This window comes from Actinomadura violacea (assembly GCF_017573465.1).
Taxonomy (GTDB): Bacteria; Actinomycetota; Actinomycetes; order Streptosporangiales; family Streptosporangiaceae; genus Spirillospora; species Spirillospora violacea.
On the sequence record NZ_JAGEPF010000046.1, the window covers coordinates 1 to 57,671 of the forward strand.

50 protein-coding genes and 2 pseudogenes (1 of these 52 running past the window's edge) are annotated in these 57,671 nt (G+C 71.9%); 27 read left to right on the forward strand and 25 right to left on the reverse strand.

Features of this window, described 5'->3' with window-relative positions; translation table 11 throughout:
* Window positions 1-258: 258 nt before the first annotated feature.
* A complete protein-coding gene (locus J4709_RS48410) occupies window positions 259-1,500 on the reverse strand; it encodes a serine hydrolase domain-containing protein (RefSeq protein ID WP_208252265.1) in 1,242 nt (413 codons plus the stop codon).
* Window positions 1,501-1,652: 152 nt separating this feature from the next.
* Entirely contained in the window at window positions 1,653-3,815 is a 2,163-nt protein-coding gene (locus J4709_RS48415; protein ID WP_208252266.1) for a hypothetical protein, read from the reverse strand.
* A gap of 400 nt (window positions 3,816-4,215) precedes the next feature.
* Here J4709_RS48415 and J4709_RS48420 point away from each other — a divergent pair, with 400 nt between their 5' ends.
* From J4709_RS48420 to J4709_RS48490, 15 genes are all read left to right on the forward strand, one after another.
* Window positions 4,216-6,432 carry an MMPL family transporter gene (locus J4709_RS48420; RefSeq protein WP_307802129.1) on the forward strand — a complete coding sequence of 739 codons (2,217 nt, stop codon included), beginning with the start codon at window positions 4,216-4,218 and terminating at the stop codon, window positions 6,430-6,432.
* 40 nt (window positions 6,433-6,472) lie between these two features.
* Complete coding sequence (locus J4709_RS48425) at window positions 6,473-8,014, forward strand: streptophobe family protein (RefSeq protein WP_208252268.1); 1,542 nt, start codon at window positions 6,473-6,475, stop codon at window positions 8,012-8,014.
* A gap of 41 nt (window positions 8,015-8,055) precedes the next feature.
* On the forward strand, window positions 8,056-8,838 hold the full coding sequence (locus tag J4709_RS48430) for a response regulator transcription factor (RefSeq protein WP_372442245.1): 783 nt from the start codon (window positions 8,056-8,058) through the stop codon (window positions 8,836-8,838).
* Window positions 8,835-10,361, forward strand: a complete 1,527-nt coding sequence (locus tag J4709_RS56045) for a sensor histidine kinase (protein WP_208252269.1) — start codon at window positions 8,835-8,837, stop codon at window positions 10,359-10,361. Before J4709_RS48430 ends, J4709_RS56045 begins: the two co-directional genes overlap by 4 nt.
* A 95-nt stretch (window positions 10,362-10,456) precedes the next feature.
* Window positions 10,457-11,071 carry a TetR/AcrR family transcriptional regulator gene (locus tag J4709_RS48440; protein WP_208252270.1) on the forward strand — a complete coding sequence of 205 codons (615 nt, stop codon included), beginning with the start codon at window positions 10,457-10,459 and terminating at the stop codon, window positions 11,069-11,071.
* 173 nt (window positions 11,072-11,244) lie between these two features.
* Window positions 11,245-12,591, forward strand: a complete 1,347-nt coding sequence (locus tag J4709_RS48445) for an alkyl sulfatase dimerization domain-containing protein (protein ID WP_208252271.1) — start codon at window positions 11,245-11,247, stop codon at window positions 12,589-12,591.
* Between the two features lie 61 nt (window positions 12,592-12,652).
* The gene (locus J4709_RS48450; protein ID WP_208252272.1) at window positions 12,653-13,591 is read left to right on the forward strand and encodes a TauD/TfdA dioxygenase family protein; all 939 of its coding nucleotides are present in this window, start codon (window positions 12,653-12,655) and stop codon (window positions 13,589-13,591) included.
* Between the two features lie 314 nt (window positions 13,592-13,905).
* Window positions 13,906-15,435, forward strand: coding sequence for an ABC transporter substrate-binding protein (locus J4709_RS48455; RefSeq protein WP_208252273.1), 1,530 nt, complete (start codon window positions 13,906-13,908; stop codon window positions 15,433-15,435).
* A gap of 48 nt (window positions 15,436-15,483) precedes the next feature.
* Window positions 15,484-16,425 (forward strand): ABC transporter permease, encoded by a 942-nt coding sequence (locus J4709_RS48460; RefSeq protein ID WP_208252274.1) that lies wholly within the window; start codon window positions 15,484-15,486, stop codon window positions 16,423-16,425.
* Window positions 16,422-18,260, forward strand: coding sequence for a dipeptide/oligopeptide/nickel ABC transporter permease/ATP-binding protein (locus J4709_RS48465; RefSeq protein ID WP_208252275.1), 1,839 nt, complete (start codon window positions 16,422-16,424; stop codon window positions 18,258-18,260). The genes J4709_RS48460 and J4709_RS48465 overlap by 4 nt, the downstream gene beginning before the upstream one ends.
* On the forward strand, window positions 18,257-19,108 hold the full coding sequence (locus J4709_RS48470; protein WP_208252276.1) for an ABC transporter ATP-binding protein: 852 nt from the start codon (window positions 18,257-18,259) through the stop codon (window positions 19,106-19,108). The genes J4709_RS48465 and J4709_RS48470 overlap by 4 nt, the downstream gene beginning before the upstream one ends.
* Entirely contained in the window at window positions 19,108-23,319 is a 4,212-nt protein-coding gene (locus J4709_RS48475; RefSeq protein ID WP_232385201.1) for a glycoside hydrolase family 3 C-terminal domain-containing protein, read from the forward strand. The genes J4709_RS48470 and J4709_RS48475 overlap by 1 nt, the downstream gene beginning before the upstream one ends.
* 42 nt (window positions 23,320-23,361) lie before the next feature.
* Window positions 23,362-24,837: a sulfatase family protein gene (locus tag J4709_RS48480; RefSeq protein WP_208252277.1), complete on the forward strand. Its 1,476-nt coding sequence runs from the start codon at window positions 23,362-23,364 to the stop codon at window positions 24,835-24,837.
* Between the two features lie 36 nt (window positions 24,838-24,873).
* The gene (locus tag J4709_RS48485) at window positions 24,874-25,827 is read left to right on the forward strand and encodes a formylglycine-generating enzyme family protein (RefSeq protein WP_208252278.1); all 954 of its coding nucleotides are present in this window, start codon (window positions 24,874-24,876) and stop codon (window positions 25,825-25,827) included.
* Between the two features lie 35 nt (window positions 25,828-25,862).
* Window positions 25,863-27,434 (forward strand): sulfatase family protein, encoded by a 1,572-nt coding sequence (locus tag J4709_RS48490; protein ID WP_208252279.1) that lies wholly within the window; start codon window positions 25,863-25,865, stop codon window positions 27,432-27,434.
* 24 nt (window positions 27,435-27,458) lie between these two features.
* Here the strand turns inward: J4709_RS48490 and J4709_RS48495 are convergent, their stop codons facing one another.
* Entirely contained in the window at window positions 27,459-28,454 is a 996-nt protein-coding gene (locus J4709_RS48495; protein WP_307802130.1) for a DMT family transporter, read from the reverse strand.
* Window positions 28,455-28,521: 67 nt separating this feature from the next.
* Here J4709_RS48495 and J4709_RS48500 point away from each other — a divergent pair, with 67 nt between their 5' ends.
* Window positions 28,522-29,421 carry a LysR family transcriptional regulator gene (locus J4709_RS48500; RefSeq protein WP_208252281.1) on the forward strand — a complete coding sequence of 300 codons (900 nt, stop codon included), beginning with the start codon at window positions 28,522-28,524 and terminating at the stop codon, window positions 29,419-29,421.
* Here the strand turns inward: J4709_RS48500 and J4709_RS56410 are convergent.
* Window positions 29,411-29,704 (reverse strand): annotated as a pseudogene (locus J4709_RS56410) (alpha/beta fold hydrolase); the annotation flags it as partial. The gene J4709_RS48500 and the pseudogene J4709_RS56410 overlap by 11 nt on opposite strands.
* Before the next feature lie 47 nt (window positions 29,705-29,751).
* Window positions 29,752-29,946: pseudogene (locus J4709_RS56320) on the reverse strand (alpha/beta fold hydrolase); the annotation flags it as partial.
* 158 nt (window positions 29,947-30,104) lie between these two features.
* On the opposite strand from J4709_RS56320, the gene J4709_RS48510 reads away from it, so the two are divergent.
* A complete protein-coding gene (locus J4709_RS48510) occupies window positions 30,105-31,043 on the forward strand; it encodes a helix-turn-helix domain-containing protein (protein WP_208252282.1) in 939 nt (312 codons plus the stop codon).
* On the opposite strand, the gene J4709_RS48515 is transcribed toward J4709_RS48510, so the two are convergent.
* Window positions 31,027-31,644: a TetR/AcrR family transcriptional regulator gene (locus tag J4709_RS48515; protein WP_208252283.1), complete on the reverse strand. Its 618-nt coding sequence runs from the start codon at window positions 31,642-31,644 to the stop codon at window positions 31,027-31,029. The two genes, J4709_RS48510 and J4709_RS48515, sit on opposite strands and share 17 nt — an antisense overlap.
* A 50-nt stretch (window positions 31,645-31,694) precedes the next feature.
* Here J4709_RS48515 and J4709_RS48520 point away from each other — a divergent pair, with 50 nt between their 5' ends.
* Window positions 31,695-32,102, forward strand: coding sequence for a DUF4440 domain-containing protein (locus J4709_RS48520; RefSeq protein ID WP_208252284.1), 408 nt, complete (start codon window positions 31,695-31,697; stop codon window positions 32,100-32,102).
* Between the two features lie 139 nt (window positions 32,103-32,241).
* Here J4709_RS48520 and J4709_RS48525 read toward each other — a convergent pair whose 3' ends face one another.
* On the reverse strand, window positions 32,242-32,667 hold the full coding sequence (locus J4709_RS48525; protein WP_208252285.1) for a DoxX family protein: 426 nt from the start codon (window positions 32,665-32,667) through the stop codon (window positions 32,242-32,244).
* Window positions 32,668-32,850: 183 nt separating this feature from the next.
* Entirely contained in the window at window positions 32,851-33,519 is a 669-nt protein-coding gene (locus J4709_RS48530) for a class I SAM-dependent methyltransferase (RefSeq protein WP_208252286.1), read from the reverse strand.
* 61 nt (window positions 33,520-33,580) lie between these two features.
* On the opposite strand from J4709_RS48530, the gene J4709_RS48535 reads away from it, so the two are divergent.
* Window positions 33,581-34,231 (forward strand): TetR/AcrR family transcriptional regulator, encoded by a 651-nt coding sequence (locus J4709_RS48535; RefSeq protein WP_208252287.1) that lies wholly within the window; start codon window positions 33,581-33,583, stop codon window positions 34,229-34,231.
* 97 nt (window positions 34,232-34,328) lie between these two features.
* On the opposite strand, the gene J4709_RS48540 is transcribed toward J4709_RS48535, so the two are convergent.
* Genes J4709_RS48540 through J4709_RS48565 form a run of 6 tightly spaced genes read right to left on the reverse strand, consistent with a single transcriptional unit; the run spans window position 34,329 to window position 37,970 of the window.
* Complete coding sequence (locus J4709_RS48540; RefSeq protein WP_208252288.1) at window positions 34,329-35,189, reverse strand: S8 family peptidase; 861 nt, start codon at window positions 35,187-35,189, stop codon at window positions 34,329-34,331.
* Window positions 35,186-35,503, reverse strand: coding sequence for a hypothetical protein (locus J4709_RS48545; RefSeq protein ID WP_208252289.1), 318 nt, complete (start codon window positions 35,501-35,503; stop codon window positions 35,186-35,188). The genes J4709_RS48540 and J4709_RS48545 overlap by 4 nt, the downstream gene beginning before the upstream one ends.
* Window positions 35,504-35,533: 30 nt before the next feature.
* A complete protein-coding gene (locus tag J4709_RS48550; protein ID WP_208252290.1) occupies window positions 35,534-35,782 on the reverse strand; it encodes a hypothetical protein in 249 nt (82 codons plus the stop codon).
* Complete coding sequence (locus J4709_RS48555) at window positions 35,779-36,618, reverse strand: hypothetical protein (RefSeq protein ID WP_208252291.1); 840 nt, start codon at window positions 36,616-36,618, stop codon at window positions 35,779-35,781. The genes J4709_RS48550 and J4709_RS48555 overlap by 4 nt, the downstream gene beginning before the upstream one ends.
* A 59-nt stretch (window positions 36,619-36,677) precedes the next feature.
* Window positions 36,678-36,959, reverse strand: a complete 282-nt coding sequence (locus J4709_RS48560) for a hypothetical protein (protein WP_208252292.1) — start codon at window positions 36,957-36,959, stop codon at window positions 36,678-36,680.
* A gap of 15 nt (window positions 36,960-36,974) precedes the next feature.
* A complete protein-coding gene (locus tag J4709_RS48565) occupies window positions 36,975-37,970 on the reverse strand; it encodes a cyanobactin maturation protease PatG family protein (RefSeq protein WP_208252293.1) in 996 nt (331 codons plus the stop codon).
* A 372-nt stretch (window positions 37,971-38,342) separates the two neighbouring features.
* Here J4709_RS48565 and J4709_RS48570 point away from each other — a divergent pair, with 372 nt between their 5' ends.
* Window positions 38,343-38,606, forward strand: coding sequence for a hypothetical protein (locus tag J4709_RS48570; RefSeq protein WP_208252294.1), 264 nt, complete (start codon window positions 38,343-38,345; stop codon window positions 38,604-38,606).
* 129 nt (window positions 38,607-38,735) lie between these two features.
* Here J4709_RS48570 and J4709_RS48575 read toward each other — a convergent pair whose 3' ends face one another.
* A complete protein-coding gene (locus J4709_RS48575; RefSeq protein WP_208252295.1) occupies window positions 38,736-39,545 on the reverse strand; it encodes a hypothetical protein in 810 nt (269 codons plus the stop codon).
* Between the two features lie 2 nt (window positions 39,546-39,547).
* Window positions 39,548-40,837 (reverse strand): VWA domain-containing protein, encoded by a 1,290-nt coding sequence (locus J4709_RS48580; RefSeq protein ID WP_307802131.1) that lies wholly within the window; start codon window positions 40,835-40,837, stop codon window positions 39,548-39,550.
* A 228-nt stretch (window positions 40,838-41,065) separates the two neighbouring features.
* Between J4709_RS48580 and J4709_RS48585 the strand changes: the two genes are divergently transcribed.
* Window positions 41,066-41,827 (forward strand): DeoR/GlpR family DNA-binding transcription regulator, encoded by a 762-nt coding sequence (locus J4709_RS48585; RefSeq protein ID WP_173092215.1) that lies wholly within the window; start codon window positions 41,066-41,068, stop codon window positions 41,825-41,827.
* Window positions 41,828-41,887: 60 nt separating this feature from the next.
* Here J4709_RS48585 and J4709_RS48590 read toward each other — a convergent pair whose 3' ends face one another.
* The 8 genes from J4709_RS48590 to J4709_RS48625 form a co-directional block, all read right to left on the reverse strand.
* Window positions 41,888-42,172: an HPr family phosphocarrier protein gene (locus J4709_RS48590; protein ID WP_208252297.1), complete on the reverse strand. Its 285-nt coding sequence runs from the start codon at window positions 42,170-42,172 to the stop codon at window positions 41,888-41,890.
* Window positions 42,173-42,183: 11 nt separating this feature from the next.
* Window positions 42,184-43,218 carry a zinc-dependent dehydrogenase gene (locus tag J4709_RS56050; RefSeq protein WP_208252298.1) on the reverse strand — a complete coding sequence of 345 codons (1,035 nt, stop codon included), beginning with the start codon at window positions 43,216-43,218 and terminating at the stop codon, window positions 42,184-42,186.
* Window positions 43,215-43,661 carry a PTS mannitol transporter subunit IIA gene (locus J4709_RS48600; protein ID WP_208252299.1) on the reverse strand — a complete coding sequence of 149 codons (447 nt, stop codon included), beginning with the start codon at window positions 43,659-43,661 and terminating at the stop codon, window positions 43,215-43,217. Before J4709_RS48600 ends, J4709_RS56050 begins: the two co-directional genes overlap by 4 nt.
* Window positions 43,654-43,953 (reverse strand): PTS lactose transporter subunit IIB, encoded by a 300-nt coding sequence (locus J4709_RS48605; RefSeq protein ID WP_208252300.1) that lies wholly within the window; start codon window positions 43,951-43,953, stop codon window positions 43,654-43,656. Before J4709_RS48605 ends, J4709_RS48600 begins: the two co-directional genes overlap by 8 nt.
* 4 nt (window positions 43,954-43,957) lie before the next feature.
* Window positions 43,958-45,142, reverse strand: a complete 1,185-nt coding sequence (gene mtlA / locus J4709_RS48610) for a mannitol-specific PTS transporter subunit IIC (RefSeq protein ID WP_208252301.1) — start codon at window positions 45,140-45,142, stop codon at window positions 43,958-43,960.
* A 37-nt stretch (window positions 45,143-45,179) separates the two neighbouring features.
* On the reverse strand, window positions 45,180-46,118 hold the full coding sequence (gene pfkB, locus J4709_RS48615; protein WP_208252302.1) for a 1-phosphofructokinase: 939 nt from the start codon (window positions 46,116-46,118) through the stop codon (window positions 45,180-45,182).
* Window positions 46,119-46,281: 163 nt separating this feature from the next.
* A complete protein-coding gene (locus J4709_RS48620) occupies window positions 46,282-46,899 on the reverse strand; it encodes a CE1759 family FMN reductase (RefSeq protein ID WP_208252303.1) in 618 nt (205 codons plus the stop codon).
* A complete protein-coding gene (locus J4709_RS48625; RefSeq protein WP_208252304.1) occupies window positions 46,896-48,005 on the reverse strand; it encodes an LLM class flavin-dependent oxidoreductase in 1,110 nt (369 codons plus the stop codon). The genes J4709_RS48620 and J4709_RS48625 overlap by 4 nt, the downstream gene beginning before the upstream one ends.
* A gap of 520 nt (window positions 48,006-48,525) precedes the next feature.
* Between J4709_RS48625 and J4709_RS48630 the strand changes: the two genes are divergently transcribed.
* The 5 genes from J4709_RS48630 (at window position 48,526) to J4709_RS48645 (ending at window position 56,796) form a co-directional block, all read left to right on the forward strand.
* Window positions 48,526-49,599, forward strand: coding sequence for an alpha/beta fold hydrolase (locus tag J4709_RS48630; protein WP_307802132.1), 1,074 nt, complete (start codon window positions 48,526-48,528; stop codon window positions 49,597-49,599).
* An 825-nt stretch (window positions 49,600-50,424) separates the two neighbouring features.
* The gene (locus J4709_RS48635; RefSeq protein ID WP_208252305.1) at window positions 50,425-53,916 is read left to right on the forward strand and encodes a serine/threonine-protein kinase; all 3,492 of its coding nucleotides are present in this window, start codon (window positions 50,425-50,427) and stop codon (window positions 53,914-53,916) included.
* 166 nt (window positions 53,917-54,082) lie between these two features.
* Window positions 54,083-55,342: a metal-dependent hydrolase family protein gene (locus J4709_RS48640; RefSeq protein ID WP_208252306.1), complete on the forward strand. Its 1,260-nt coding sequence runs from the start codon at window positions 54,083-54,085 to the stop codon at window positions 55,340-55,342.
* Window positions 55,343-55,381: 39 nt separating this feature from the next.
* Entirely contained in the window at window positions 55,382-55,663 is a 282-nt protein-coding gene (locus J4709_RS54325; RefSeq protein ID WP_232385204.1) for a hypothetical protein, read from the forward strand.
* Window positions 55,664-55,686: 23 nt separating this feature from the next.
* Window positions 55,687-56,796: a threonine/serine exporter family protein gene (locus J4709_RS48645; RefSeq protein WP_307802134.1), complete on the forward strand. Its 1,110-nt coding sequence runs from the start codon at window positions 55,687-55,689 to the stop codon at window positions 56,794-56,796.
* A 28-nt stretch (window positions 56,797-56,824) separates the two neighbouring features.
* Here J4709_RS48645 and J4709_RS48650 read toward each other — a convergent pair whose 3' ends face one another.
* A complete protein-coding gene (locus J4709_RS48650) occupies window positions 56,825-57,154 on the reverse strand; it encodes a hypothetical protein (protein WP_208252308.1) in 330 nt (109 codons plus the stop codon).
* A 139-nt stretch (window positions 57,155-57,293) separates the two neighbouring features.
* Between J4709_RS48650 and J4709_RS48655 the strand changes: the two genes are divergently transcribed.
* Window positions 57,294-57,671, forward strand: the 5' portion of a protein-coding gene (locus J4709_RS48655; RefSeq protein ID WP_208252309.1) for a hypothetical protein. 111 nt of this gene lie beyond the right edge of the window; 378 of the gene's 489 nt are visible here — the first part of the coding sequence; its start codon is at window positions 57,294-57,296; the stop codon falls past the right edge of the window.

Here is a 57,671-nt window from a genome sequence, read left to right on the forward strand (position 1 = left end):
GGGTCGGCCGACCGCGAGCCCATCCGGACCGGCACGTCCAGGGCCTCCAGCCGCTCGACGACCCGCCGGCCGGTCTTCCCGGTCCCGCCGAGGACGAGGACGAGACCGTTCTCCGTGGTGGTCGTGGTGGTGGTCGCCGCGGTGTTCGTGGTGGTGTTCGTCATGCCCTTGAGTCAACCGGCGCAGCCGCTCGTCCAACATCGTTGAGAAGCTCGGCTCCATACGCCGGCGTCCATCCCGTTCAGGCTGAACGCCCGGTCAATTCAGCGGCAGGCCCGCGGCGGCCGCGAGGCGAGGGGCCGTGGGAGGCAGGCCCCCGGTCAGTGACGCCTGGGCCACCGCGTAGAGGAAACGCAGATCCCCCGCGCCGGATCCGGGGAGTGTGCGGAAGAACGCTCCGGCATAGCCGAGATCATGCCCGGTCTTACCCCACACCGTTGTTCCGTTGCTGAGCTCCAGGCGTTCAAGGCCGAGGGCGTAACAGGCTTTCCCCTTATCGGATCCGATGGCGCAATCACTTGAGTCGGCGTAGGGGACGTCCGGCACGGCCATCATCTGCTTCGACTGTGCCGGCCGGAGCAATTTGCCGTCGAACAGGCCGGAGAAGAAGCGGTCGATGTCGCGGGGTGTGGAGATGATGCCGGTGTCGTCGCCGGCCTGTTGGCTGACGTCGACGAGCGTTCCTTTGCTGTTCGGAATGTATCCATGCAAGTAGGGATGGGGCATCGGCCGGATTCGACCTGCGGACGAGACGTCCGGAAGCGTTTGCGTCAAATGCAGAGGTCGGACGATCCGGGCGTTGAGCTCGTTCGCAGAGGAGTGCCCGGTCCGCTTCTCGATGAGGTCGGCGACGATCCGGTAGTTCAAGGTGTTGTACGACTGCTTTGTGCCGGGCGCGAATTGTGGACCGGGCCAGGGCCGACCCTTGGGACGCAAAGCCTGCTGGATGAGCCGGCTGAGCGGCTGATACTTCTGTCTCTGGGCGATCACTTGATCGACCGACTCGGCGGCACCGCCGGCGTTCGGCAGACCACTGGTCATGTCGAGGAGTTGCCGGACGGTGATGGGCTGGTAGCGATCCGGCAGCAGCCCGGGAAGATAGCTCTGAACAGAGCGATCGAGGTCGATCACGTGTTCGGCACTGAGCTGAAGGGCGATCGTCGCCACGAACGTTTTGGAGATGCTGCCGATCCGGAAATGGGCGTTCAACGCAACGGGCTTGCCGGTCACAGTGTCCGGCGCCTGCCCGGACCACTGCCGGTCCCCTTGCCGCACGCGGGCGACGACCCCGGCCACGTGATCATTCGGCTGGATGTCGATCGCCTTCTGCAGCGCCACCGGATCCAATCCGGTCGCCGTGTGCGTCGAGACGCCCGCGATCCTTCCCGCCGCTGTCGGCCCGGTCGCGCCAAACGTCGGCTCGGTCGCGATGGCGGCGACCGCGAGTGAGGCCACACCGGCTAGCGCCACTGCCGTACGGCGCCTGAACGTTCCTGTCATCTGTGCCTCCTTCTGAACCCGGCTGTTCAGGAACGATCACCAGCGTGCCGGTCGGCGAGATCATCGTCGGTAACGGTGATATCCGACTTGGAGGTGGTGCTGGCTTCACCTTCGAAGCCGCGGGAAGCGGCACGGCAGAGGGGCGAGGAGACCTACTCTTCGTCCGAGTCTTCGAGAAGCTCGCGCACTTCGACGACCTCGGTCGGGACGTCTTCCGTGGGCCAGTTCGCGGCGAGAGCCTGGATCAGCGGACGGTGCTCTTCGAACGTCTCGCCCCGTGCGAGGACCAGGGCGGCGGCCGCCTGGATCTCCGCTTCCGGGCAGCGGGTCGCGCTCAAGAGGGCGTCGACGGAGTTGCCGCTCGGAACCTCCGCCAGCAGATACAGGGCCTGACCGCGCTCGCTCATCGGGACGGCTTCGTCGCACACGATGTCCCCAAGGGCCTGGACGAGCCGGGGGTGGGAGTGCTCGATGGACCAGAGCACGTCCCTCACGGTGTCGAGGACCTGGTCGCGAAGCGGGCCGGCGCTCTCGAGCGAGTCGGCGAGCACGGACAGGTCGTCCTTCGCGGCGATCCCGAGCGCCGACAGGGCGGTGAGATGGGCGGCGTGGGGGCCGTACTCGCGGCTGAGTTCGGGCGGGGACGGCGGCTGCCGCAGGATCTCCTGTATCAGCGTGAGGACGAGCGCCCTCGCCGGTCGCCGCGCCTCTTCGCCACCTCGTGCGAGGGCGCCCGCCGGGTCCCACCAATGGTCCAGGGCGATGCCGACCGCGGCCACGTCGCCGCTCTCGAGCATCGTGCGCATGGCGGCGTGATACGACTCGTCCACCGTGGGGAGGCGCAGCCTTTTGTGCGCGGCATGCAGGTCCGGGTCCTTCAGCCGGAGCCCCTTCCAGTGAACGCTGTGCGGTTTCCCGAAGACGAGGTCGACGGGGTTCTTGCCCCAGAAGCGCGCCGGAGGACGCTCCTCCCAGCTTTCGGCGAGGTCTTCCATGACCGCACGGTGGCGGTCCAGGCCGCCGGTCCGCACCAGGTAGGAGACCGCGTGCACCTGCACGTGCGGCTCGCCCTCGCGGATCGCACGCAGAAGGACGTCGTCGGCGCCCGCGCCGAGCCCGTCGGCCAGGATCCGGATCGCCGTCTCCTTGGTACCGCGGGAGACGGAGGACGGGTCGAAGATCACATTGCTCACCGCCTCGACGAGGCGGGCGTCCGCCGTCTCGGTCTCGTCGAAGAGCCCGTACGCCATCCAGATGGCCTCATGCCGAACGGTGTCGGAATCCGTCCGGCCGAGGATGTCGACCAGCAGATCGGCGTCCTCCGGTTCCGCGTGCTGCGCCCCGATCATGTGCAGCGCGCTCACCTCGGCGGGCGAGAGCGGACGACGGAGCACCTCACGTGCGCGCTCCAGAACCTCGGGCAGGTAGGCGTCCGCCAGGTCGGAGTCGTCCAGGACGTGCCGCAGCCCCTCCGAGTCCTTGTAGTGGTCGAGCGCGATGCCCACGGCGACGGGGTCGTCGCTGCGCAGCAGCGTGGTGAACGCCTCCAGGCACGTCTCGTCGGTCAGCGGGAAACGCAGCTCGTCGTGAGCGGTCCGGAGGGCCGGATCGTTCAGGCGGGCGTCCTTCCAGAACGTGCTGTGGAAGCCCGCGAGCGCATCACGCACGTCCCTGGAAAAGAGGCCCGCGTCCTCCGGCCAGGAGTCGACGAGCTGCTGGAGCAGCTCGCGATGCACCCGGACCTTCTTGGGCGATGCCAGCTGCCCGGCGGCGCTGACCTGGACCTGGACGTCGCCGGACTTGGTAAGGCGGACGAAGAGCGCCTCCACCTCGGGCATGTCGAGACCGCCCAGGGCATGGATCGCGGAGCCGCGATCCCGTGCGTCCAGGCTCTCGTCGAGCGCGATCGCGCGGACGGCCGCCAGGAGCCGAGGGTTGGGTTCCTCCGCGTCCTCGAGAGCAGTGGACGCGGCCATCACCCCCTCCTCCCGCAGCTCGGGATCGGAGGTGGTCTCCAGGATCGCGGCGATCCGGTCGGCGTCCTCGTCTTCCCCGAGGTGCCACACCATGGTGAGCGACCAGGAGAGCGCCCGATGCCGGTTCTCGTCGTCGAGTGCGGAAGCCCGGTCGAGGAGGTCGCGGGCGACGAACAGTACCTCGTTGTCCAGCGGCCGGTACGGGTTGTCCACTCCCCACCTGGTGTCCGCCTGCGCCTGCTGGTAATCGCTCAGCGCATCGCACACGACACCGAGGTCGCCGCTGTGCAGCCGCTGACCGAACTCCCCGAGGAACGACGCTTCATCGCCGTCCGGCATAGAGCCTCCTCCATGATCGGCTCACCAGGCTGGCAGACCCGTCCGCTCACGTCCTCCCGTTTTCAAGGCCCCCCTTCGCCCAGCCGAAGCCGGATCGGTCGCGGTGTCGCGCTTCGGACTCTGCCGCTCCGCTGAGAGTTCTTTGTGGATATCGGGTGGCGGATGCGCGGAGCCACCCGTGCGCGCATCGGTTCGGCGGGTTCAGGGCTCGGCCTCTCAGAAAGCTCACAGGAACGCTCCGGGAACGGCCAGGGACGGCTGCCAGGCTCGGGGGTCGTCGCCGCGGTGCCGCCTCTTCTCAGGGCGGCCGCCTCCGTTCGGCGGAGGAAGTCCGGCCTGCGAGCCGGCAGCGGTGCGGTCCCGTAGTCGATGTGATCTGGAGCCGATCTCCGTGGCGAGTGTGCTGTACAGAGTGGGCCGGTTCTGCTTCCGCAGGCGCTGGTGGGTGGCCGCGGTGTGGGCGGCCCTGTTCCTCCTGATCGGCGTGCTGGGTGCACGAAGCCCCGCCGCGCCGCCGAACGACTTCTCCATGCCGGGCACCGAGGCGCAGCACGCCTACGACCTCCTCGACCAGCGGTTCCCCGACCTGAACGCCGACGGCGCCACTGCGCGGGTGGTCTTCAAGGCCGAGGACGGCAAGGTCACCGACGCGGCGAACCGGCAGGCCGTCGACAAGGCCGTCGGTGAGCTCGGCAAGGAGCCGCAGGTCGCCCGGGTCACCGACCCCTACCGGACGGGAACGGTCAGCAAGGACGGCACGACCGCCTACGCCCAGGTGTCCTACACGGTCTCCGGCACTGAGATGTCGGATGAGGCGCGCGGTGCGCTGCTGGACACGGTGCGGCACGCGGATTCGGCGCGGCTGGACGTCGAGGTGGGCGGCAACGCCGTCTCGTCGCCCGGCGGCGGTCACTCCGCCGAGGCGCTGGGTCTGCTGGTGGCGGCGGTCGTCCTGGTGATCACCTTCGGCGCGCTGCTGGCGGCGGGGCTGCCGCTGCTCACGGCGCTGCTGGGCGTGGGGCTCGGGATCGGCGGGATCAAGGCGCTGTCGGGCGTCCTCGGGCTCGGCTCGACGACCTCGGCGCTGGCGACGATGATCGGGCTGGCGGTGGGCATCGACTACGCCCTCTTCGTGGTCTCGCGCTACCGCGGTGAGCTGGCCGCCGGGCGCGACCGTCGGGAGGCCGCCGCGCACGCGGCCGGCACCGCCGGATCGGCCGTGGTGTTCGCGGGGCTGACCGTGGTGATCGCGCTCGCCGGGCTGTGCGTCGTGGACATCCCCGTGCTGACGCAGATGGGCCTCGCCGCCGCCGGGACGGTCGCGCTCGCCGTGCTGATCGCCGTGACGCTCGTCCCGGCGCTGTTCGGGATCGCGGGCCGCCGTGTCGGCCCGGCGCGGGACCGGCGTCGCCGCGGCGCCGGCGGCTCGGCCAAGCCCGCACTGGGGGTGCGGTGGGCGCGGTTCGTGCTGCGCCGCCCGGCGGCCCTCCTGCTCGCCGGAGTCGCCGTGCTCGCGGTTCTGGCCGTTCCGGTGACCTCGCTGAAACTGGGCCTGTCCGGTGACGAGAGCAAGCCGACGTCCACCACTCAGCGGCGCGCCTACGACATGGTCGCCGAGGGCTTCGGGCCCGGCTACAACGGACCGCTGACGGTGGTCGTCCAGCCCGACGGCTCCGCGGGCGGCGATGCCGGTGCCGTCGCTCAGCGGCTGGCCGGGAGCATCCGCGACGTCCGCGACGTCGCGGCGGTCAAGCCGCCGGTGGTGAGCCCGTCCGGCGACACCGCCGTGCTGACCGTGATACCGGCCTCCGCGCCGGGAAGCGCGGCGACGACCGATCTGGTGCACGCGTTGCGCGCGCCCGGACTGGCCCGCGACGACCACGCCCGCGTCCTGGTCTCGGGCTCGACCGCGATGAACGTCGACGTCTCCCAGAAGCTCGCCGATGCGCTGCCGCCCTACCTCTCGCTCGTGGTCGGGCTGGCCTTCGTGCTGCTGATCGCCGTGTTCCGGTCGGTGCTGGTCCCGCTCAAGGCCGCGCTGGGGTTCCTGCTGTCGGTCGCGGCCGGGCTGGGCGCCGTGGTCGCGGTGTTCCAGTGGGGCTGGCTGAGCGGCCCGCTCGGTGTGGCCGAGCCGGGCCCGGTGATGTCGATCATGCCGATCTTCCTCATCGGCGTCGTGTTCGGGCTGGCCATGGACTACGAGGTCTTCCTGGTGACCCGGATGCGCGAGGCGTACGTGCACGGCCGCTCGCCGCGGGAGGCGGTCGTCGCGGGCTTCGAGCACGGCGCCCGGGTGGTCACCGCCGCCGCCCTGATCATGATCTCGGTCTTCGCCGCGTTCCTGGGCTCCGACGAGCAGATGATCAAGACGATGGGGTTCGGGCTGGCGGCCGCCGTGGCGGTGGACGCGTTCGTGGTGCGCATGACGCTGGTGCCCGCGGTCCTGGCGCTGCTCGGCGACCGCGCGTGGTGGCTGCCCCGGTGGATGCGGCGCTCGGTCCCGGACCTCGACGTGGAGGGCGCGCGGTTGACCGGGCCGCCCGAACGTCCGGCCGACGGGCCGGCGCCCGCGGACGCCGGGGGCGCGCAGGTCACTGCGCCGGCCCGCAATTCCTGACCTCCCCTCCGCAATGACGATCAGAGGAAGGAGATCGATGATGGCTGCTCGACATGAGACGTCGGCGGCGCCCGATTCCCTGCGGGGCTGCGCGACCTGGCGGCACATGACCGAGGGCGTTCTGGCCGCGGCCGGAGCACTCGCCGCGATGGCGCTCACCGCGGCGGCGGCGATCACGGCGATGGGCGATCCGATCGCGCCGCTCACCCGGCTGGTGCCCACCCTGGTGAGCATGGCGGTCGGCGGCAGGGTCACCCTGACCGGCGGCTCCGGCGGGGACCCCGGCGGCGCGGCGGGGATGCTCGGCGGGCTCGGGCTCGGAGGGGCGTCCGGCGGCATGAGCCTCGGAGCGGCCGGGCACGTCGCCGCGGTGCCGCTGATGCTGACGTTCGTCGGAACGGTCGTGCTGGGAATCCTGTTCTTCCGTCCGCTGCGCCGCCGCGTCCGCGCCACCGCCGGCCAGTTCACGGCCAGGGTCGCCGGGACGCTGCTCGCCTGTGCCTTCGCCGTACCGGTCGTGGCGTCCCTGGCCCACGGCACGGCTCAGTTGCCGCATGCGCTGACGGAGCGGATGGGCAAGGGCGGCTCAGGCCGCGGCCTCGGTGGTGGCGGGCTCGGCAAGCTCTTGGGCGGCGGTGGCGGTGGCGGCGGTGCGTTGTCGAAGGTCGACTTCCACACCGACATCGTCATGACCACGCTCCTCGGACTGGGCTGGGCGATGGCCGTCATCGCGATCGGATGCCTGGTCGCCCGCCGGACGCGGCTGCCCCGCCCCATCGAGCAGAGCCGGGCGCGCCGGTGCTGGAACCCCGTCGCGTCGGCGTTGACCGGGGTGTCCACCGCCCTGTGCTCCCTTCTCCTGTTCACGGGCCTGCTCGCCGCCGGCGCGGCCTGGGCGGGACGGGAGCAGGCGGGCAAGGCCGCGGGCGGGCTGCTGCTCGCCGGGCCGAACCTGCTGGGCGTCCTGCTCACGTCCGGAGTGGGCGAACCGTGGCAGGCCGGGGTGCACCGTGAGCAAGGGCAGGCCGGCGGCATGATGGGGATGCTGGGCGGCATGGGCGGCATGGGCGGCGGAAGCGGTGCTGACGGCGGGGGCGGCGACCGGATGATCTCGCTGCCGGGCTGGTCGGGGAGCGGGGTGCCCCTGTGGCTGATCGGCCTGCTGCTGCTCACGGCGATGCTGCTGGTCGCGGGCTACCTGGCGGCGGGGCGCGCCCCGGCCCGGTCGCTGCGCCAGGACGTGCAGGCCATGGTGGGCCGCCACATGGAGTCCGGGCTGCGCGCCGCCGCCATCGTCTGCGGGTCCGCGCTGGTGATGTGCTTCCTGGCGCGGGGAACCCTTCAGATCGGCTTCCGCGTCATGGGCACGGAGATGGGCGGGATGAAGGCCGCGCTGGACGGAGCGGTAGGGATCTCCGCCCTCGGCGCTCCCTGTGCGGCGGTTCTCGCGGTCTGCGCGGGCAGCCTTCTGCAGGGCCGCCGGGCGCGGCGCCGGACCCGGCGGGCCGGGCACGGCACCGGAGCCGCCCGGCGGTCGCCGCGTGGCGAGAAGGCCCTCGCCGGGCCGCCCGCACGCCGATGACCTGCTCGATTGTCGATGATGTGCCGGGGGCAGGATCTGTCATGAGCGACAAGGCTTCACTCAGTAAGGCGGCAGAGCACACGATGACGGCGTCGACCGGCCCGTCGGACACGGCGGAACGCAAGGACCACCTGCTCGTCGTGGACGACGAGCCGACCGTCCGGGAACTGCTGCGCACGGCACTGCGCTACGCGGGCTTCGAGGTGGACGCGGCCGAGACCGGCGGGGAGGCGCTGGAACTGGCCGAGCGCCGCCCGCCCGACCTGATCCTGCTGGACGTCATGCTCCCCGACATGGACGGCTTCGAGGTGATCCGGCGGCTGCGGGCGATGCCGCAGCCGTTCCGCGACGGCCGCGGCGGTGAGGTGTCCGTCCTGTTCGTCACCGCCCGCGAGGACCGCCAGGACCGCATCCGGGGGCTGCGGCTCGGGGGCGACGACTACATCACCAAACCGTTCGACCTCGAGGAGCTCGTCGCCCGCATCCACGCGGTGCTGCGCCGGACCAGGGGAGAGCGGCCGAGCCGGCTCGTGGTCGGCGACCTGGTCCTGGAACCGGAGAGCCATCACGTCGCCCGCGGCGGGCGCACCGTGCCGCTCTCGCCGACCGAGTTCCGGCTGCTGCACTTCCTGATGGCCAACGCCGGGCGGACCATGTCCAAGAGCCGGATCCTGCTGAGCGTGTGGGACTACGACTTCGGCGGTGACCCGAGCATCGTCGACACCTACATCAGCTATCTGCGGCGCAAGGTCGACACGCGGGAACCCAAGCTCATCCACACGGTCCGCGGCGTGGGGTACATCGTGCGCGGGCCGCGGCCGTGAGACGCCCCGGACTCCGGCACCCGCTGCGGCGGCTGTCGCTGCGCACCCGCCTGCTGTGCCTGTCGATCGCGCTGGTCACGGTGGGGCTGGTGGTGGCGGGGGCGGTCGTCGGCACGGCGCTGCGCGGCTACCTGCAGGACCGGGTGGACGACCGGCTCGTCCTGACCGGCCAGATCGCCGCCCGGGTGCCCGAGCCGGCCGGCTCCGGGGCGCCGCGGGAGACGCGGACGCTCAGCGTGCTCGGCGACACGGTCGTCACCTTCCTCGGCCCCGACGGGTCGGCGCGCAGGGTCTTCGATTCCAGCACCCTGCCGCCGGGCGGCGGTCCCGTCCTTCCCCGGCTCGGCACGGCCGCCGTCGTGGCCCGGCACGGGAGCCCGTTCACCGTCCCGGCCCGTGACGAGGACCACCGCTGGCGGGTGATCGCGCTGCCCCGGCAGCCGGTCGCCGGGGAACCGGGCGGCGCGCCGGCGGGGAGCGTCGTCGTCGCGACGGCCCTGGACGAGGTGGACCGGACCGTCGCCAGGACGCGGGCCGTCTCGCTCATCGCGGGCGTGGTGCTGCTGGCCGCGCTCACGGGGGCCGGCTGGTTCGCGGTGCGTTCGGGACTGCGCCCGCTCACCCGGATCGAGGAGACCGCGGCCGCGATCGCCGCGGGGGACCTCTCGCGCCGGGTCCCCGAGTCCGCCGGCCCGCACACCGAGGTCGGGAGCCTCACCGCGAGCCTGAACGGCATGCTCGCCCAGATCGACGAAGCCTTCCGCGGCCGGGCCGAGGCCGAGGCGCGGATGCGGCGCTTCTTCGCGGACGCCGGCCACGAGCTGCGCACGCCCCTGGTCGGGATCAAGGGGTACACCGATCTCTACCGGATGGGCGCGCTGCCCGACCGCGCCGACATCGACCAGACCATGAACCGGATCGCCGAGGAGTCCGCGCGCCTGACGCGGCTGGTGGAGGACATGCTCCTGCTCGCCCGGGTGGACGAGGCGCGGGTGGACGAGGAGGCCGCGCCGCACCGCGCCCGCCCCGACCCGGCCTTCGGCCTCGACCCGACCCCGATGGACCTGCGCACGCTGGCGGCCGACGCGCTGCACGACGTCCGGGCGCTGGACGCCGACCGTCCGGTCACTCTCACCGGGCCCGGCGGCGGCCGTCCCGCCAGCGCCCCCGCGCTGGCGGACGAGGCCAGGCTGCGGCAGGTCGTCGCGAACCTGGTGGGCAACGCGGTGGCGCACACGCCGGCGGGAACGCCGATCCGCATCGGCGTGGGCACCGAGCAGGGCCGGGCCGTGCTGGAGGTCGCCGACGAGGGGCCCGGGCTGACCGACGAGCAGCGGCACCGCGTCTTCGACCGCTTCTACCGGGCCGACGACTCCCGCAGCCGGACCGTCGGCGGCGGGTCGGGTCTCGGCCTGGCCATCGCGCACGCGCTGGTCACCGCGCACGGCGGCCGTATCGAGCTGGTCACCGCGCCCGGTACGGGCTGCACCTTCCGTGTCCTGCTCCCGTCGGAGGAGAAATAGCGGTGCCGCGGTTCCGGAGCCTTCCCCCGTTTCCCATCCACCTTCCGAACCTGAATCCATTGACCGCTTAAACCGCGTGGTTTAAGGTAGGGGACGTGACGACGCAGACGTTGATATTGCTCACCGCCGAGCGGCTGTTCGCGGTCCAGGGCATCGACGGCACTTCGCTGCGGCAGATCAGTGTCGCCGCCGAGCAGCGCAATACCGCCGCGGCCAAGTACCATTTCGGCGACCGGGAGTCCCTGATCAAGGCGATCTTCCGGCACCGGCTGGACGTGATCGACGCCCGGCGGCGCGAGCTGCTGAAGTCCGTGGGGGCGGCCAGCGGCACCCGCGCGGTGGTCGAGGCCCTGGTCCGCCCGCTGGCCGAACAGGCCGCCCGGCCGGGCAGCCACTACGTCCGCTTCCTGAACCGGCTCTTCGAGCATGTGGGCCGGCAGGTGGGCGCGCTGCCCGAGGCGGGCGGCCTCGAGGAGGCCGTCGCCGCCGGCTGGCTGCTCACCGAGCGGATGGCGCATCTGCCCGAAGCGCAGGCGATGCTGCGGATCCGCTGGACCGGTGAGCTGATCCTGTCGGGCATCGCCGACCTCGAGCAGCGCTGCCAGGACGGCCAGGACGGCGAGGGCGACGACCCCGAGGAGCTGACGGTCGCGGTGATCGACGCCGTCACCGGACTGCTGACGGCTCCGTCGTCCTTTCCGGCCCCATAGAACGGCTCGAATAACTCCAGAATTCCGACGTGCGCGTCCCGGCCGCCCGGCCGGTGGCGCGAGCGTGGCCTTGCGCTGCCCATGTGAATTTCAATTCGAATGACCAGAGAACAGAACTGGCGGGCATTGTGGCCCGTGCGGCCGATGACCGCGAAATGGCAGGAGGTCCACCCGTGAGCGGTGAGAACCAAGAAATGCTGCACCACGACCCCGAGCACCAGGACCCCGAGCATCACGACGAGCAGGAGAGCGCCGCCCGCAACCCGTCCAGCCAGTGGATGGAGCCGGGCGACCGCAGCCCGAGCGAGGCCAAGTTCTTCTGGACGGGCGGCCCCGTCGAGGTCGCTCCCGACACCTGGTTCGCCTCCACCGGGTCGGGCGTCACCGCGTTCGCCACCGGCGAGGGACTGGTGCTCGTCGACTCCGGGACCCGGCTGTTCGCGCCCGACATGGCCGAACGGATCCGGGACCGCACCGACCTCCCCGTGCACACCGCCGTGTACACCCACGGGCACGTCGACCACGCCTTCGGCCTCGGCGCCTTCCTCTACGAGGGGCAGCCCCTGCCCCGCATCATCGGGCAGGCCGCGATGGCCGAGCGCTTCAACCGGTACGAGCGCACCCCCGAGCACAACACGGTCATCAACAGCCGCCAGTTCGGGGGCCGGGCGGACGACCCGACGTTCCGCGCCGACGAACTCCGCTTCGGCGCCCCGGAGCATCCGCCGAACCTCTACTACCAGGACGCCATGGAGCTCTCGGTCGGCGGCGTGCGCTTCGAGCTGCACGCCTGCAGGGGTGAGACCGACGACCACACGTGGGTCTTCTGCCCGGACCGCGGCGTGCTGTGCCCCGGCGACCTGATCATCTGGGGCGTCCCCAACGCGGGGAACCCGCAGAAGGCGCAGCGCTACCCCTGGGACTGGGCGCAGGGGCTGCGCGCGATGGCCGCCACCGGCGCCCGCTCGATGTGCCCGGGACACGGCGGCCCGATCGTGGACGACCCCGGCCTCGTCCGCCGCGTCCTGCTGGAGACCGCCGGCCTGCTCGACCAGATCGTGGAGCGCACGCTGGAGGCGCTGGAGAACGGCTCCCCGCCCCACGTGGACGTGGTCCGCGCGGTGAAGCTCCCGACCTCCGCGTCCCCGTGGCTCCAGCCCGTCTACGACGAGGCGGAGTTCATCGTCCGCAACGTCATCCGCTACTACGGAGGCTGGTGGAGCGGCCGCCCCAGCGAGCTCAAGCCCGCTCCCCGCCAGGACGTCGCGGTGCAGATCGCCGACCTCGCCGGGGGCGTGCGCGCACTGCTGGAACGCGCGGCGTCGCTCGCCGCCACGGACCTCCGGCTGGCCTGCCACCTGGCCGACTACGCCCTGGAGGCCGCACCCCGCGACGAAGGCGTCCGCGCCGAGGTCGCCCGGATCTACACCGAGCGCGCGGCCGGCGAGCCGGGGCTGATGGCCACCAACATCTACCACTCCGCGGCCTCCTACGCCCAGGCGGGCCGCCCGTTCGCCTGACCTGCCGGAACGAAGGACCCGGCCATCTCGTCCGCTGAACCGCACACCATGAGGAGACGACGTGAACCCCGTCGACACCACCATCGACCTCAAGTCGGCGCGCACGACCGGAAGGGCCCCGAGTAAGGGCCCGCGGCCCGCGCTCGACGCCCGCGAACTCACCACCGGAGGCACCGGAGAGCCGTACGCGCACCTGGACCCCGTCCCGTGCAGCGCGACGATCGGCGCGGAGATCCCCGGCATCGACCTGTCCCGCCCGCTGGACGAGCCGGTGCTCGCCGAACTCCGCCGGGCGCTGCTGGAGTACAAGGTGCTGTTCTTCCGTGACCAGCACCTGACCGGCGCGCAGCACGCCGCGTTCGCCCGGCACTGGGGCGAGCCGCAGATCCACCCGTTCCTCCCCAAGGCCGGCAGCCCCGAGGTCGTCCGGCTGGCGCACGACGCCGAGTCGCCGGGGGTGGAGAACATCTGGCACAGCGACGCCTCGTTCACCGGCACCCCGCCGTTCGGGTCGATCCTGCGGGCGGTCGAGGTGCCCGACATCGGCGGCGACACCATGTGGGCCGACATGGCGGCCGCCTACGACGGCCTCCCCGAGGACGTCCGCACCGCGATCGATGGGCTCACCGCCACCCACGACTTCACCCAGAGCTTCGGCACGCTGATGACCGACGACCAGCTCGCCGAGGCCCGGGCGAAGTATCCGGCCGTCCGGCACCCCGTCGTCCGCACGATCCCGGAGACGGGCCGCAAGCTGATCTACGTCAACAGCGTCTTCACCGCCCGCATCGACGGCGTCGGCGAGGCCGAGAGCGCCGAACTGCTCGACCTCCTCACCGACCAGGCCCGCCACCCCGAGTACCAGGTCCGCTTCCACTGGAGGCCGGGCTCCATCGCGTTCTGGGACAACCGCGTCACCCAGCACTACGCCCTCTGCGACTACTACCCCCGCCGCCGGGTCATGGAGCGCGTGACCATCACGGGCGACCGCCCCAGCTGACACGAGCCGGGCGGCCACCGAGCCCCGCACGCACCACCGAGCCGGACATGTGACACCTCCGGCCCGCACCCCCTCCCGGGGCGAGCAGCGCGCCCCCACGTCCCGACCATCGCTCTCGGGACGCTGATCGGCACCGGCGAGACGGCCGGTCCGTCCACCCCCTCACCGCATCGGCGGCATGCCGCTCCGGCTCCGCGATGCCGTCCATGGCCCGGCCCCTCCTCGTCCCGAACGACGCCGGCCACTTCTCACCCGCATCCCAGGACACGCCACGGGTGGGCCCTTGCACGCCATCCCCCCAAGGAGAGTGAACCTTGCGCCATCCCAGAAGCCTGGCCGTGGCGGCCGTGCTGGCCTGCACGGCGACGCTGGCAGGCTGCCACCAGTCCTCGGAAGCGGGTGGGAAGGCCGGCGACGACCTGACGCTCGCCGTCCCGATCCCGATGTCGTCCTTCGACCCGGCAAGGCTGAACACCGGCTCCGGCCTGCTCTACTGGCAGGCCGTCTACGACACGCTGGTGCGGCTCGACGCGCAGCGGCGGCCCGTGCCGGGGCTCGCCACCTCCTTCAAGTACAGCGACCACCAGACCGAACTGACCCTCGACCTGCGCAGCGGCGTGACCTTCAGCGACGGGACGGCGTTCGACGCGCAGGCGGCCAAAGCCAACATCGACCGCTTCCGCAAGACCGACGGGCCCAACAAGGCCATGGCCGCCTCCATCGAGCGGGTCGACGCGGCGGGGGCCGGCCGTTTGGTGCTGCACCTTTCCGAACCGGACCCCGCGCTGCTGTCGAACCTCGCCTCGGCTCTCGGCGCGATGGTCTCACCCCGCGCGCTGGCCGCCGGGACCGTCGCGCAGAAGCCCGTGGGAACGGGCCCGTACCTCTACGATGCGGCCGGCTCACGCGCCGGAACCACGTCCTACACCCGCAACAAGACCTTCTGGGACGCGAAGGACTTCCCCTTCGGCCACCTGAAGATCGTCGCCCTGACGGACCCGAACACCATCCTCAACGGCCTGAAGGCAGGGCAGATCGACGCCGCCCCGATCAGGCCGGCGCAGCTGAAGTCGCTCAAGGCGCGAGGGATGTCGAGCGCGACGTTCTCGACCGGCTGGAAGGGGCTGGTCCTCGCCGACCGCGCCGGAAAGACGCTGCCGGCCCTGGGCAAGGTGCAGGTGCGGCAGGCGATCAATCTGGCGCTCGACCGCGACCTGTTCTCCAGCACCATCGTCCCGGGCGGAGCGCAGAAGACCGACCAGATCTTCGCGAGCGGCACCGGGGCGTACGACGCGTCCTTGACCGGCATGTACCCGCGGAACGTGGCCAAGGCGAAGACGCTGATGGCCCAGGCGGGCTACCCGCACGGCTTCTCGGTCACCATGCCCGACCTCACCGCGTTCGCCGGCACCCCCGCGCTGAACACGGCGATCGACCAGGAACTCGGCGCCATCGGCATCAAGGTGTCCTGGAAGAAGGTGCCCGCCCAGCAGATCCTCGAGTCCATGCAGCGCGGCGAGTACCCGATGTTCTTCACCGCGCTGTCCTCGAAGACGCCCTGGGAGGACATCCAGGCCTCGGTGCTGCCCGGCGCGGCCTGGAACCCCTTCCACTCCTCCGATCCGGAGCTGGCCGGCCTCGTCCGCACCGCGCAGCGCGCCGCCCCGGGCGCGGCGCAGGACGCGGCGTTCAAGGCGGTGAACCGCTGGCTGGTCGACAACGCGTGGTACGCGCCGGTCATGGCGCCGCTCGAGACCTGGGCGTCCGCGCCGGGCCTGCGGATCGGCGCGCAGAGCCAGGGCAGCCCGCCCGACCTCGTCCGCTTCCAGCGGTCCGCGAGGTGAACCGGTGAGGGCATCGACGCACCGGGCGGCGGACGCGGGGGAGGGGCGATGACGAGAATCCTGGTCAAGCGGATCGGAGCGGCCGCCGTCCTCTGGGCGGCGGTGGCGACCGCCGCGTTCTTCCTCACCGGCCTCGGCGGCTCCGACCCGGGGCGCGCCATCCTCGGGCCGTCCGCGACGAGCGCCGCCGTCGCCGCGCAGAACCACGAGCTCGGCGTCGACCGGCCGCTGCCCGCGCAGTTCACCTCGTGGGCCGGCGACCTGCTGCACGGCGACCTCGGCCGGTCGTACCTGACCGGGCGGCCGGCGATCGAGGGACTCGGGCAGCGCCTCTCGGTGACGATGTCGCTGGTCGGGCTGAGCCTCGCCGTCGTCGTCGGGCTGAGCCTGCTGCTGGCCGTGCTCGCGGCCACCGGGCGCGCCGGGATCGACCGCGCCGTCCAGATCCTGTCGCTCACCACCCACGCCGTCCCCGGCTACCTGCTCGCCCTGCTGCTGCTCACCGCGTTCGCGGTCGAACTGCCGATCTTCCCGGCCTTCGGCTACGTCCCGCTCACCGCCTCGCCCGGACGCTGGCTGGCCGCCCTGGCGCTGCCCGTCACCGCCGTCGCGCTCGGCGGAGTCGCGGGCGCGGCCCTCCAGGGCCGCGGCGCGCTGATCGACGTGCTGGAGTCCGACTACATCCGCACGCTCCGCTCGCGGGGCGTCCCGGCGCGGTCGGTGCTGCTGCGGCACGCGCTGCGCAACGCGGCGCCGCCCTGGCTGACCTCGCTCTCCCTGGCCTTCGTCGCGATGCTCGGCGGCGCGTTCATGGTCGAGAAGGTCTTCGCGCTCCAGGGCCTCGGCACCCTGGCGGTGGACGCGACGGTCGCCGGCGACCGGCCCGTGATCATGGTGCTGGTGCTGCTGACCGGCGGCATGGTGATCCTGGTCAACCTGCTCACCGACCTCGCCCAGATGTGGCTCGTCCCGAAGGCGCGCACGGCATGAGCGCCGCACCGGCGCGACGGGCGTCCCCGCTGCGCGCCGCCGTCCGCAACCCGCTCACCGTGGCCGGGCTCGTCCTGCTCGCCGTCACGCTCACCGCCCTCGCCGCCGCGTTCGTCATCGGGTGGGTGGACCCGTCGGGCCCGGCGAAGGCGAACCTGCACGGCCTCAACGCCCCGCCGGGCACCCCCGGGCACCTGCTGGGCACCGACAACGGCGGCCGCGACGTCCTGATCCGCCTGGTGGCGGCCACCAAGGCGACGATGCTCGGCGCGGCCGTCGCCCTCACCGTCGCGGTGGCGCTCGGGGTCCCGGCCGGGCTGGTCGCCGGCTACCGCGGCGGGTGGGCCGAGACGGCGCTGGAATGGCTGGCCGGGCTGGCGATGTCGCTGCCCTCGCTGATGGTGCTGATGGCGATCATCGCGGGTCTCGGCACCTCGATGTGGATCAGCATGACGGCGCTGGGCTGCATGATGGCCCCGGCCGTGTTCCGGCTCGTCCGGGCGCAGGTGCACGCGGTGCGGCGCGAGCTGTACATCGACGCGGCCAAGGTCGCGGGGCTCGGCGACGCCCGCATCATCGCGCGCCACGTCCTGCGCGTCGTCCGGGCGCCCGTCGTCCTGATGGTCGGCGTCATGTCCGGCGTCGCCGTCACGGTGCAGACCGGACTCGACTTCATCGGCCTCGGCGATCCGTCCACGATCACCTGGGGCCGGATGCTCAGCGAGGGGTTCGAGGCGCTGGACACCAACCGTCTGCTGTTCGTGTGGCCGGGGCTGGCGATGGTCTCGACCGTCATGTCGTTCCTCCTGCTGGGCAACGGGGTCCGCGACGCGCTCCAACGCGCGGACACCGCGACGCGGCCGCGCGGGCGTGACCGTTCGCCGGCGTCCCGGCCCGTCCCGCCCGCCGTTCCCGGTCCGAGGCCGAAGCCACCCCGTCCGGACGAGCTGCTCAGCGTGTGCGACCTGGTCGTCGGCTATCCGGACGGCTCCGGTGGACTCGTGGAGGTGGTTCGCGGCGCCACGCTCGGCCTGAACGCCGAGAGCACGCTGGGGCTCGTCGGCGAGTCCGGCTCCGGCAAGACGCAGACAGCCTTCGCCCTGCTGGACCTGCTGCCCCGGCAGGCGACGATCCTCTCCGGCGAGATCCGGCTCGACGGCGTGGACCTCCTGAGCCTGCCGCCGGCGGAGCGCGAACGGACCGTCCGGCGCACGATCGCCTACGTGCCGCAGGAGCCGATGAGCAATCTCGATCCGGCCTTCACCATCGGCCACCAGCTCACCGAGCCGCTCCGGGCTCGGGGCGTCGGCCGGGCCGAAGCGCGGGCCCGCGCCCGCGGTCTGCTGGCCCGGATGGGGATCAGCGACCCCGACCGCGTCATGCGGTCCTACCCGCACCAGATCTCGGGCGGCATGGCACAGCGCGTGCTGATCGCCGGAGCCGTCGCGACGGAACCGCGGATCCTCGTCGCCGACGAGCCCACCACCGCCCTGGACGTGACCGTGCAGAGCGAGATCCTCGACCTGCTGCGCGGGCTCCAGGCCGAGATGCGCATGGCGATCCTGCTGGTGACGCACGACCTCGGCGTCGTCGCCGACCTGTGCGACGACGTCGCCGTGATGCGGGCCGGCCGCGTGGTCGAGACGGCACCGGTGGACGTCTTCTTCCGCGCCCCGGGCCACGAGCACTCCCGCGCCCTGCTCGCCGCCGTGCCCGACGAAGGCCACGTGCGACCCGACTACGACGCCGAAGCGGCTTCGGCGGCGTGGGACCTCGCGTACGCCCGCAAGACCTCGGCGTCGCCCGACAGGAGCCTTGGAGGTGCCGGCCGGTGAGCCTGCTGGAGATCGAAGACCTGGTGGTGCGCTATCCGGGGCGGGGCCGCCGCGCCGCGCCGTTCACCGCCGTCGACCATGTGACGCTCGACGTCCGCAAGGGGGAGACGGTCGGGCTCGTCGGCGAGTCGGGCTCGGGCAAGACCACCGTGGGCCGCGCCGTCCTCGGGCTCGCGCCCGTGTCGTCCGGCCGCATCCGCTACGACGGCGGCGAGATCCACGCCTGCACCCGGACCGGACGCAGAGCGCTGGCGGCCCGGATACAGGTCGTGTTCCAGGACCCGTACACCTCCCTGAACCCGGCGATGAGCGTGGCGGACATCCTCAGCGAACCGCTGGTGGCGGCGGGCGCCGGGAAGGCCCGGGCGCGCGGGCGCGTCGGCGACCTGCTCGACCGGGTCGGGCTGCCGTCCGACGCGGCGGACCGGTACGCCCGCGAATTCTCCGGCGGCCAGCGGCAGCGGGTCGCGATCGCGCGGGCCCTGGCGCTGGACCCCGAGCTGGTCATCTGCGACGAGCCCGTCTCGGCCCTGGACCTGTCCACCCAGGACCGGATCCTGCGGCTGCTGCTCGACATCCAGCACCGGACCGGCATCGCCTACCTGTTCGTCTCGCACGACATCGCCGTCGTGCGGCATCTCAGCCACCGGGTGGCGGTGATGCGGCGAGGGAAGGTCGTGGAGTTCGGGACCTGCCGCCAGGTGACGTCCGAACCCGCGCACGGCTTCACGGAGGAGCTCCTGCTGGCCTCTCCCGTGGCCGACCCGCTCCGGCAGCGCGAGCGGCGGGAGCGCCGCCGCGCCCGCCGGCGCACCGACGTGGACCCGCGGCGACAAGGAGCGTCCTGATGAAGGCCATCATGGTCATGTTCGACACGCTGAACCGGCGTTTCCTGCCGCCCTACGGTGCGCAGGGGATACACGCCCCCAATTTCGAACGGCTCAGCCGGCATGCGGCGACGTTCGACAACTGCTACGGCGGCAGCATGCCGTGCATGCCCGCACGGCGGGAACTGCACACCGGCCGGTACAACTTCCTCCACCGTTCCTGGGGGCCGCTCGAACCGTTCGACGATTCGGTCCCCGCGCTCCTTTCCGGTGCCGGCGTCTACACGCACCTGACCACCGACCACTACCACTACTGGGAGGACGGCGGCGCGACGTACCACAGCCGGTTCGACAGCTACGAGCTGTTCAGGGGCCAGGAGGGCGACAAATGGAAGGGGCAGGTCGCTGACCCCGACATGCCGGACAGCTCGCTGGGCCGGGCCGGGTCGCTCGGCTGGCGGCAGGACTGGATCAACCGGCGGCACATGCCGACCCCGGAGACCCACTCCCAGACCCGGACGGTGGACGCCGGCCTTGAGTTCATCGAGACCAACCACGGCAGCGACCGCTGGTTCCTGCAGATCGAGTGCTTCGACCCGCACGAGCCCTTCTTCAGCTACCCCGAACATCGCGCTCACTATGTGCACGACTACGAGGGCGAGCATTTCGACTGGCCCTCCTACGGGCGCGTCGTCGAGGACGAGGGGACGGTCGCCCATCTGCGCGCCGAGTACTCCTCCCTGCTGACCATGTGCGACATGTCGCTGGGTCGGGTGCTGGACGCGATGGACGCCCACGGGCTGTGGGACGACACCATGCTCATCGTCTGCACCGACCACGGCCTCCTGCTCGGCGAGCACGGATGGTGGGGCAAGTCGGTGCAGCCCTGGTACGACGAGAACATCCACACCCCGCTGTTCATCTGGGATCCGCGCAGCGGCGTCCGCGGCGAGCGCCGGGAGAGCCTGGTGCAGACCATCGACTTCGGGCCGACGCTGCTGGAGTACTTCGGCGTGGAGCGGACCGCCGACATGCGTGGGGTGCCGCTGGCCGCCACCGTCGCCACCGACCGTCCCGTCCGCGAGGCGGGCCTCTTCGGCAACCACGGCGGCCACATCAACGTGACCGACGGCCGGTACGTCTACATGCGGGCGTGCGCGACGCCCGCGAACCGGCCGCTGGACGAGTTCACGCTCATGCCCGCGCACATGACGGCCCGGTTCTCGCCCGCGGAACTGCGCGGCGCCGAGCTGGCCGAGCCGTTCTCCTTCACCAAGGGGGCGCCGGTGCTGCGCGTCCCCGGGCTGGGCTGGGGGAGCCCCCACCATTTCGGGACGCTCCTGTTCGACCTCGAGAACGACCCGGAGCAGCGCGAGCCACTGGCCGACGACGAGCTCGAACTGCGGATGGCCGGGCTGCTGGTGGAGCTGATGCGGGAGAACGACGCCCCGGCCGGCCAGTTCGAGCGCATGGGCCTGCCCGCCACCGGGGACGTGGGCCCCGACCACCTCCTGGCCCGGGCGCAGCGCGAGCAGGCGGCGTCGTCGTCGGCTCCGCTCCCTCCTCCCGAGCTGTTCCGGTCCGAGGGCCTGGGCGTCCTGACCGAGCTCGGCAGGCTGCTCGACGATCCCCGTGGACGCCAGGTGATCGAGAGGCATCTGCCGCTGCTGGCCCATGAAGGCTTCCGGCCGAAGATCGCGCACTTCTCGCTGTACAAGCTGGCGGTGACGACCCCCTCCATCAGCGTGGAGTTGCTGCACAGGATCGAAGCCGAGCTGGCGCCCGCTCCCTGCGGTGCCGACACCGAGCGCGCCCTCCGCGACCGCGTGAGGCTGCTCGACCTCCCTTCGAAGGTCCGGCTCCTGACCGGCGCGGACTTCTGGACGCTACCCGGCGACCCCGTCGTGGGCCTCCGCCCGCTGGTGCTCTCCGACGGCCCGGCCGGTGTCCGCGGCGAGGCGCGGGCCGGCTGGGAGCCGTCGCTGAACCTCCCGTCCGGCAGCGCGCTCGGCGCGACGTGGGACGCCGGCTGCGCTCGGCGGTACGGGGACCTCCTCGGTGAGGAGGCGCGCCGGAAGGGCGTCGACGTCGTCCTCGGACCGACGATCAATCTGCACCGCTCTCCGTACGGGGGACGCCACTTCGAGGCCATGTCCGAGGACCCGCTGCTCACAGCGGTGCTGGCGGCGTCGTACGTCGAGGCCCTGCAGGCGCACGGCGTCGCCGCCTGCCCCAAGCACTACGTCGCCAACGACTACGAGGTGGACCGGCACACCGCCAGTTCCGAGGTCGACGAGCGCACCCTGCACGAGGTCTACCTCGCCCCGTTCGAACGCGCGGTGACCGAGGCCGGCGCCTGGGTGGTGATGTCGGCCTACAACGCCGTCAACGGCACCACGATGAGCGAGCATCCGCTGCTGCGCGACCCGCTGAAGTCGGCGTGGGGGTTCGACGGCCCGGTCCTGTCCGACTGGGTCGCGGTGAAGACGACCGACGAGTCGGCCCGCTCCGCACAGGACCTCGTCATGCCGTCCGTGCTCAGCCCCTGGGGCGACGCCCTCGTCGGCGCCGTGCGGGCGGGGAGGGTGCCCGAGGCCGCGGTGGACGAGAAGGTGCTCCGCCTCCTGCGCCTCGCGGCCCGGGTGGGCGCGGTCGACGGCGTCGAGGCGGCACCGCGCGAGACGGTGACGCGCGCCGATGCGGCCGCCGCGGCCGAGGCGGTCACCGGTCTCGCGGTCGAGAGCATGGTGCTGCTCCACAACGACGGCGTGCTCCCGTGGGCGCCGGCACCGCGCTCCATCGCCGTCATCGGCCCGTCCGCCCTGGCCGCCCGCACCCAGGGCGGCGGCAGTGCGGCGGTCACGCCGGAGCACGTGGTCTCGCCCCTCGACGGCCTGCGCAGCAGGTTCCCCGACGCGGACATCGACTTCCACATCGGCACCGCCGCTCCGAACGGGGTACTCCCGCTCGTCCCGGACCGGATGCTGGACCCGGTCTCGGGACGTCCCGGCATGCGCGCGACCCTCACCGACGCCGCGGGGAACACGCTCTTCGACGAGGTCGGGAACCGCAGCGAGGCGTCCTGGCTGGGCACCCTCCCGGACGGCGCGACCACGCTCGTCCTCCGGACCCGGTACACGCCGGAGTCGTCCGGGAGGCACCTGCTCGGGGCGGCCTGCACCGGCGCGGTCCGGGTCGACCTCGACGGATCCACCGTGATCGAGGAACACCGCACCACCGGCGACATCGCCCGCGCCCTGTCGGCCCCGCCGGTCGCGACCGTCCCGGTCGAGCTCACCGCGGGGGCGCCGGTCGACCTCACGCTGACCTACGACCTGACGACCGCGCTGCCGATGGTCTGCACGGTCGCCCTCGGGCTGGCGCCCCTCCCCGGGACGGAGGAGGAGATGATCACCGCCGCGGTCGCCGCCGCCGAGCGGTCCGAGGCCGCCGTGGTCGTGGTCGGGACCGGTCCCCGCGACGAGAGTGAGGGCTTCGACCGCACGACGCTGGCACTGCCGGGCCGCCAGGACCGGCTCGTCGACGCCGTCACCAGGGCGAACCCGCGCACCGTGGTGGTCGTCAACGCCGGCGGCCCGGTGCTCATGCCCTGGCGCGAGCAGGCCGGCGCGGTCCTGCTGGGCTGGTTCGGCGGGCAGGAGATGGGCACCGCGCTGGCGCGCGTCCTGGCCGGGGATGCAGAGCCCGGCGGACGCCTGCCCACCACCTGGCCGGACGACGAGGAATCGGTGCCCGTGGGCCCGGACCGTCCCGTCGCAGGGAAGGTCCACTACACCGAGGGCCTTCACGTCGGCCACCGGGCGTGGCTGCGTTCCGGCGCGCAACCGGCGTACTGGTTCGGGCACGGCCTGGGCTACACCAAATGGAACCTGTCCGGCCTGCGCGCCCCGGAGCGCGTCGCTGCGGGCGCCGACGTCCCGCTCTCGCTGACGGTGGAGAACAGCGGCGAGCGTCCCGGCAAGCAGGTGGTGCAGGTCTACCTGAGCCGGGACGAGAGCGAGATCGAGCGCCCGGTCCGCTGGCTCGCCGGATTCGCCGCCGTCCGGCTCGGCCCCGGCGAACGCCGCACCGTGCACATCGACGTCCCGGGACGCGCCCTGGCGGCATGGACGGGCTCGGGCTGGTGGCACGAACCCGGGACCTTCCAGGTGCACGTCGGCACCAGCATCGCCGACGCCCCGCTCACCGCCCGGATCGACGTCACCGCCTGACCTTCCCCGCGCTATGCGATCGCTTCGGAACGGACACCGACCATGACACGACCCAACTTCATCATCTTCATGCCGGACCAACTGCGCGCCGACGCGGTGGGAGCCTTCGGCAATCCGCTCGCGCGCACACCCAACCTCGACCGGTTCGCCGCGTCGGGAACGCTGTTCACACAGGCGTTCGCGCAGCACTCGGTGTGCTCCCAGAGCCGCGCCTCGATGTTCACCGGCTGGTACCCGCACGTCGCGGGGCACCGCACGCTGACCAACCTGATCAAACCGTGGGAGCCGAACGTCTTCCGCAGCCTCAAGGAGAGCGGCTACCACGTCGCCTGGCTCGGCCCCCGCGGCGACACGTTCGCCCCCGGCGCGACCGAGCTGAGCGTCGACGAGTACGGCTTCTGGGTGGCCCCGTCCGTCCGCAGCTTCGGCGGCCCCGAAGAGGACCCCGACGAGCTGTGGAGCCGGCTCTTCTACAGGGGCCGCCGCGACGAGGACGCCGCGCTCGACTACGACGAGGCGGTGGTGCGCTCGGCGGAGAAATGGCTGCGCAACCCGCCCTCCGAGCCGTGGGTCCTGTTCCTTCCGCTGCTGTTCCCGCACTGCCCGTTCACCGTGGAGGAGCCGTGGTTCTCGCTGATCGACCGGTCGGCCATGCCCGCCCCGGCCGTCCGCGACCCGCGCGACGGCGGCCATGAACCGCGCTTCATGGCCGCGATCCGCGAGCGGTACGGCACCGGACGGGCCACCCTTGAGCACTGGCAGGAGCTGAAGGCGACCTACTACGGGATGGTCTCGCGGGTCGACGACCAGTTCGGACGGCTTATGCGGGCCGCCGAGGACGCCGACCTGCACGATCGCACCGTCAGCCTGTTCTTCACCGACCACGGCGAGTACCTCGGCGACCATGGGCTGATCGAGAAATGGCCTGCCGGCCTGAACGACTGCCTGGTCCGCGAGCCGCTGATGATCGGCGGCGGCGGGCTGCCCGGCGGGCGGCGCTCCGGGGCGCTGGTGGAGATGGTCGACCTGGTCCCCACGCTGCTCGAACTGGCCGGAGTGAACGCGGAGTACACCCACTTCGGGCGGAGCCTGGTGTCCCTCCTGACCGACCCGGACCGCCCGCACCGGACGCACGTCTTCTCCGAAGGCGGCTTCACCCTGGACGAGGAGCCGCTGCTGGAGCGCAGCCCCTTCCCCTACGACCTCAAGGCCGCCCTCCAGCATGAGGACACCGCGCTGGTCGGCAAGGCGACCGCCGTGCGCACGCACGAGTGGACGTACGTGTACCGCCTGTACGAGGCCGACGAGCTCTACCACCGTCCGAGCGACCCGAACGAACTGCGGAACCTGGCCGCCGACCCGGACCGCGCCGATCAGGTCGCCGCGCTGCGCGAGGAACTGATGCGCTGGCAGATGGCCACGAGCGACGTCGTCCCCTGGGAGCCCGACCCCCGTTTCCCGCCCGTCGAGCTGACGCCGGTCGAGGAGCAGGCGAAGGCCCGGATGATCGCCGGCTGAGCCATGCGCGCCGACCATGTTCGGAAAGGACAGCCGATGCCCGGCACCGAGATCTCCGCGTGCTGCGCGCCGTCCGCGCGTCTCCGCCCAGAACCCGCGGCCCCTTCCTTGGGGGAGCCGCGGCGCCGGTTCAGTGCAGGGCGCGAACTGCATGAGGCGGTCCTTCTGCCCGGAGGCGACTTCCTCATGGGCACCGACGACCGGGAGGGCTTCCCCGACGACGGTGAGGGGCCGGTGCGCCGGGCGAGAGTCGAGCCTTTCCGCATCGACGTGTACACGGTCACCAACGAGCGCTTCGCCATGTTCGTCGACGACACCGGCTACCTCACCGACGCCGAACGGCTCGGCTGGTCCTACGTGTTCGCCGGATTCCTCCCCGCGGCCCTGCGCGGGGCCTCGCCGCGTCCGGAGCGAACCCCCTGGTGGTGCGGGGTCTCCGGGGCGAACTGGTGGTGTCCCGAAGGCCCGGGGAGTTCCCTGGACGGGCGCGCGGACCATCCGGTGGTGCACGTGTCCTGGAACGACGCGCTCGCCTACTGCCGGTGGGCGGGGGCGCGGCTTCCCACCGAAGCCGAGTGGGAGTACGCCGCCCGCGGCGGGCTCGAACAACGCCGCTACCCCTGGGGCGACGAGCTCGACCCGAACGGCGAATACCGCTGCAACATCTGGCGCGGCCGATTCCCCACCAAGAACACCGCAGCCGACGGATACCGCGGGACGGCGCCGGTCGACGCGTTCCGACCCAACGGATTCGGGCTGTACAACGTCTCGGGAAACGTCTGGGAATGGTGCGCCGACTCCTGGAGCACCGAGCACGGCTCCCACCGGGCGGCCGGCACCGCGAAGGTCATGCGGGGCGGGTCGTACATGTGCCACGACTCCTACTGCAACCGCTACAGGGTCGCCGCCCGCACCCGCAACCAGCCCGACGCCTCAGGCGGCAACACCGGATTTCGCTGTGCCGCAGACCGGCCGAGCGCCCAGGCGTGACAACAAGCCCGGATCCTCCCCATGAGGAGTTCCCCATGCGCATCATCTACGTCGACGTGGACACCCTTCGCGCCGACCACACGACCCCATACGGCTACCACCGCCCGACGACGCCCAACCTCCAGGCCCTCGCCGACCGGTCGGTGGTCTTCGACCGCTACTACTGCTCCGACTCGCCCTGCCTGCCGTCCCGCACGGCCCTGACCAGCGGCCAGTTCGGCATCACCAACGGAGTGATCGGGCACTTCGGGGAGGCCGCGCGCTTCCGGCTGGACGCCGGCCACGGCCCCGACCCCGACCGTCCCCTGCTCGGCCAGCGGCTCCAGCAGGGCGGCCACTACACCGCCGCGGTGTCGGTCTTCGCCGAACGGCACCGCGCCTACCATTTCCTCGGCAACTTCCGGGAAAGCGTCCGAGCGACCGCGAACACCGGCGACGAAGAGGCCCCCGACGTCAACCGGGCAGCCATCGAGTGGATCCGCCGCCATGCCCACGAGGACGACTGGTACCTGCACCTCACGTACTGGGAACCCCACACCGACTACACCCAGCCCCAGGAATGGACGGACCGCATGGCGGCGTCGGCGCCCGTCGGCCCATGGCCCGACGCCGAGACCATCAAGGCGCACACCGAGGAGGTCTACGGACCCCGCAGCGCGCTGGACCTGAACTACACGCTCCTCGGCCCCGGCCGGTCACCCGTCCCGCACAACATGCCTGACGCGATCACCGGCCGCGCCGACTACGAACACCTCATCAACGGGTTCGACGGAGCCATCGCCTACTGGGACCACCACTTCGGCCGGCTCATGGCCGTCCTGGAAGAACTCGGCATCGCCGAGGAGACCGCCGTCATCGTGAGCGCCGACCATGGCGAGGCGTTCGGCGAACACGGCATGTACGCCGAACACGGCCTCGCCACCGAACCGGTCCAGCGCGTGCCGCTCGTCTTCTACTGGCCCGGCCTGACCGACGACCTCCCGGACGAGGCCCGCCGCAACGATGCGCTGCTCTACAACATCGACCTCGCCCCGACGCTCTGCGACCTGCTCGGGCTGTCCGTGCCCCCGGGCTGGCAGGGCGAGTCATTCGCCGCCGCCGTCCGCGGCGAACCGCTCGAGTCCCGGCCGTATCTCGTGCTCGGCCACGGCGCGCACACCTACCAGCGCGCCGTGCGCACCCGCGACCACCTTTACATCCGCACGTACCACCCAGGCTCGTTCCGCGCCGAGTGGGAGCAGCTGTTCGACGTCACGGCCGATCCGCACCTCACCCGCGACCTCTTGGACGACGAGCCCGAACTGACCGCGCGGATGCGATCCCACCTCGCCGAATGGTGGAACGAACACGCCGGGCGCCCCGGCTGCCTGCCCGACCCGATGCTGACCACCCTGCAGACCGGCCCCGTCTACTACAGCGACCCCGCCGAGTACGCCGCCCACCTGCGCCGGACGGGCCGCGACCGCCTCGCCGACGACCTGGAAGGCCGGCTCGCCTCCCTGCACACCCCGATCTCCTGGCACGCCCCCGAACCCCGCCCGACCGCACGCTTCATCGACGGCTGGATCAGGGCGTTCCAACGAACCTCCGAAGAAACCACCGGCTGAAGCCCCCACAGGCCTTGCCTCACCTCACGGTTTCTCGGGCTGGGTCCGTAGCCGGGACTCGGCGAGGGCGAGGGCGGCGATGGCCCCGAGCAGGATCACCGTCCCCACGACGGTGGCCGCGGTGAGCCGTTCGCCGAGGAACAGCACGGCCAGGCCTGCGGCGCCGACCGGTTCGAGCAGCATCATCACGGACGCGGTGGTGGCCCTGAGTACGGCCACTCCCGCGAAGTACAGCGGGTAGGCGAGCGCCGTGGTGATGGCGGCGATGTACAGCATCAGTAACCCCGCCTCGGCGAAGTCCCCGCCCTGGGGGAGAAGGCCTTCGTGGAAGGCCGGCGGCAGCATCAGGGCCGCGCCGATGAGGAAGGACGACAGGGTGAGAGTGAAGGCGTCCTCGCCGGTGCCGTGCCGTCCGGTCCACCGGCCCAGGAGGTTGGAGACGGCGTAACCGGCGGCGGACAGCAGCGCCATCGCCACGCCCGCAGGGTGGACGACGCCGGGCCGGTTGCCCAGCACGAGCACGGTCAGCCCGGCCAGCGCGCCGACGACGGCCAGTACTCCGGTCCGGCCGACGCGCTCACCGAGGAACAGGCGCCCGCCGACGGCCGTGAGCACCGGTGCGGCGCCGAGCGTGACGATGGTGCCGACCGCCAGGCCGGTGTCGCGCACGGCGGCGAAGTAGGCGGTCTGGAAAACCGCGAGTCCGGCTCCGGTGCCCGACAGCAGAAGCACACGCCGCCCGGCGGGTCCCGGCACGCGGGGCGTCCTGCGGGACGGGCGCAGAGCCCAGGCCGGCAGCAGCAGCACCGCTCCGGCCAGGAAGCGCCAGAACGAGATGGCCAGGGGCCCCAGGTCACTGGTCCGGTAGATGACCTCCACGGCCGCGCCGGTGGTTCCCCAGGCGATTCCGGCAAAGGCGAGGAAGGCGAAGGCGCGCCGCACCGAGAGCGAGCCGGTCAGCGAGTTCCCGCCCCGGCCCGGCGCCTCCGCGTCGGCGGCGAGGTCCTTTGGGCTCTTCACCCCCTCACCGTGCTCCCCTCCGCGAAATACGCAAAATGCATCCAGCCGCCATCGATACGCTGAACGTATGGATGCGCGCGGAGGAAATGGTGCAGGGCTGGAGCTGAAGCACCTGCGCTGCCTGGTCGCCATCGTCGACACCGGCAGCTTCACGGAGGCGGCCCTGGAGCTCGGCGTTTCACAGGCCGCCGTCTCACGCACCTTGCTCGCCTTGGAGAAGACCCTGGGGGTGCGGCTGCTGCACCGCACCAGCCGCACGGTCGAGCCCACCATGGCAGGAGTGCAGGTGCTCGCCCGAGCCCGTCTGCTGCTGGCCGGCGCGGACGAACTCGTCGCCGAGGCCGCCGCCGGCCACAGCCGCCTGCACATCGGTCACGCCTGGTCGGCCTTCGGGCGTCACACCACCGAGTTCCAGCGCCGCTGGCACCACGACCATCCCGACGTCGAACTCCGGCTCGTCCGCCACAACTCCTCCACCGGGGGACTCGCTGAAGGACTCTGCGACCTTGCGGTCATCCGCAGCGCCCTCGGCCTCAAGGTCTGGGCACATGCGTTCGTCGGCCACGAGGACCGCTACCTGGCCCTCGCCTCCGACGACCCCTGGGCCCGCCGCCGCAGCATCCGCCTGGCCGAGGTCGCGAACCGCACCCTCGCCCTCGACCACCGCACCGGCACCACCACCTTGGACCTGTGGCCCGAGAACGAACGGCCCGCCGCCGAGGACGTCCACGACATCGACGACTGGCTCGCCGCCATCGCTTCCGGCCGCTGCGTCGGCGTCACTCCGCAGGCCACCGCGGCCCAGTACCGTCCCGACGGCATCACCTACCGCCCCCTGCGCGACGCGGAGCCGGTCCCCGTCCACCTCATCTGGCGCCGACAGGGCCCCCACCCCGCCACCCGCGCCGCCGTCGCCCTCGCCATCGACCTCTACCGCGCAGAGGCTGTGAGGCCCGTTACGTCGTGAAGAAATCGGCGAGGGCGCGGGCGATCTGGTCGGGCGCCTTCTCCGTGGGGATGTGGTCCGCTTCCGGGACCCGTATGAGCGTGGTCTGCGGAATCTCCGAGGCGAACCTCTCGGCGTACTCCACCTTCTCGAAGGCGTCGTCCTCACCCCAGACCAGCAACTTCGGCACCGTGGACCGCTGGAGCGCGGGAACGAGATCGAGGGTGTAGCGGTGGTTCGTCGGCGGCGGCCGGGTCCCGGAACCCGGGCCACGTGGGGCGCCGGCCAGGAGTCGTAGAGGACGGACTTGACCAAGGCCAGCCGGGGCACCTCCAGGCGGTCGTGGACGAGGAGGTGCTGGGCGACGGCGCCGCCGATGTCATGCCCCGCCACGGGGACCGGCCCGGAGAGTCCCAGCGCGGACGCGAATCGCGCCACCCAATCCGCGAGGGCCGGGACCGTGGCCGTTTCCAGGGTGAGTTCGCCTCCGGAGCGCCCCAGCCCAGGTATATCGACCGCTATGGGGTGCAGCCCTGCCTGCGCCATGCGGCTCAGCACCGGCAGCCACACCCGGCTCCAATACGTTCCGTGCAGCAGCAACACGGCCCGGCCGCCATTCCCCGCGGTCAAGTAGCTGGCCGTTTCGCCGTCGACCCGGACCGCGCTCCTGCGCACACCCGTCTCGGCGGTTTCACTCACATCGGGTGGTGGCCTTGTTCCAGCCGCCCCAGTCGCTGTTCGAGCTCGCCTGCGCCGCGGAGGTCTTCGGCACCGTCCGGCAGGACGTACCGGCCCGCTACACCTTCCGGATCTGCGCCGAGCACCCCGGCCCTCTGCGCACCACCGTCGGCTACGCCGTCCACGTCGATGCGGGACTGGAGGCCCTGCGCGAGGCGGACACCGTGATCATCCCCGGCTGGCAGCCGGCCGGGGCGCCGGCGCCACCGGCCGTCACCGACGCCCTGCGGGCCGCCCACCAGCGCGGGGCCAGGATCGTCGCCATCTGCACGGGGGCGTTCGTCCTCGCTCAGGCCGGCCTCCTCGACGGCCGCCGCGCGACCACTCATTGGCGCCAGACAGCCCAACTGGCCGCCGCCTTTCCCGAGGTGCGGGTCGACCCCGACGTGCTCTACGTGGACCACGGTGACGTGGCGACCAGTGCCGGAACGGGCGCGGGCATCGACCTGTGCCTGCACCTGGTTCGTTCCGACCACGGCGCGGCATACGCCGCTCAGATCGCCCGGAACATGGTCCTTCCGCCCCACCGGGAGGGCAGCCAACTCCAATACGCCGCGCAGCCCGCACCGGCCAGGGCGGACGGATCGTTGGCGCCACTGCTGGATTGGGCCGCCTCCCGGCTCCACACCCGGCTGACCGTCGGTCGGCTCGCCGAGCACGCCGGGCTGTCGAGCCGGACGCTCGCCCGGCGGTTCACCGAACAACTCGGCACCAGCCCGGCGCAGTGGCTGCTCGGCCGGCGCCTCGATGCGGCGCGAGCGCTGCTGGAACAGACCGCCCTTCCGGTCGAAGCCATCGCGGTCCGGGTCGGACTCGCCTCGGCGGTCAACTTGCGCCGCCATTTCCGTGCACATCTCGGCACCACCCCCGGCGCCTACCGGAGGACCTTCAGCGAAGCCCGTTAGGAAGCCCCCCGGCTGGGGCGGCGAGCGTGGCGAGGTGGCCGTCCAGGAGGCGGACCTGCCGCTCGGGCGGGAACTCCTGCGGGCTGAATAGGGCCTGGACGACGAGACCGAGCGTGAACGACAGGACCGACGCCGCGAGATCGTCCGCGTCGGCGGAGGGCAGTTCGCCGAGGCGTTGCGCTTCCCGCACGTGGTGCCGGATCCGCTCGCGCGAGCGTGCGTAGCGCGCCGCATGCCCGGCGGCGAGGTCGGGGTCCGCCAGCGCGGCGTCCCACGAGCTGACCCAGATGCGGTTGTCCGCGGCGGCCTGCGGTGTGGACGGCAGGATGTCCAGCAGCGTCGCGCGCAGCGCGCCGAGGCCGCCGGGCTCGGGGCCGGCCTTCCGCGTGGCCGTCCTGTGCTCGTCCAAGAGCGTCAACGCGTGGGCGACCAGGTCCTTCTTGCTCGGGAAGTAGTGCGTGAGCAGGCCCGTGGTCGCGCCCATCTCGGTGGCCACCGCCCGCAGCGTCAGGCCGCCGAACCCGTGCGCGGCCAGCACCCGCCACACCGCCGCGGACACGTCGCGGCGGCGGGCTTCGTGATCACCCTTGTGGCGCGGCATACCGCCAGGGTACATTCACATAACAGACGTTATGGAAATGGGAGGTCGTCATGGAAGCCGATGTCAAGGCCGAGCTCGACGGGCTGATGCGCGCCCTCTTCGGCGCGTTCGGCAACGCCGGCGGCGCGCGGCCGAACCTCGCCGCCGTCCGCGAGGTGTTCATCCCGGAAGGCCTGATCATCAAGAACGTCGGGGGCGAGACCGTGATCTACGACCTCGAGACGTTCATCGCCCCGCGGGAGAGGATGCTCACCGACGGGACGCTGACGGAGTTCTCCGAATGGGAGATCGGCGAGCGGACCGAGATCTTCGGTTCGATCGCGCAGCGGTTCAGCGAATACGGCAAGTCCGGCTATCGCGACGGCGAATGGTTCGAGGGTGCGGGCCGCCAGACGACCCAGTTCATCCGCACGTCCGCCGGCTGGAGGATGAGCGCGGCGGCATGGGACGACGAGTAGGGCATCGAGGGCGCGTCCGGGCAGGTCGACCGGGCCTTGGCCGACCTCGGGCCGCCCTGGAGCCGGCCGGCTTGGGCTACCGGGACGTCGCCGGACTCCGCACGTTCAGTGGCGGTCCCTGCCGTGCGGGCTCGCGGTGTCAGGCCTTGCGGGGCGAACGGTCCTTGGCGCGGGTCTCGGCGGCCACGGCGAACAGCAAGCCGCCGATCATGGCGGTGTTCTTCTGGAACTGGACGCGTTGGAGCTTGCGGGCCGTCGGGTCTTCGATCTCCCAGAACGCGTGCCCGGCCAGGGTGGTCGGGACCAGGGAGACGGTGATCGCCAGCGCGGAGAGCCGCGGCAGCACACCGACCGCGAGCAGGCCGCCGGCGATCAACTGCACCGCCCCGTTTCCGCGGACGACGAGTTCGTCGTCGGGCAGCGGCACGACCTTGCGGATCTTGGCGAGCAGGGGCGCCGCCTGGTGCACACGACCGCCGGGCTCGCTGAGGGCGGCCGCCCCGAACACGGCGTAGCTTGAGCCGGTCAGAACGCGAGCACCGGCGCGAATGAGTGCCGTGACCATGACGTTCAGTCCCTTCTGACGGAAGACGACTCCACCGCCATTCGATCATGGGAGCAGCGCGCGTTCCGCGCTCGGGTGCCGGTTCTCGCATACCGCGTGGGGCCGAAGGGCCCCAGGCGATGACCGCCGCTGCGACCGGTGTCCGCCCGTGGCTTCGGACGGACACCGGTCGGCTGATGCCTCCTAGGCGCTGCGGCGCAGCGTGAACCAGAAGGTCGGCACCGAGTTGGTGCCCGGCGTGACGTCGAGCAGTTCCCAGCCGGTGAACCTGGCGCGGAGTTCGTCGGCCGTGACGCCCGCCGCCCACGAGGTGACCTCGGGGAGCGGATTGCCGACCGGCTCGGGGCCGTACCCGAACATCAGGAACCGTGCTCCGGGAGCGGCGCGCTGGGTGAGCCCGGCGGCGTAGGCGTCGCGGCGGTGCAGCGGGACCCCGCAGTAGCAGCTCAGGTCGAAGAACAGGTCGAAGGGGCCCGGCACGTCCAGCTCGTCGAGGCGGGTGGCGTCTCCGTGCAGGAGCCGTACCGCCACTTCCGCCGCCGCAGCCTTCTTTCTGGCCTCGTCGACGGCTCGGTCGATGAGGTCGACGGCCGTCACCTCCCAGCCGTGCCGAGCGAGGTAGGTGGCGTTGGTCCCCGTGCCGCAGCCGAGTTCCAAGGCGCGGCCGGGTGGCAGCGCGCCCTGCCCCTCTACCAGGGCGACCAGCTCGGGCGGCGTCACGCCGGTGTCCCACGGGGGCTTGCCGGTGAGGTAGAAGCGCTCCAGCGCGCGGTGGACGGCCTCCTCTTCAGGGTCTCGCTGCGTTGATGGCAGGTCCGGTTCCGGCTTCTGGGCGGCGTTGGGCTGGTCCATCGTCTCCTCCAAGTATCTAGAATTGAACTCTAGTGACATGCTCTAGAGATATACTCGCAATATGGATGGGGTCAAGCGGCCGGACAAGCGGGCCGAGCGCTCGCGCCGCACCCGCGAGAAGGTCGTCGAGGCGGCTCGCGAGCTGTTCGTCGCGCAGGGGTACGGGGCGACGAGCCTGCAGGAGGTCGCGGACAAGGCGGGCGTGGCCGTTCAGACGGTCTACTTCGTCTTCGGCAACAAGCGCACGCTGTTCAAGGACGTCGTCGACTCGGCCATCGCCGGCGACACCGAACCGGTGGCCACCATGGACCGGGGATGGTTCCGCGCCGCGTGCGCCGCGCCCACCGCGGCCGACCAGCTGCGCGCGCACGTACGCGGCAGCCGCGAGATCCTGGACCGGGTGGCCCCGATCATGCCGCTGATCGCGGCCGCCGCGGCCACCGATCCGCAGATCGCCGCGCAGTGGCCCGACGGCCCCGATCCGCGCTACACCGTGCAGCACGCCGCGGCCCGGTCGCTGGCCGGCAAGCCCGGAGTCCGCCCCGACGTCTCCGTCGAGACGGCCGCTGACCTGCTGTTCGGGCTGCTCAGCCCGCAGCTGTACCTGCTCTTCGTCCAGGACCGCAACTGGTCGCCGGAAGTGTGGGAAGAGTGGGCCTACGCCACTTTGGCCGCCCAGCTCTGCGCCGCTCCCGCGGCAGACCCCGGATAGCCGCGGCCAGGACGACCACGCTCCAGAACCCCGTGAGTCCTCGCCCGGCTCCGCCGCCGGCAAAGCACCTGGCGCAGTGCCGTCGAGGTGGCGGCGCTCAGAGGCCGAGGGTGTGCCGTGCGGCGGTCGCGTCGAGCCGCGGCGGGACGATGCTGCGGCGTGCGGCGTCGGGACGCAGGAGCGCCGCCCGGATGCGGACGGCGGGAAGCGCGGGACGGAGCGACCACAGCAGCGCTGCGGTACCGGTCACGAAGGGGGCGGCCACGCTGGTGCCCGACATGCGGGCGTGCTCGCCGCGCGGGGCCGTGCTGACGATGTCCAGTCCCGGGGCCAGGAGCCCGCGCCGGCCTATCCCGATGCCGAGGTTGGACGGGCTGCGGGGCCGGCCGTGCGTGTCGCATGCCGCGACCGGGACGAGCCAGGGATGGGCCATCAAGGGGGCCGGTCCTATCCGGCCGTGGTTTCCGGCCGCGGTGATGACCACGACCCCGCGGTCCCTGGCGTGGTCGATCGCCGCGTCGAAGGCGGGGCTCCGCTGGAGGATGGGTGTGGCGAGGCCCAGGCTGATGTTGATGACGCGGGCGCCGGCGGCCACGCAGTCCTCCACCGCTTCGGCGAGGGCGGCGGGTGTGGTCTCGGGACAGAGGTGTCCAGGGCCCGGCTCGCAGAGGACGGGCCGGGACACGAACGTGCATCCCGGGCAGATCGCGGGCGCGCCGCCTCCCCGGGGCGCCGCGAGCATGCCCAGCACGAACGTGCCGTGCAGGCAGGCCGGGCTCGTCGGCGACCGGCACGACGACGCGGTCGAGGGGAGGGCGGGATGGCCGCCGTCGGCGGGACCGTCGATGACGGCCACGGTGACCGCGGGATCGCCCTCCCCGTCCGCCATGAGTGCGTCGAGGCCGGTCAGGCGGAGGCTGCGTGCGTTCGTGCCGCTCGGCTCGGCCGCCTGCGTCATTCGGACTCGTAGGGCCGGCAGAAGGGGCTGCCCTCCGGATCGTGCCGGCACGGCTGGTCCGGGTTGCAGCAGTCGAAATCGTAGGCGGCGTAGGTGTCGTCGAGACCCCAGCAGACGTTCGTGCCGGGTGGGCAGGGAGAAGGCAGCTGCCCCGCCTTGCGCTGGTAGACCGTGGCCAGCATTTCCGGATTGTTGTTGATCCGCAGAACGGCCATGGGGGTCAGCCCGGTGCGCCGGTCCGCGGCCCGGGTGGCGTACTGGCCGAGTGCGGGCCCGATGGATTTCTCAGCGGTCAGCCGGGGGAGAACGTCCATTCCTTCGTCCCTTCGTTCGTTCATGGGCTGTCAGGTCGCGAAGCACGCGCTCAGGCAGTCGGTCTGGGAGACCCCTGCGCAGCGGCGCCAGCAGTCCAGGTCGGCGCGGCATTGGACGCCGCAGCGGATCGCGGTGCCGGGACCGACGCAGGACGACAGGCAGGACAGGCTCGCCATCGGTGCCACCGTCATGCCGTCCGGGAGCCGTGCCGCACTCGTGGCGTACGTTCCGAGGGAGGGGCCGAGGGCGTGTTCGGCGGTGAGTCTGGGCAGGTTCACGGCGCCTCCGCCGCTGTGGCGGTCTTGCGGACGAGCGTGACCAGGTCGGCGATGATCCAGGCCGGTTCGGTGCCGGGTCCGCCGTCGCCGAGCCGCAGATGGTTGCCCATGGGGGGCCGGTACTGGACGGGCAGCACCGCGGGGCCGGGGTCGGCGTAGTCGAATGCGGTGGTCCCGTATCCCTCGTTCATGCGCCAGTCGCCGGCCAGCGACTGCCGCGCGCCGCCCTTGGGCCCGATCGGGGCGTCGTACATATGGGCGGCGGCCGCCGCGGGGCCGAGCGCGACCGTCCACAGCCGCATGCGGGCGATCATCCCGGTGAGGGGGCCGAGGTCCGGTAGCCCCTCGGGGTACTGCGCGGTCGGCAGGTTGCCGACGGTCAGCAGCCGGTCCTCCACGGCCGGGTTGGGCGTGATCTCCAGTTCCGCGGTGGCCGGCGCCCGTACCGGCCCGCCGTCGCTGACCAGCAGGCCGACCTGCCCGTGCGGGTGGTCCTCGGCGGGCGGGCCGTAGACGCTCACCACGAAGACCCAGCGCCTCAGGTAGGGACGCAGGTCCACCGAGAGGGCCCCCGGCGCCGAGCCGGGGACGGCGAAGCCGAGGGTCAGGTCGCGCTCGATCGACCACGTCGCGAGCGGGCCCTGGGCGCCGCGGATGTCGGCGACCACCATCGGCCCGGAGATCGTCGGCGGGTCCGTCCCCTCTTCCAGGACCGGTTGGACGTTCAGCCAGAAGGTGAGGGAGAAGGCCGCGCCTCCGGCGGTCCCGGCGGGGATCAGCGAAGCGGGCAGGACCGCCTGCGCGAGCGTCCGGTTCCCGTCGAAGGCCAGGGCCATGTCGGCGACCGGAGCGTAACGCGCGATGGATGGTCCGTAATCCGCCGAGTGTAAAGCCGTCACTGCAGGCACTGCCGGATGCAGCCGGCCACGGCCGAGGGGGCGCGCTCGATGTAGCAGGACGGGTCCAGGCCGCATTGGCCGACCAGCGAGACCGCGTTGGGCAACCCGCAACCGATGAGGCAGGGAACCTTCGACAGGACACCCCCGAAAATCCCGCCCAGGCCGTCGAGCAGGCCCATCGGGGCGACGGTGTCGGGAGTCGTGCCCGGGCCGGTTCCGAGATAGGTGTGCAGGGTCGGGCCGATGCTGTATTCGGCGGTGAGACGCGGAATCGTCATGGCGTTTTCTCCGGGTCACGGGTGGTCGTAGTAGAGGGACAGGTCATTCACCATGAAGGGGAACTGGCCGCTGACGTCGATCCGGGTGAAGTAGCGCTGGATCTGCGTGGTCGTCGTGGACGCATACAGCAGGATCACGTCCTGGATGCGGCGCCCTCCGGACAGTGCGTCGGGCTGGGCCTGGACGGAATTCAGCGTGAATCCGTTCAGTTCCATCTCGATTTCCTTCTTGTAGAGCGCGAGCGACTTGAAGGTGAGGTAGTTGATCGCCCGGTGCTCGTCGGTCTGGCCCGCGTTGTCCGACAGCAGAGTGAGGGCGGAAAAGGCGTTCCCGGCCGCGGCGGCGACGTATTCCTCGGGGGTCTGGCCCGTGCCGCCCCCGGCGCCGCCCAGGTGATCGCTGATCTTCTGCATGAGGTCGCCGTCACCGGTGACCTCTGCGGTGATGCTGTTGATGAACGCCTGTCCGGTGAACCCGAACACCTGGTTGCAGGTGACGATGGGCAGCTGCGCCCCGTTGCACATCCCCGGTGGCGCGATGGGGCCCAGCGTGCCGATGACGAGGGCGAAGCTCACCTGGCCGGGAGCGGGGGACAGCGCCGTCACCAGGCCGGTCAGTTCGACGTAGGAACGCGGCTGCAGGACGTAGAGGTCGATGTCGCCGCTCTGGAAGACCCAGCACATCTCCCGCGCGAGATAGAGGTTCTGCCCCTGGCTGAGCACGGCGAACTTGTCGGCATCGCCGACCGTCAGGGTCTGCTCGGGGTTCTTCCCCCACGCCTGCATGAACTCCTTCTCGAGGTTCAGCGACGGGAAGCGGGCGGTCACGGTGCCGATCGCGTAGACGCTTTCGGGAGCCGCCGCGCCGGCGCCGCCGCCGCAACTGCAGCTGCCCTCGGTTCCCCCGCAACCGCACCCATCGGCCGCGACAATCGAAACTGCGGGTTCCTGGAGTTCTTGAATCACCATATCCTGCTGGACCGGCTCGCCCGCAGTCACGTTTTCAGCCATATAGAGGCTTCACCCCGTCCGCATTCGCCGTTCCTGGAGATGCGTCATGAGTCTGATCCGACTCGGAGCGGGAGTCAACAGTCATTCCGGACGCGGACCTCCGCCGGCATGGCGCACAGGTCCCGGTTGAGCGACGGAAAGAGTGCAGAGTTAACGTTGAAACGTCAGGAATCGGTGGGGTCGGAGAGGCAACGGAAACAAACTAGTGACGGGCGCGGTATGGCGTGATGTGGTCAGGGCCTTCTGCTCATGGGCGGCTTATAGTGGCGATGTATTTGTGGAGGTTCTGCGCCGGAATGTCGTGCCCGCGCACCGGGACGGCGTCCGGCCGGCTGAACGCCGAGGAGGGACTTCGCCGTGACACTTCCGCGCTTGACCGCCGAATGCGGCATCGGACCGGCCACCGGCACTTATCAGGGCCGCGTCACCGCGGCGGGCGGGCCGGTGATCGCGGCGATGGCCGTCGGCGATCACGGCTACGGCGGCGATTTCGTCGCGGCCCTCGAGGCATGCCAGCCCCCCAACACCCTGTGCGAAGGCCAACCGGGCACCGCGGGCGCCGGATACTGGGTGTGCTGCGACCCCAACGCGACCTGCGCCGTCGACGCCCAGGGACGCCCCTTCTGCGGCCCTTAGATCGGCATCCGTCAACGTGCCCGCCCCCGGCGCCGGTGTCTGCAGGACTTCGGCGCGGGGGTGGGCACGTCCGCGTTGGCGACCTTCAGGTCCGGCCCGCCTCAGCGGCCCACGAGGATCTCGCCGCTGTCAGCGCAGTGCGGAGAACCAGCGGCGCGGATGCCGGGTCAGGCTGTATCCGGCCACGGCCATGACGGCGGCGAGGACCCCGCCGCCGATCGTCCACCACCACCGGCTCGACGGCCAGGAGAACCAGCCCTTGACCCGCTCCGCGGGTTTCGGCGCCGAGCTCACGGGGCTCGCCGAACCCGACGGCGAGGCACCCGGGGCGAGCGTGGTTCCGGGGGCGACGGCCGGGGAGAGCGGCGCCTTCAGCTTCGCGCCCGCCGGCCGGGCGTCCCCGTCCTTCGCGCTGATCCGCACGTCGGCCCGGATCGGCAGGCCGAGGTCCTGCTCGGGCAGGCCGCTCGCGGTGAGCCGCAGGTAGTAGGTGCCGGGCAGCGGGTCGTCGGACCACGGCTCGGCCCACGCCCGGACCTGCCGCAGGGAGCAGTGGAGCCTGACGCGGGCGGTCCCGGCCGCCGCCGTGGCGTTCTGCGGCCCGGCCGTGCACGCCTGGCGGCGGCGCAGCCCGTCGAACACGTCGATGGTGTACGTCGCGGCACCGTGGCGGCTCGCCGCCGGGGGCAGCGCGACCGTCACCGCGATCCGCCCGGTCTGCCCGGCCGCGGTGGCGAACGACCAGTACAGGTAGTCGCCGGTCGAGGCGGACACGCTGACCGGCTGGCCCGGCCGGACCGTGGTCGCGGTCAGGAAGGACGTCCCCGCGGTGCCGATCGTCGGCTGCGGGCTCGGGGAGCCGTCCGCCGCGGCCGGGACGGCGGTGGCCGCAAGGACGGCGCTGGCGGCCGCGGAGGCGAGGAGGAGGGAGGCGCGCATGGTCAGTTCTCCTTCCAGACGGCCACCCGCCACCGGGCGAGCCACCCGGTGACCAGGCCCGCGACCAGGCCGGTCCCGGCGAGCACGACCAGCAGCAGCCACCCGCGTCCGAGATCCGGTTCCCCGGGCGCGTCCGACGACGGCACGAGGTCGACGGTCAGCTCCAGCGGCATGCCGGGCGCCGTCCGCACCGCCGCCGGAGCGGAGAAGGAGTTGCTCACCACCAGGCAGACCGGCGTTCCGCCGGACCCGCCGTCCGGGGAGGGCGAGGCGGAGGCGTCCGCCCCGGTCCGCTGGTCGGACCAGCGCAGGCCGGTGGACTGCACGTCGGTGCGTCCGCTGCCGGCGTCGGTGCCGCGGACGAGTTCCTGCCCGGCCGCGGACACCGCGCGCAGCAGCACCCCGTGGTCGGGGTTCAGGGTCCGGTCGAGCGCGACGCTGACGGACGCGCGCAGCTCCTGGCCCGGCGCCACCGACACCCGGTACCAGCGGTGTTCGCTGAACCGTTCCCGGTCGGTGTACACGCCGGGCGCGAGCGTGGGCGCGTCGGCGCACCCCGCGGTCCCGGCGACCTTCTCCGGAGTCCTCCGGTAGGTGGCGCCGGCGCGCTGGACGAGTTGGTTGAGGCGGCCGGTCAGCTCCTCCTGGTGCTGGACGGCGGTGTAGGTCCCGCCGGTCGCGTCGGCGATGCAGGTGAGCTGCCGCCGCACCTTGTCGTTGAGGGTCAGCCCGAGGGTGTCCACGACCAGGTGCGTGCCCTGGGAGGCGAGCCGGCGCGCCACCTCGCAGGGGTCGGGGGGCGAGCAGGTGTCCTCGCCATCGGTGATGAGGATGATCCGCCGCGTCGTCTCGCCGGCCCCGAGGTCCTTGGTCGCGGCGCGGAGCGCGAGCCCGATCGGCGTCCAGCCGGTGGGGCGCAGCGTCGCGATCGCCGCCTTCGCCTGCGCCTTGTTCACCGGGCCGACCGGGGAGAGCTGCTGGGTGTCGGTGCATCCGACGGCCTTGGAACTGCCGGGGAACCGGTACCGCGCACCGAGCACGCGGATGCCCAGTTGCGTCTCCGCGGGGAGGGCGTCGACCACCGCGCCGAAGGACTGCTGCGCGACGGCCATCCGGCTGCGCCCGTCGATGTCGCGGGCGCGCATGGAGCCGCTGACATCCAGCACGAGCTCGACCTTGGGCGGCTCCGCGGGACCGCCGTCGTCGGCGGAGACCGGGGGCGCGGCGACCGGCGCCGAAGCAAGGAGCAAGGCGAGCAGACCGCCGCCCGCAGAAGATCGTTTGAAGATCACCAAGGGATCCTAATGACGCCGGGAGGCCGCCGAGACCAAGATCGACATTCCCTCCTCGATCCCCGGAACGGCCCGCGCCCAGGGAGCTTCGGCGCGACCGTGACCGTCCCCGCGGCGGCGCTCCCGGCCCTGGCGGCGCTCGTCCCGAGCCGGCCGGCGAGCTTGACGCGGCCACATGATCGGGGCTATTCACAGAGAAAACAACGTTGGATCCGGTGGTAACCCGACATGTACGCCGAGGAACGGCAGCAGGAGATCCTCCGCCGCACGCGCGAGGCCGGGCGGGTGGACGTCATGACCCTCGCCGAGGACTACGGCGTCACGATGGAGACGATCCGCCGCGACCTGACGGTCCTGGAGCGGTCCGGGACGCTGCGCCGCGTGCACGGCGGGGCGATCCCCGTCGAACGGCTCGGCTTCGAGCCCGCGCTCGCGGCCCGCGACGCGGTGATGACCGCGGAGAAGGAGCGCATCGCCAAGGCCGCCCTCGCCGAGCTGCCCGCCGGCGGGTCCATCGTCATCGACGCGGGCAGCACGACCGGGCGGCTCGTCCAGGTGCTGCCGAGCGACCGGGAGCTGACCGTCATCGTCAACTCGCCGCCGCTGGCGACGGTGCTGGCGACCCGGTCGAACCTCAATGTGATCATGCTGGGCGGCCGGGTGCGGGGGCGGACGCTGGCGACGGTGGACGACTGGGCGATGCGCCCGCTCGACCGGCTGCGCGTCGACGTGGCGTTCATGGCCACCAACGGCTGCTCGGTGGAGGCGGGCCTGACGACGCCCGACCCGGCCGAGGCCGCGATCAAGTCGGCGATGATGCGGGCGTCCCGGCGCAGCGTGGTGCTCACCGACCACACCAAGGTCGGCAACGACTACCTCGCCCGGTTCGCCGACCTGGCCGACGTCAGCGTCCTGATCACCGACACCGGCCTGGACGTGGGCCTGGCCACCGAACTCGCCGCCGCCGGCCCCGAGGTCATCCGGGTCTGAGACGCGGCCCGGCCCGGCCCGGCGCGCCCGCCGGGCCGGGGCCGGCGTTGTGGGAAGCGTTCAGGTGCCGGCCGGTTCCTCGGCGTCCAGGTCGCGGGCGAGCAGGGCGGCGAGCGCGTCCAGCGCCGCGTCGGCGCCGGGACCGTCGTCGGCCTCCAGCGTGACCTCGGTGCCGTGCTCCGCGCCGAGGGCCAGCACGGCGAGGATGCTGTTGGCGGGCGCGGAGCGGTCGCCGGCCCGGATCCATACCGGGACGCCCTGCGCGGCGGCGGCCTGGACGAACAGGTTCGCGGGCCGCGCGTGCAGGCCGGTGCGGGAGGCGATGGTCACGGTTCGCTCGGGCATGTCGGCTCCTGTCAGGGTTCGATGGTGACCTTGATCGCGGCGCCGCGGGCGACGGTGTCGATGGCGTCGAGGACGCCGGTCAGCGGCAGCCGGTGGGTGATCAGATCGGCGACGGGCACCGCGCCGGCCGCGATCAGCCGCAGCGCGCGGGCGTTGTGCGCCGGGCTGGACCCGTTGGCGCCCACGATGGTCAGTTCCCGGTAGTGCACCAGGTTGGAATCGCAGGCGATGACCGGGTCGTCCTTCGGCAGGCCGCCGAAGAAGCTGATCCGGCCCTGCCGCGCGGCCATCTGGAGCGCCTGCTCCTGCGCGGCGCCGGAGGCGGCGGCGGTCACGACGACGTCGGCGCCGCGCCCGTCGGTCAGCTTCAGCACCTGGTCGACCAGGTCCGGGCCGGTGATCGCGGCGTCGGGGCGCACCCGGGCGGCCGACATCTCCAGGCGTTCGGCGTTGATGTCGGCGAGGAACACGCGCGCGGCGCCGCGCGAGCGCGCCAGCCGCACGTGCAGGCAGCCGATCGGTCCCGCGCCGATCACCACGACGTCGTCGCCGTCCCCGACCCGCGCGAGCTCCTGGCCGTTGAGGACGCAGGCGAGCGGCTCGGCCACCGACGCCTCGGCGAACCCGACCCCGTCCGGGATCCGGTTGAGGCCGTCGACGGCGAGCACCTTCGCGGGGACGACGGTGTACTCGGCGAAGCCGCCGTCGTAGTGGTACCCCATCGACTCCTGGTTCGGGCACACGGTGAGGTGGCCGCGGCGGCACTCCTCGCACCGCCCGCACGGGATGGCGGCGATGACCTGGACCCGGTCGCCCGGCGCCCAGCCGGTCACGTCCGCGCCGGTCGCGACGACCTCGCCGGCGATCTCGTGCCCCATGACGCGGGGCGGCCGGATGTGGTGGTGCCCGAACTTGGAGATCTTGACGTCGGTGCCGCAGGTGGAGCAGTTGCGCACCCTGATCGCGACGTCACCGGGCCCGGGGACGGGCTCGGCGGCGTCCTCGACGCGGATGTCCCCGGGTGCGTGGAAGCGGGCGACCTTCACTGGGCGATCTCCTCTCCGTCCGGCCGCAGCAGCCGGATCACTTCGTCGGCGTCGGTGGTCTCGCGCAGTCTCCGGGCGCGGCCGGGGTCGAGCAGGATCTGCGCGAGCTCGGACAGGATCCGCACGTGGCCGTCGCCCCGGGCCGCGATGCCGACGCACAGGGCGACCCGTTCGCCGTTCCAGTTCACCCCGCCGGGAAAGCGCAGGACACACAGCGCGTCGTGGTGCACCAGCTCCTTCCCGGCCAGGGTGCCGTGCGGGATCGCCACGCCCTCGCCCACGTACGTGGAGACCGTCCGCTCGCGGTCGAGCATCGCGTCGATGTAGCCGGGCTCGGCCGCGCCGGCCGAGACGAGCGCCCGCCCGCACTGCCGGACGGCGTCGTCCCGGTCGGCCGCGGCCGCGTCCAGGCGCACGGCGGAGCGGGCCAGCAGCTCAGGCACCGATCTCGCCGCCGTCCCTGATGGCCGCCACCAGGCGCGCCACCGCCGGGTCGCCGAGGAACACCTGGAAGGTGACGATCGGCTTGTCCGGCGCGCTGCTGCGAGCGCGGGCGCTGAGGCCCGCGTGGCAGACCACCACGTCGGCGTCGCCGGGGATCGAGTTCACCGGGGTGTGCTCGACCGCGACGCCCGCCTTCCTCAGCTCCTTGCGGAGGCTGCTCGCGAGCATGACGCTGCTGCCCATGCCGGCGTCGCACGCCACGACGATCTTGCGGATGTCCTTGCCGTCCATCTGGTCACGCCTCCTGGGGTGAGGGGCTGGCGGGCGCGGCGGGCGGGGCGCCGGCGTCGCCGGCCGGTTCCTCCGCGCCGGCGGAGGAGGCGGCTGCGCCGTCGTCGGACGCCTCCGCGCCGTCCTCGTCCGGGCTCTTCTCGGCGAACCTCCCGAACCCGAGCAGCACCGCGCCGACCGCGAACGAGACGGCCGCGGCGACGAGGACGCCCAGGTAGACGCCGATCCAGCCGTGCCTCGGGGTCTCGGCGACGTAGGCGAAGATGCTGCCGGGCGACGGCGTGGCGACCAGCCCCGCGCCCGTTGCCATGAAGGTGGCGATCCCGGCCGCGCTGCCGGCCATGGTCGCGAGGATGAGCCGCGGCTTCATCAGGATGTAGGGGAAGTAGATCTCGTGGATGCCGCCGAGGAAGTGGATGATGATCGCGGCCGGCACGCTCGGCCGCAGCGACCTCGGGCCGAACATCAGGTAGGCCAGCAGGACGCCGAGCCCCGGGCCCGGGTTCGACTCGAGCATGAACAGGATCGACTTGCCGTCCTTCGCAGCCTCCGCGAAGCCCAGCGGGGCGAGCACGCCGTGGTTGACCGCGTTGTTGAGGAAAAGCACCTTCGCGGGTTCGATCAGCACCGACGCCAGCGGCAGCAGATGGTGGTGGATCAGCCATTCGACGCCGTTGCCCGCGCCCTTGGTCACCTGCCGGACGATCGGGCCGACGCCCCACACGCCGAAGACGGCCACCGCGCCGCCGACGATGCCGGCGGTGAAGTTGTCGACCAGCATCTCGAACCCGGTTCGGGTCCGCTCCTGGATGTAGCCGTCCACCTTCTTGAGCAGGTAGGCGGCCAGCGGCCCGACGATCATCGCGCCGAGGAACATGGGGATCTTGGAGCCCACCACGACGCCCATCGTGGCGACCGCGCCGACGACCGCGCCCCGCTGGCCGTGCACCATCCGGCCGCCGGTGTAGCCGATGAGGATCGGCAGCAGGTAGGTGATGGTCGGGTCGACCAGCTCCCCGAGGTGCTTGTTCGGGAGCCATCCGGTCGGGATGAACAGCGCGGTGACCAGCCCCCAGGCGATGAACGCGCCGATGTTGGGCATCACCATCCCGGCCAGATGGCCGCCCAGGCGCTGGACTCCGGCTTTCAGCCCGCTTCCGCTGACGGCTGGTGTGTACGCAGCGGCCATCTCGGCCTCCTCAGGGTTCGGGGGGTCTGCGTGAGGATCAGGCGATGAGCGAACGGCCGAGGTCCGGCCGGGTGTCGATGCGGACGATGTCGCGCCGGATGTCGCCCGGGCGCGGCATCCGGCTGGCCGGCAGGCGCACCGCGGCGGCCCCCCACGCCAGCCCCTCGGCCAGCGCCGGGGCGCCGCGCGCCCCCGCGGCGAGGAACCCGGCGAGCAGCGCGTCGCCCGCGCCCACCGTGCTCCGCGGCTCGGCGACGGGCGCCGTCCCGGCCGTGACGCCGTCCTCGTCGACGAGGACGGCGCCGTCGGCGCCGAGGCTGGCGAGCACGGCCCCCGCACCGCGCTCGCGCAGCTCGCAGGCCGCCTCCACCGCGTCGCCGACGCTGGCGACCGGCCGCCCGACGGCCTCGGCCAGCTCGTCCCGGTTCGGCTTGACCAGGTGCGGGCCCGCACCGACGGCGGCCGGCAGCGCCGGGCCGCTGGCGTCGACGGCGACCCGCACCCCGGCGGAGGCGAAGAACTCGCACAGCCGGGCGTAGATGTCGGAGGGCACCCCCGGCGGCAGGCTGCCGCAGGCCACCACCCAACTCGCGCCCTCGGCCTCGGCGAGCACGGCGTCGGCGACCGCGTCCAGCTCGTCGCGCGACAGGGGTTCGCCCGGCTCGTTGACCTTGGTGACGACGCCGTCGGGCTCGACGATCGTCACGTTCGAGCGGGTCCGCCCGGCCACCGGCACGGCATGGACCGCGATGCCGTCGCCCTCCAGCAGCCGGACGAGCTGCTCGCCGTCCGCGCCCCCGGAGGTGACCACCGCGACCGTCGGCGCCCGGTTGGCCAGCAGCGCGCGGGACACGTTCACGCCCTTGCCGCCCGGGTCGATGCGCGCGGACCTCGCCCGCGTCATCGTGCCCTGGACGAGCCGGTCGACGTCGATCGTGCGGTCCAGGCTGGGGTTCAGCGTCAGCGTGACGATCACCACGCGCCGCCTCGGCTCGGCGCACCGCTCATTGTTGGTTCACCGCCGTTTCACGTCTGTTTCCATTTGTTTACGCCTAGATGTGTGGGAACGTCAAGGGTGCAGGCACAGACGAATCGCGGGCCGAGCCGGCGGGTTCCGCCTTCGCCAGAGGAACCGCGGGTCACTTCCCGGCGTCGCCGAGAAGCTTCTGCATCTGCGTGAGCTCGTCCGCGTAGGCGTCGCGGCGGACGCGTGGCCCGCAGGACAGCAGCAGGCGGGTGAAGTCGTCCGCCGCCTTGGCGATCCGCTCGCTCAGCCCCGTGGCGGCGTCCTGGGCACCGAAGTCGCTGGTGGCCGCATAGACCCCGGTGGGGGAGACCACGGCGTGCAGGTAGGAGAACATCGGCCGCAGGGCGTGTTCGAGGACCAGCGAGTGCCGCTCGGTGCCGCCGGTGGCCGCGATCAGCACGGGCATATCCGTCAGCGTCTGCGCCGGCAGCACGTCGAAGAAGGACTTGAACAGGCCGCTGAAGGAGGCGTTGAACGCCGGGGTCACGGCGATCAGTCCGTCGGCCTCGGCAAGGTCGTCGAAGGCCTTCTCCAGTTCGGCGTTGGCGAAGCCGGTGAGCATCGCGTCCATGATCGGCCGCCCGAATCGCCGCAGCTCCACGATCGAAGGCGTGGCCTGGGTTCCCTTCCGGACCAGCCGGTCGGTGACCGCATCGGTGATCCGGTCGGCCAGCAGCCGGGTCGAGGACGGCTCCCGCAGCCCTCCGCTGACCACCGCGAGCCGCGTCACGACTGCCCTCCTTCCAGGCCGTCGGCGGACGACTCGCGTCGGGCGGCGACGAGCCGTTCATGCGTCGGGGCGTCCGGGACGCGTTCGGGACGGCCGACGGCGAACTCCTTGCGCAGTACCGGCACGACTTGCTCTCCGAGTAGATCCAGTTGCTCCAGGACCGTTTTCAGCGGCAGGCCGGCGTGGTCGATCAGGAACAGTTGCCGCTGGTAGTCGCCCACGTATTCGCGGAATCCAAGGGTCCGTTCGATGACCTGCTGCGGCGAGCCGACCGTCAGCGGGGTCTGCGCGGTGAACTCCTCCAGCGAAGGGCCATGGCCGTACACCGGGGCGTTGTCGAAGTACGGACGGAACTCGGCGACGGCGTCCTGACTGTTCGGGCGCATGAATATTTGCCCGCCCAGCCCGACGATCGCCTGGTCGGCGGAGCCATGGCCGTGGGCCTCGAAACGCTGCCGGTACAACCGCACCATCTGCTCGGTGTGGGAGGCCGGCCAGAAGATGTGGTTGGCGAAGAACCCGTCCCCATAGAACGCGGCGAGTTCAGCGACCTCCGGGGTGCGGATCGAGCCGTGCCACACGAACGGCGCCACCCCGTCCAGCGGCTGGGGCGCCAGCGTGAATCCCTGCAGAGGGGAGCGGAACTCACCGGACCAGTCCACCACCGGCTCGCGCCACAGGCGTCGCAGCAAGCCGTAGTGCTCCACGGTCAACTCCACCGCCGTCCGGATGTCCTGCCCGAACCAGGGGTAGACCGGCCCGGTGTTGCCCCGGCCGAGCATCAGATCGACCCGGCCGTCGGCCAGGTGCTGCAGGACGCTGAAGTCCTCGGCGATCTTCACCGGATCATTGGTGGTGATCAGCGTCGTGGACGTCGACAAGATCAGCCGCTGCGTCTGCGCGGCGATGAACCCCAGCAGGGTGGTCGGCGACGACGGGGTGAACGGCGGGTTGTGGTGCTCGCCGGTCGCGAAGACGTCCAGCCCCACTTCCTCGGCCTTGCGCGCGATCGCGACGGTCGCCTTGATCCGCTCCGCCTCGGATGGCTCCCGGCCCGTGGTCGGGTCGGGCGTGACGTCCCCGACGGTGAAGATTCCGAACTGCATGGCCGACACGTCGCGGTCCCCTTCCCCGCATCCCCGGGCGCCATTCCCCGACCGCCGTCGGCCGGACATCCCCGTTCGGCGGCGTCGCCCGGGACCGAATCCTTGCGATGGCGTTGGCGAGCACAGACGCCCTCGCCATCGCAGCGCAGCCGCCGACCGGCCCGAGAAGGCACCTACCCGTCCTATCGCCAGCCGCAGCACTGACCAACGCAAAGCTCTGGGCGCCTTCACTTACCCGCCGCAGACCGGCTTCCCCCGGGACTTACCGAAGGAGGCCGCCCTTGCTGTGGTGGCGATTCGTCGAGAGGCCGGGATGATCAACTCGCTCTCTTGGTGCTGGTAGGGTCACGGCATGGTCTACATGTTCGTCCGTCTTCGGACCGCCTGAGACGGTCTGCTCCCGCCGGTCACCTACGACCCGCGGCGGTTGAGGAATCCCGGCAGCGCGTGACGCCGCCACGCGGGCTCCCCCCAACCCGGATCGTCAGTTCCGCACAGCTCCCGGTTACTGCTCTCACCCGTGTTCTGCCCTGACGGGCTGACGCACGGCTCGACGAGGTACCTCCACCGGTTCGCCTGTGCCGTCACCGAGCCCGCCGTTGTGCGTGCTCGCCCCTTCCTTCAGCGGCATCTGCATCGCCATGCCCGATACCGGGCGTGGCTGCCGCGCTCGAATCCGAATGGACTGACCTGTATGTCATCTGTCTCGAACAGCCCCTCCCGTTCTGGACGCCGACCCGCCGACGCTCCCACCTTCGTTCTGGTCCACGGTTCCGGCTCCAGCTCGTTCATGTGGGCGCCGGTCCAGCGCGAACTGGCGCTGCTGGGCCACCGCAGCTACGCCGTCGACCTGCCGGGCCACGGCTTGGACGCGCAGTACCCGGTCGCCTATCAGGCTCCGCAGGACCTGGACGCATGGGCCAAGGAACCGTCGACGCTGGCCGGGGTCACCCTGCAGGACAACGTCGACACGGTCATCGACGTCGTCGAACGCGTGTCCGAGCACGGGCCGGTGGTGCTGGTCGGCGCCAGCCTCGGCGGAACGACCATCACCGGCGTGGGCAACACGATCCCCGATCTGGTGAGCCGGCTGGTGTACATCTCCGCTTGGTCATGCGTGCGCCTGCCCAGCCCCGTCGCCTACATGCAGGAACCCGAGTTCGCCGCCAACCTGATGGCGCCGCTGGCCGCCTTCAACGTCGGAGATCCGGCCGAACTCGGCGTCGGCCGCGCCAACTACCGCACCGCCGACCCGGACCTGCTGGCCGCTTTGAAGGCCGCGACGATTGCCGATGCCACCGACGAGCAGTTCCGCGCCTTCCTCAACATCCTGCAACCGGACGAGTCCATCGCGGTGATGACCGCCGACGCCCGCGCCCAAGCCGACACCTGGGGCACGATCAACCGCACCTACATCCGCCTCACCGAAGACCGCACCCTCCCGGTCGCCATGCAGGACCGGCTCATCGCAGAAGCCGACGCCCTGACCCCCGACAACCCCTACTACGTCCACTCTCTGGACACCTCACACGTCGGGTTCCTTCTCCGAGCGGCGGAAGTGGCGGCCATCCTCGACCAGCCACGGACGCGATGACCGCCGCCGTGCTGAACCGGCACCAAGGCGCTTCGCCAATGGCGCGGCTCTGAGTTCGGCGCAGCGCGGCAGGCTTGCCCTGCCGCGCTGCGCATCGGCCCTCGGCGTCACGTACTCGGATTCAGCCCGGGACTTGCGTGGTTTGTCGGTGTCTATTCGTAAGATCGCTGCGTGCCGGATGCCTTCACTCTCCTTTGGGCCCAGGACACGTGCCGTGCCCTTCGGAAGCACGGTCGTGTGGGTGAGCGGCCGCCGGTCGCGTTCAGCGGCAGCCACCAGTCACTGCCGGCCTGGACGGGCGCCCAGCCCGGCGACGAGGTGTACGCACTTCACGTCAACGCCCATGTCGTCCATGTGGTCAGCCGCATGCGCATCTTGGACCTCGACCGCGGCGAGTGCTGTGGGCCCGCCCCGGTGAGGTGGCGGGACGTGGCCTGCCCGGGGCATGAGGATTGGGCGATGCTCGGCGCTTACGGCTGCGGGGCCGAACCGGTCCATGTCGATGCCACGCCCGTCCGGTTCGACCTGCGGGTGCCTGGTGATCTTCTGTCCAGACTTACCTGGCGGAACGCGCGAGGCAAGACACGCACGCTCAAGTACGTCACCGAGGACGTCTCGAACGCTCGGTCGGCTTGCAGGGGTTCTACCGGCTGACCCCTGAATCGGCCTCCGAGCTTGACCGGCTGGTGTCCAAGACCTTCGTCTGAGTGCCGGGTCGCTCGCCGGGGCCTTGGACGAAAAAGGGCCGCGCTGCCGAACTATTAGGCAGACAGTGGTGTCTGACTGAGATGATCACCGGGTTCCATCCGCAGTGCGAGGAGACCCATGGCCGAACCGCTCCACCCCGGCGACCCCCGTCAGCTCGGCTCGTTCTATCTCGACGGACGGCTCGGCGCGGGCGGCCAGGGCGTGGTCTACGAGGGGTACGGGCCCGGCGGTGAGCGGGTCGCCGTCAAGGCCCTGCACGGGGTCCGCGACGGCGACCGCGAGACGCTTCGCAAGGAGATCTGGGCCTGGCGGAAGGTCGCCGCCTACTGCACCGCCAAGGTTCTGCACGCCGACCTCGACGGCCCGATCCCGTTCGTCGTCAGCGAGCACGTCGCCGGGCCGAACCTCCGGCAGGCCGTCGAGCGCGCCGGGCGGTACGGGCCGGACGAGTTGCGCCGTCTGGCGATCGGGCTGGCCACCGCGCTGGTGGGCGTGCACCGCGCGCGGGTCGTGCACCGCGACCTCAAGCCCGAGAACATCCTGCTGGCCCCGGACGGGCCGCGCCTCATCGACTTCGGGATCGCCCGGATCGAGGAGCAGCCCACCACGACCGGCCTGCGCAAGGGCACCCTGCGGTACATGCCGCCGGAGCGGTACCGGGGCGAGCACGGTGACGCCAAGGTGGACGTGTGGGGCTGGGGCGCGGTCGTCCTGTTCGCCGCGACCGGACGGCACGCCTTCAGCGGCGACACCGCGCCCGTGATCGCGCGGCAGGTGGAGACGCACCACCCCGACACCTCCGTGCTGGAGGAGCCGCTGCGGTCGCTGGTGACGGCGTCGCTGGCGAAGGATCCGGCCGACCGTCCGGGCGCCGAGGATCTGCTTCTCGGCCTGGTCGGAGCGATCGATCTGAAGGAGGCCACCCGCAGGGCCGTTCCCGGCGACCGGCCCGAGCCGCCCGAGCCGTCCCGCGCCGAGCTCGCGGAGGTCGTGTTCACCGGCTTGGGCGTGCGCGAGCAGGAGGCCGTGCCGCAGATGCTGCTGCGGCTGGTCGCGCCCGGCGAGCGCGCCGAGGACACGCTGCGCTCGGCGCGCCGGGACGAGTTCTCCGACGGCCGTGTCGACGAACGGGTCGTCGACCGCGTCCTGCGCGACTTCACCGACGCGGGCGTCCTGGTCTGGGCGGACGGGACCGTCACGCTGTCCAGCGCCGCGCTCATCCGCGCGTGGCCGAGGCTGCGCGAGTGGGCCGACGGCGAGCGCGCGGGACTGGGCGTCCACCAGGACCTCGTGGACGCGTCCCGGCTCTGGCACGGCCACGGCCGCAAGCGCAGCGACCTCTACCAGGGGACGGCCCTGGAACGAGCCCAGTCGTGGGCCGCGACGGGCCGCCGCCACCTGGCCCTCAACCTGGTGGAGCGCGGCTTCCTGGACGCGGCCGCCGGCCTGTCGCTGCGCCGGGGGCGGGTGCGCGCGCTGATCAGCGTCGGACTGTCGGTCCTGCTGGTCGTCGCGATCGGTGCGGCCGCCCTCGCGATCGACCAGCGGCGGACCGTCGTCGGGCAGCGCGACCGGGCCGCGTCCGCCCAGGTCGCGGGGCTGGCGCAGTCGCTGCGCCGCAGCCGTCCGGACCTGGCGCGCAGGCTCGCCGTCGCGGCCGGGGCGCTCGCCGACACCCCCGAGTCGTGGTCGGCGCTGGTCGCGGTCCGGCACCAGGTGGAGCGGCGGTCCGTCCGGCTGCCGGACTTCGACGCGATCTGGTCGGACCTGGACGGCTCCGGACGGCTGCTGTCGGCCGCCGGCGGGAACCAGGCCGGGCTGTGGGAGGCCGACAGTGGGCGCAAGGTCGGCTCCTTCCGCGCGGCCGCCGGGGTCGGCGGCGTCGATGTGTCCGACGACGGCAAGACCGTCGCCGTCAAGGTCCTGGACGGGACCATCGCCATCCTCTCCGCGCCTGGCCTCCGCGTCCGCAACGTGATCCGCTACAAGGCGCAGGGTCTGGTCAACGCGGCCGAACTCCAGCTCAGCCCCGCGGGCACCTACCTGGCGGCGACCGAGACGGGGGCGAACCGCAATGGGATCACCGTCTGGGACACGCGCACCGGACGGCAGGCGTTCCACGACCCGCGCATCACCGGTTTCGTGTCGTTCTCCCCGCAGGAGACGGTGCTGTCGATCAAGTCCTACAAGACGGTCACCTGGACCGATCTGCGGACCGGCAAGAAGGTCCCCACGCCCGACTTCAACATCGGCGACGAGCCCAGCTTCCAGGCGGTCCGTTTCAGCCCGGACGGCCGGACCGCTGCGCTGCCCGGTAAGAACGGTGTGCGCCTGGTGTCGCTCAACACCGGCGGCTCCTGGGAGGTGGAGGGCGACAAGGACGTCACGCGGGCGGACCAGACCTTCAGCCACTCGGGCGAGTTCCTGGCGACCCAGCTGAACCTGTGGCGGGTGTCGCCGGACGACGGCGTGGTCATGCGCTACCCGACGACGATGGACGAGTGCGCGGCCGGGACCTTCCGCTTCACCGCGGGCGACACCGAACTGCGGTGCACGAGCGGCGACGGCGTGCTGTTCTCCCTCGACGTCTCGCGCTACACCCGGCGGCCGGAGAGGGCGCCCGTTGATGACAACTTGGCGACCTCCAGCCGCGACGGTTCCACGATGGCGGTGCTCAGGGACGACGAGGTCGTCGAGATCTGGTCGACCAGCCCGCTCGCCAAGCGGTTCGAGCTGCCGAAGGAGCGGCTCAGCACGGGATCGGGTCTCAAGCTCAGCCCGAACGGGCGGATGCTGGCGGTCACCACCGGCATGGGCGACGGGAAGATCGACGTCTGGGACCTGGCGAAGCGGACCCGGATCGGCTCCCTCCCCGGTGCCGTCACCCAGTACTCGGACCCGGTCGTCGAGAACGTGGACTTCACGCCGGACGGACGGTCGCTCGTCCGGAACCGTCCGGACGACGCGGGCAGCTCCCTGTCCTTCTGGTCTCTCTCCCCGATGCGGCAGATCCGGGAGTTGCGCGGGGAACCTTGGGGGGCGGTGGCGTTCCGCCCGGACGGCAAGGCGGTGCTCTCGGGCCACACGCTCGTGGAGTTCCCGTCCGGGAAGGTGCTGCGGCGCGGCTCGACAGGGCTGGAGACGGGCCGCTTCAGCGCGGACGGGAAGATGATCTTCGATGGTCCGTCCGAACTCCGGGCCAGCGTCTCCTTCTACGATCCGGCCACGCTCGCCCGCACCGGGTACGTCCTGCGCACCGGGGACCTCACCCCGACCGGCAAGTACTCCCTGCCGGCGCACGACGCGCGGGACCGCGTGCTGGCCGTGGCCTACGGCGAGTCCGACTCCGACGGCGAGATCAAGCTGTGGGATCTGCGCACCCGCACCCCGCTCGGCATCCCGTTGACCGGCCACCGCCGCACGGTGCTGGCGATGGCGTTCACACCGGACGGCCAGTCGCTGGTCAGCGTGGACTCCACCGGCGGGTTCAGCACCCACACGGTGGGGCCCGCGCGGCTGCGGGCCGAACTCTGCGCAACGACCGGCGCGCTGACGAAGGCGGAGTGGAAGGCCAACATTCCCGACGTCCCGTACCGGAAGACCTGCTGACCGGGGGCGGGAGCCGCGTCGCCCTGGAAAGCACCCGGAGATCGACACGCCCGCCATGTTTTGAGGGCTGTTTGCTGGTGGCGAGGCGTTGTGCCGACGTCCCCGGGCACCACGCAGGCACGACGCGGGCGCCGGGAGCCTCCGTCACGCTGCCGTGGAGGTGTCGATGCCGGCGACTTTGATCACCGGGGCACGGGTGTGGGACGGCCTCGCCGAAACGGCGGCCGGCCCGCAGGACGTGCTCGTGGAGGGCGACCGGATCCGGCAGGTGGGGACGGACCTCCAGGCGCCGCAGGGGGCCGAGGTGATCGATCTGAGCGGGCACACCCTGACCCCGGGGTTCATGGACTGCCACACCCACGTCACGATCACACCCGACATCGCCTCGGCGTTCACCTTGTCGCCCACGGCGATGGCGCTGCGGTCGCTTCCGATCCTGCGGACCCTGCTGATGAACGGGTTCACCACGGTGCGGGACCTGATGTGCGCCGATGTGGGATACAGCATCGTCGACGTGCGCGACGCGGTCGAGGCGGGCACGATCGTCGGCCCGCGCATGCTGGTGGCGCCGCATCTGATCTCGGCACGGGGCGGCCACGGTGACTTCAGCGCGGCGCTGGCCGATCAGTTCCAGGGCACGCCGCCGCCTCTGGAACTCGCCGCCGCGGACGGCTGCGACGAGATCCGCACGCGCGTCCGCCAGGAGATCCGGGCGGGCGCCGACTGGATCAAGTTCGGCGCGACCGGCGGTTTCTCCAGCCCCGGCGACGACCCCGGGCAGACCACCTACACCCAGGAGGAGATGACCGCCCTGGTCGGTGCGGCGGCCGACCTCGGCGTCCCGGCCACGCCGCACTGCTACGGCGACGAGGGCGCCAGGCGGGCCGTGCGGGCGGGCGTCCGCAGCATCGAGCACGCCAACCTGGCCTCGGCGCAGACGCTGAAGATGATCGAGGACGCCGGCGTCTTCGTCGTTCCGACCCAGTACACGATCGTCGACGATGCCCGGAACGCCTTCAACGAGGACCACTGGAAGGGCGTGCCCGCGTTCAAGCCCCGCAAATTCCAGAAATACCAGAAAGCGCTGCTCGACAGCGCCGAGAACCTCGCCGCCGGCGACATCAGGATCGCTTTCGGTACCGACGCCGGGATGTTCCCCCATGGAGACAACTGGCGCGAGTTCCCGATGATGGTCTCGAACGGCATCACGCCCACCCGCGCGTTGAAGGCGGCCACCAGTGTCGCCGCCGACCTCCTCGGACTCACCGACCTCGGCGTGATCGCCGAAGGCAAGATCGCCGACATCATCGCCATGCCGGGCGACCCGTTCGCCGACATCCAGGTCACCGGACGGGTCGACTTCGTCATGAAGGAAGGAACACTTCACAAGCGCCCCGATTCCGCTGAGACCGGCTCCAGGGATTGACGCGCTTCACCACTCCTGGTGGGGACGGGAAGGAAAGGCATGGGGGAGGGCCGCCTGCGACGGGCGCTGCACCGCCTGCTGCGCTCCGGCACCGAAACCGAGCCGGAGCAGGACCCGGCGCTGGTGGGGCTGCTCACCGGGAGCCGGTACGCGGGGCTGCCGCCGGAGGAGGCCGAGCTGTCCCCGGACCGGGCGCGGGCCGTGATGGAGTTCATCCTCGAACTGACCGAGCAGATGTTCATCGCCGGAACCGAGATGCGGGCGATCGAAACGTCCATCGTCGCGGTGGCCGCCTCCTATGGCCTGCACCCCTCGAACTGACCATCGTCGGCCGGACCGTCGTCATCCAGTACGCGCCGCCGGACCGCGAGCCGCGGGTCATGCTGAAAGTCGCGCGCACCAGCGACAACCGGGACCTGCAGCGGGCGGTCGCCATCTACCGGCTGGTGGACGACGTCGTCAGCAACGACCTCGACCTCTCCGGCGCCGAGCGGAGAATGCGGGAGATCAGGCGGCACGTGCCGATGTGGCCCTGGTGGGCGCGGATGGCGGCCAGAGCCGTCCTGGCCGCCTCCGTCGCCCTGCAGGCCCACGGGACGCTGGGCGGCGCGGGCTTCGCGATGGGCATGCTGGTCGTCGTCAACCGCACCGGCTGGCTCATCGCCAGGGGCCGGATCCCCGGCTACTACGCCACCTTCGTCCAGGCGGCACTGGTCGCGGGACTCGGCATCGTGGCACTGCACTACGACGTGGTGTCGTCCCAGGTCTATGCCAGCGCCACCGCGGCGAACCTGGTGCTGCTGCTTCCCGTGTCGTCGCTGGTCTCACTCGCGCAGGACGCGATCACCAGGTTCGGGACGACCGCCGCCGTGCGGCTGGTGCACGTGGTACTGGTCTTCCTCGCGCTCTTCGCGGGCATCGCCACCGTCGGCGTCCTCACCAAGGACGCGCGGATCGTCGGCAACGCCCAGAGCGTCCGGTTCGCCGCGCTCCCGATCCTGTTCGCCCTGCCGGCGGCCGCGATCGGTGCCGCCGGCAACGGCCTGGCCGCGGGCGGAACGCTGCGGCTGCTGCCGTTCGCCGCCTTGATGGGCATGCTCGGCATCGCGGTCCGGACCCTCGCGCATGGCCACTTCGACCTGCCGTCCTCGCTCGCCGTGCTGATCGCCGCGATCGCGCTGGGCACGGTCGCCGGCCGTCTCGCGCCACGCTTGCGCCTCCCGCCGGGCGCGCTCGTCACCCCCGCCATCGGCGCCTCCCTGCTGCCCGCCCCCGCCGTGTACCGCAGCCTGTCGGCCTATACGGCGGGGGTTCCGGGCACGGGACGGCAACTGTTCAGCGCCCTGATCACGACGGCGGCCATCGGAGCCGGCATCGTCCTGGGCAACATCCTCGGCGCGAAGAAGGAACTGAGAGAGCCGCACGAGCCAGACCAGAACCCTCAGGAAGAATGAGCAGCCCCAGGCCGATGATGGCCCCCGGTCAGGTCAGTAGTTGAAGACGTGCGGCGATGTTGTCGAGGAACCAGGCCGAGAACTGCTCGGCGGGGTCGAGGTTCATGCGGGCCATGGACGACCAGTCGTCACGGCGAAGGATCGTCCGGTAGCGCTCCAGTAGGCGGGCCTGCTGGTTGGGCGGCAGGTTCGGGAGGTCTGGTTCTTCTTTGCGGAGGCGGTCGGCGATGTGGGCCGCGGTGATGTAGCGGTCCAGGGCCGGTTGCTGGTGGGCCAGGCATGTGGCGTGGGCGTCGAGGACGCGGTGGACGGGCGGGTACCCGTGCCAGGTCGTGCCCATGCCGCCGTTGCCGGCCATGATCTGAAGGACGCGGCGGGTGTGGTCGATGAGTTCGTCGTCGGGATCGGGGGCGGTGATCGCTTCGTGGAGCGCCTGCCCTGCGGCATTTCAACGCGTTCGCCGCAAGGGGGCCGAAGATGTTCGACAGCAACCCGATGTGCTGGATCAGTTCGAGGTCCTGCTCGTCCCAGTCGGTGGCGAGCAGTGCGAGGCCGATGATGGTCGAGCATCGGTCGGGGCTATGGCGGACCAGCCAACGTCCTGCCTCCCGGACGCGTTCGCGTTCCGCGCGCAAGGCCGCGGCGGTGATGTGGTCGTTGCGGTGGATGGGGACGTCCACGTCGTGGAAGGCCCATGCGAGCTGGTCCGGTGTTGCGTCGGGCCGGGCGAAGAACTCGTCCAGGATGTCGGCGGCGGCGGCGACGCCGCGCCATCGTCGGTCGGCGGGCCCTTCGATCCATCGGCGGTGCGCGTCGTCGTTCGGGTACGGCTCGCCGTCGCAGGGGAGAGGGGCGTCGGGATGGAGTCGGTGGAG

Coding starts and splice junctions, on each gene's coding strand:
- J4709_RS48410 (WP_208252265.1), bottom strand. CDS start 1,500: ATGACAGGAACGTTCAGGCGCCGTACGGCAGTGGCGCTAGCCGGTGTG.
- J4709_RS48415 (WP_208252266.1), bottom strand. CDS start 3,815: ATGCCGGACGGCGATGAAGCGTCGTTCCTCGGGGAGTTCGGTCAGCGG.
- J4709_RS48425 (WP_208252268.1), top strand. CDS start 6,473: ATGGCTGCTCGACATGAGACGTCGGCGGCGCCCGATTCCCTGCGGGGC.
- J4709_RS48430 (WP_372442245.1), top strand. CDS start 8,056: ATGAGCGACAAGGCTTCACTCAGTAAGGCGGCAGAGCACACGATGACG.
- J4709_RS48460 (WP_208252274.1), top strand. CDS start 15,484: ATGACGAGAATCCTGGTCAAGCGGATCGGAGCGGCCGCCGTCCTCTGG.
- J4709_RS48465 (WP_208252275.1), top strand. CDS start 16,422: ATGAGCGCCGCACCGGCGCGACGGGCGTCCCCGCTGCGCGCCGCCGTC.
- J4709_RS48475 (WP_232385201.1), top strand. CDS start 19,108: ATGAAGGCCATCATGGTCATGTTCGACACGCTGAACCGGCGTTTCCTG.
- J4709_RS48480 (WP_208252277.1), top strand. CDS start 23,362: ATGACACGACCCAACTTCATCATCTTCATGCCGGACCAACTGCGCGCC.
- J4709_RS48485 (WP_208252278.1), top strand. CDS start 24,874: ATGCCCGGCACCGAGATCTCCGCGTGCTGCGCGCCGTCCGCGCGTCTC.
- J4709_RS48490 (WP_208252279.1), top strand. CDS start 25,863: ATGCGCATCATCTACGTCGACGTGGACACCCTTCGCGCCGACCACACG.
- J4709_RS48500 (WP_208252281.1), top strand. CDS start 28,522: ATGGATGCGCGCGGAGGAAATGGTGCAGGGCTGGAGCTGAAGCACCTG.
- J4709_RS48515 (WP_208252283.1), bottom strand. CDS start 31,644: ATGCCGCGCCACAAGGGTGATCACGAAGCCCGCCGCCGCGACGTGTCC.
- J4709_RS48520 (WP_208252284.1), top strand. CDS start 31,695: ATGGAAGCCGATGTCAAGGCCGAGCTCGACGGGCTGATGCGCGCCCTC.
- J4709_RS48525 (WP_208252285.1), bottom strand. CDS start 32,667: ATGGTCACGGCACTCATTCGCGCCGGTGCTCGCGTTCTGACCGGCTCA.
- J4709_RS48530 (WP_208252286.1), bottom strand. CDS start 33,519: ATGGACCAGCCCAACGCCGCCCAGAAGCCGGAACCGGACCTGCCATCA.
- J4709_RS48535 (WP_208252287.1), top strand. CDS start 33,581: ATGGATGGGGTCAAGCGGCCGGACAAGCGGGCCGAGCGCTCGCGCCGC.
- J4709_RS48540 (WP_208252288.1), bottom strand. CDS start 35,189: ATGACGCAGGCGGCCGAGCCGAGCGGCACGAACGCACGCAGCCTCCGC.
- J4709_RS48545 (WP_208252289.1), bottom strand. CDS start 35,503: ATGGACGTTCTCCCCCGGCTGACCGCTGAGAAATCCATCGGGCCCGCA.
- J4709_RS48555 (WP_208252291.1), bottom strand. CDS start 36,618: ATGGCCCTGGCCTTCGACGGGAACCGGACGCTCGCGCAGGCGGTCCTG.
- J4709_RS48560 (WP_208252292.1), bottom strand. CDS start 36,959: ATGACGATTCCGCGTCTCACCGCCGAATACAGCATCGGCCCGACCCTG.
- J4709_RS48565 (WP_208252293.1), bottom strand. CDS start 37,970: ATGGCTGAAAACGTGACTGCGGGCGAGCCGGTCCAGCAGGATATGGTG.
- J4709_RS48575 (WP_208252295.1), bottom strand. CDS start 39,545: ATGCGCGCCTCCCTCCTCCTCGCCTCCGCGGCCGCCAGCGCCGTCCTT.
- J4709_RS48585 (WP_173092215.1), top strand. CDS start 41,066: ATGTACGCCGAGGAACGGCAGCAGGAGATCCTCCGCCGCACGCGCGAG.
- J4709_RS48590 (WP_208252297.1), bottom strand. CDS start 42,172: ATGCCCGAGCGAACCGTGACCATCGCCTCCCGCACCGGCCTGCACGCG.
- J4709_RS48605 (WP_208252300.1), bottom strand. CDS start 43,953: ATGGACGGCAAGGACATCCGCAAGATCGTCGTGGCGTGCGACGCCGGC.
- mtlA (WP_208252301.1), bottom strand. CDS start 45,142: ATGGCCGCTGCGTACACACCAGCCGTCAGCGGAAGCGGGCTGAAAGCC.
- J4709_RS48625 (WP_208252304.1), bottom strand. CDS start 48,005: ATGCAGTTCGGAATCTTCACCGTCGGGGACGTCACGCCCGACCCGACC.
- J4709_RS48635 (WP_208252305.1), top strand. CDS start 50,425: ATGGCCGAACCGCTCCACCCCGGCGACCCCCGTCAGCTCGGCTCGTTC.
- J4709_RS48640 (WP_208252306.1), top strand. CDS start 54,083: ATGCCGGCGACTTTGATCACCGGGGCACGGGTGTGGGACGGCCTCGCC.
- J4709_RS54325 (WP_232385204.1), top strand. CDS start 55,382: ATGGGGGAGGGCCGCCTGCGACGGGCGCTGCACCGCCTGCTGCGCTCC.
- J4709_RS48650 (WP_208252308.1), bottom strand. CDS start 57,154: ATGGCCGGCAACGGCGGCATGGGCACGACCTGGCACGGGTACCCGCCC.